This window comes from Deltaproteobacteria bacterium, assembly GCA_029210625.1.
Classification (GTDB): Bacteria; Myxococcota; Myxococcia; order SLRQ01; family SLRQ01; genus JARGFU01.
Genome location: JARGFU010000029.1, coordinates 1 through 57,355, shown reverse-complemented (window position 1 = coordinate 57,355; position 57,355 = coordinate 1). Strand labels below are relative to the sequence as shown.

The window sequence follows — 57,355 nt, the reverse complement described above, 5'->3', positions numbered from 1 at the left end:
GGGGCGGCACGTAGCCGAGGCCGGCGAGGGCCAGCACCCGCTTCTTGGCGTCGCCGATGAGGCTCTCGCTCCCGAGGGAGATGCCGTCGGAGTCGCGCAGGAAGCCCAGCCGCCGCGCCTCGCGAGCGCCGGTGGCCACCCTGGCCAGGGCGATGTTCTCGAAGGCCTTCTGGAGGAAGGGCAGGGCGAGGGCGTTGACGCCGGCCGGGATGGCGTTCGCCATCCGCAGGGCCATCTCCTTGGTGCCACCCGCGCCGGGCAGCAGGCCCACCCCGACCTCGACCAGGCCGATGTAGGTCTCCATCGCCGCCTGCACGGCGTCGGCGTGCAGCACGATCTCGGCGCCGCCACCGAGGGTGAGGCCGTGGGGGGCCGCCACCACCGGGACCGGGCTGTAGCGCATGCGCAGGTTGATGTCCTGGAAGGACTTCACCATCTTGTCGAGGCCTTCCCAGTCCTTGTTCTGGGCCATCATGAAGACGAGCATCAGGTTGGCGCCGGCGGAGAAGGCGGTCTTGCCCTCGTTGCCGATGACCACGCCCACGCCCTGGGCCTCCGCCCAGTTCAGCGCGGCCTCGATGCCCTCGAGGGGGTCGGCGTCGACGATGTTCATCTTGGTGAGGAACTCGACGCAGGCGACGCCGTCGCCCAGGTCGTGCACCTGGCAGCCCAGCTTGTCGAAGATGGGCTTCTCGGCCCGGTCGCGGACGCTGCGCAGCTGCACCACGCCCGGCCGCGGCACGTGGGGCTCGTAGATCTTCGAGCCCGGATCCCAGACCCGCAGCACGCCGTCCTGCCACTGGTAGAAGCTCTCGTGGCCGGCGGCCAGGAACTCCTCGACCCAGGGGGCGATCGCGAGTCCGTCGGCCTTCATCCGCTCGACCGACTCGCGCACGCCGATGGCGTCCCAGGCCTCGAAGGGGCCCTGCTCCCAGTTGAAGCCCCAGCGCATGGCGCAGTCGATGTTGAAGAGATCGTCGGCGATCTCGCCGACGCGGTTGGCGCTGTAGGCCAGGGAGGCGGAGAGCACCTTCCAGGCGAACTGGCCGGCCGGATCGTCGGCGTTGACCAGGCCCTTCACCTTCTTGGCGAGGTCGTCCTCACCCCTGGCGGCGCCGAGGGAGTCGAAGCGGACCTTCTCCTGGGGCTTGTACTCCTTGCTCCGCCAGTCGAAGGAGAGGATCTCCTTGCCCTGCTTCTGGTAGAAGCCCTTCTTGCTCTTGGCGCCCAGGAAGCCCTGGTCGACGAGCCACTGCATCCACCCGGGCACCTTGAAGATGTCCCGGGCCTCGTCCTCGAGGAGCGAGTCGTAGCAGTTGTTGGCGACGTGGATGAAGGTGTCGAGGCCGACGATGTCCGCCGTGCGGAAGACGGCCGAGCGCGGCCGGCCCATCGCCGGGCCGAAGACGGAGTCGACGGCGTCGATGGAGAGCTCCATCTCCTCCATCACCTGCATCGTCCGCATCATCCCGTAGACGCCGATGCGGTTCGCCACGAAGTTGGGCGTGTCCTTGCCCATCACGATGCCCTTGCCGAGCACGGTGGCGCCGAAGTTCGCGATCTTCTCGACGACCGCGGGATCGCAGTCCGGCCCGGGCACCAGCTCGAGGAGCTTCATGTAGCGCACCGGGTTGAAGAAGTGGGTCACCAGCAGGTGCTTGCGGAAGTCCTCGCTGCGCCCCTCGCCCATGGCGGCGATGGAGAGGCCCGAGGTGTTGGAGGCCACGGGCGTGCCGGGCTTGCGGCACTTCTCGACCTGGTCGAAGACGATCTTCTTGATCTTCAGGTCTTCCTTCACGACCTCGATGATCCAGTCGCACTCGCCGATCTTCTCGATGTCGTCCTCGAAGTTGCCGGTCTCGATGCGCCGCAGGTCGTCGGGATCGTGGAAGACGGCGGGCCGGCTCTTCAGGGCGGCGGCCACGGCCCCGTCCACGATGGCGTTGCGCGCCTTCCTGTCGCCAGCCGGCGCGTCCTTGGGGACGATGTCCAGCAGCAGGACCTTGCAGCCGGCGCCGGCCAGGTGGGCGGCGATGCCACTGCCCATCACGCCTGCGCCCAGAACCGCGATCTTCTCGAATCGATCGTTCATCACGAACCTCGTCTTGGCGGTTGATCGAAGCGGCGGGGAGGGGAGCCTCCGACGCCATGCGTCAGGATCGAGTCCCGCGCCAAGGACCTGAAGTCAAGCGGCGAAGCGCCGTTGACGGGCTGCGGAGGCGCGTCTACCGTGGATCTCGCTCTCTGGCCCGTGAGGGGCCGACATCTCCCGGGAGGGGAACCCTTGAAGCACCTCTATCTCGCCGTCATCGCTACGCTTTTCCTCATGCTGCCCGGCTGCGGCAACAACGCCGACGACCTGGGCGTCGCCGGGGAGTGCACCGCCACCGCGGACTGCGATCCCGACGGCGACCTGGGCCTCACCTGCCTCACCGGCTTCAAGGGCGGCTACTGCGGACTGCAGGGCTGCACCGCCGACGCGGACTGCCCGGAGCCCTCGATCTGCGTCACCCACGACGACAGCGTGAACTACTGCTTCCGCACCTGCACCGACAAGTCGGAGTGCAACGCCAACCGCTCGGCCGACAACGAGGCGAACTGCTCCTCGAGCATCACCCGGGTCGAGGGGGGCAGCGACAAGGCCTGCGTGCCGCCGAGCGCCTAGGGAGCCCCTAGAGCCACTCGTGGAGCATCACCGAGAGGCCGATCCCCGCGCCGATGGAGGCGAGCTGGATCAGGGTGCTCTTCAGGTCGGTGCGGCTGTGGAGCACCGGCACCAGGGCCGCGATGGCGATGTAGAGGAAGCTCGCCGCCGAGACCGCCAGGGCATAGGGCAGCACCGCCTGCACGCCGGCGAGGACGAAGTAGGCCAGCAGGGCCCCGATGAAGGTCGTACCCGCGGCCAGCATGTTGGCCAGGAGGGCCTTCCCGCGGGAGTAGCCCGCCTGGATCAGCACCGCGAAGTCGCTGACCTCGTGGGGTATCTCGTGCGCCGCCACGGCCAGGGTCGTGGCCAGCCCCAGCGAGGTCGAGGCCGAGAAGGCGGCGGCGATGACGACGCCGTCCACCAGGTTGTGGAGGGCGTCGGCGATGAGGACCATCGGCCCCATGGTGTGCTCGTGGTGGTGCTGGCGGTGCCCCTCCTCCTCGGGATGGGAGTGACCCCAGAGGATCACCTTCTCGATGCCGATCAGCACGACGAAGGTGACCAGCATGGCCACCATGAGCGGCTCGAGCTCTCCGCCCTGCTCCACCGCGTGGGGGATCAGCCCGAGCAGGGCCGCCGAGAGGAGCACCCCGACCGCGAAGGCCAGCAGCACCCGGGTCAGCCGGCAGCGGGCCTCGTCCGGGAAGAGCAGGATCGCCGCCGCCGCGCCGGTCCCGCCCACGCTCACCAGGAAGCTCGCGCCGAGGATGTAGGCCAGGGTCATCGCCGCCTTTTGACAGCACGCCGGAAAAAAATGGAAGCCCTCCCGCCCTCCTCGTGAAGAGGAGGACGGGAGGACCGGACAGCTCAGGCGGCCTCGCGAGGCTCACCTTCCAAGTCCACGTACACGTCCACGTTCACGTTCACGGCCTCTCCCGGGTCTCGCTCGGCGACCGAGGCCCGCGTCCGCCGCGCCGACGCCAGCCACCCTCCCCGCTCCACGCGAGCCCAGTAGACCGCCGCCCCGAGGATCAGCTCGACGCAGAGGCCCAGCCAGCCCCCGAGCGCTCCGAAGCCGAGGTGCAGCCCCAGCCACCAGGCCAGCGGAGGCACCAGGACCCAGGCCGTGACCACGCCGACCACCGCCGGCACCCGCACGTCGCCCGTGCCCCGCAAGGCGGAGCGGCCGACCACGTTGGCGCCGTCGAAGACCTGGAAGACCGCCGCCACCCAGAGCAGGCGCACCGCGACCCCGGCCAGCTCGGCCTCGCCGGTGAAGACGCTCACGATCAGCGGCGCCCCGAAGGCGAAGCCCAGGGTCCAGGCCCCGGTGTAGAGGGAGGCGCCCAGGAGCGCCCGGCGCGCCAGCGGACGGACCAGATCGTCGCGGTGGCCGCCCACCGCCTGCCCCACCAGGGTCGAGGCCGCCTCCCCCACCGCCGCGGCGGGCAGGAAGGAGAAGTGGGTGACCTGCAGGGCGATCTGGTGGGCCGCCAGCTCGACCTCCGGCATCCGCGCCAGCAGGGCCGTCAGCGCCGCGAAGGAGCCCATCTCCAGCAGGAAGTGCAGGCCCGTGGGCACGCCCAGGGAGAGCACCCCGCGCACCACCGGCCAGCGCGCGGTGCCCGGACGCCAGCCCGCGCGCAGCGCCACCCGCAGGAGGTAGGCGGCCTCCACCAGAGCCGCGATATCGCTGGCCCAGGCCGCGCCCTCCGGACCCCACTCGAGGCCGAGGATGAAGAGCGCGTCGAGGGCTATGTTCAGGCCGTTGGCCAGCAGGGCCGCCACCATCGGGTGGTGCACGTCCCCCTGCCCGGTGCGGGACTGCCGCAGGGCCACCGCGATCAGCACCAGCGGCGCGGCGAGCAGGCGCACCAGGAGGTAGCCCCGGGCGTGCAGGGCCGCCCCTTGTGAGACCATCAGCGAGGGCACCACCTCGGCCAGGAGCAGCCCCAGGCCCAGGGTCAGCGCCCCCATCCCTCCCGCCAGGAGCACCCCGGCGTCGAGGACGGAGCCCGCCTGCTCCCGGCGCCCGGCGCCGACGGCCACCGAGGTGCGGATCTGCACCCCCCGCAGGAGGCCGAAGGAGAAACAGAGCAGGAAGAAGGCGGCGGTGCCGCCGAAGCCCACTCCGGCCAGGGCCGAGGTCCCCAGGCGCGCCACGAAGAAGGTGTCGGCCAGGGTCATCAGGGCGTAGGAGACCATCGACACCGCGATCGGCCAGGCCAGCCGGGCCAGCTCTCGGGTGGGGTGGTTGCTCCAGGGGAGTGCTTCTCTACGGGACGACATGACGTTCGTTTCGGGTTGGAGGTGGGACAAAAAAAACCGCGGGGTCCCTTTCGGGACGCCCGCGGTGGGTGACTCGAGACTGTCTTCGTCAGCTACTTGCTAGGGCTGGCGCTCCTCTCGAGAGACTCCACCGCGGGCCACGACGATCCCCTGCGGACCGGCGACGGACCGGTTCCAGAGGAGGTCGGGGGTCTTCTGGTACATGCGGTGGGTCATGCTCGAGCTTGGCTCCTGACGAAGAGTTGCCTTCGTTATCCTCGCTAGTACTCGATCGGGATCGAGCGGGTCAATCGGAAACCTGCCGGAGGCACCGTCCACGTACACGTACACGTGCTCGTACGCGGCCTCTCCAGGGACAGAGGTCGGCGCCGCCGGGCACCCGGGAGAAGCCGGGTACGTGTACGTGGACGTGTACGGGATGGGGATCCAGGCAGGTGCGTGGTACGGATCGAGCCATGGGGACCCTCTTCACCGCCGACCGGATCTGGGATGGCGCCGCTCCCGAGCCCCTCGAGGATGCAGGGCTGATCGTCGGAGACGACGGCCGGATCGAGGCCCTCGGCCCCCTCTCGGAGCTGAAGACCCGCGGCCTCCCCGAGGTGTCGGGCCCCGGGACCCTGATGCCGGGGCTGATCGACGCCCACGTCCACCTCACCCTCTCCGGAGGCCTCGATCCCCGCTCGGAGATCCTCGCCGCCAGCCCGGAGGAGCGGCAGCGACAGGCGGTGGAGGCGGCGGAGGCCCACCTGGACGCCGGGGTGACGACGGTGCGCGACCTGGGGGCCCCGGGGGGCGAGGCCATCCGCCTCGCCCGGGAGATCGCGGCCGGGCTGCGCCGGGGACCGGAGGTGATCCCCGCGGGGCACCTCCTGTGCATCACCGGCGGCCACGGTGACTTCGTCGGCCGGGCGGTCTCCGAGGCCGAGGGCTTCTGGGAGGCCGGCCGCCGGGAGATCGAGGCCGGCGCCCGCTGGCTGAAGCTGGCGGTGACCGGCGGGATGATGACCCCGGGGGTGGATCCCGGGAAGCAGCAGCTCCCGGACCGGGATCTCCACGCCGCCCTGGCCATCGCCACCGAGAGGGGCGTGCGGGTGGCCGCCCACGCCCAGGGGGCCGGCGGCGTGCTCGCCGCCCTCGAGGCCGGGGTCGCCACCATCGAGCACGGGATCTGGCTGGACGAGGCCTGCCTCGACGCCTTCGAGCGGAAGGGAGCCTCCCTGGTCCCCACCTTCAATGCCTCCCGGGGCATCCTCGCCGGCCGGGGCCGGGGCGTCCCCGACTTCGTGGTGGAGAAGATGGCCCGGGCGGTGGACGATCACCGCAAGAGCTTTGCGGCCGCCCTCGCCCGGGGGGTGCGGATCGTGGCCGGGACCGACGCCGGCACCCCGCTCAACCGCCACGGGGATCTCGCCGCGGAGCTCGAGGCGATGATCGAGGCGGGCCTGCCGCCCCACGCCGCGCTCGTGAGCTGCACCTCGGGCGCCGCCGAGGGCCTGGGCCTGGGCGACCGGGGGCTCCTCGCCCCCGGACGGCGAGCCGATCTCACGCGGGTCGACGGGGACCCGCTGACGGAGCCAGGATGTCTGCGCCGGGTGGTCGGGGTCCACCGCGAAGGAAGAAGCCTATGACGATCCGTGCAGCAGCTCTCGTCGGCCATGGAGGACCGGAGGTCCTCCAGCTGAAGGACCTGCCCCTGCCCGAGCCGGGCCCCGGAGAGGTGCGGGTGCGGCCGCGGGCCGTGGCCCTCAACCACCTCGACGTCTGGGTCCGCAAGGGCTGGCGCGGCCTCGAGCTCGGCTTCCCCCACGTGGTGGGCGCCGACGCCGCCGGCGTGGTGGACGCGGTGGGCGAGGGCGTGACCGACCTCGACCCGGGCGAGGAGGTGGTGCTGTCGGCCGGCCACTTCTGCGGCCGCTGCATCGACTGCATCGCCGGCCGCGAGAACCTCTGCAGCGAGTACCACCTCTTCGGCGAGCACCGCCCCGGCTGCGCCGCCGAGGCCTTCGTGGCGCCGCGCCGCAACCTCCTGCGCAAGCCGGAGGGCCTGGACTTCGAGGTCGCCGCCGCGGTGGGGGTCGCCACCCTCACCGCCTGGCACATGCTCACCGCCCGGGCTCGCCTGCGCCGGGACGAGACGGTGCTGGTGCACGGCGCCTCCAGCGGCGTGGGCTGCGCCGCGATCCAGATCGCCCGCCACCGGGGTGCCCGGGTCATCGCCTCGACCAGCAGCGACGAGAAGGCCGAGCGGGCGGCCGCCCTCGGGGCCGACGAGGTGATCAACTACCGGGCCGAGGATCTCAAGGTCCGCCTGAAGTCCCTCGCCCCGGGCGGGGTCGACGTGGTCTTCGAGCACACCGGGGAGCTCACCTGGCCGATCTCGGTGCGAGCCCTGAAGGTCGGCGGCCGCCTGGTCACCTGCGGCGCCACCACCGGCCACGCCGCCAGCATCGACCTGCGGGTGCTCTTCGCGCGGCAGCTCGAGCTGCTGGGCTCCACGATGGGCACGCGCTCCGAGCTCGCCACCTGCCTCGAGCTCGCGGCCCGCGGCCCCCTGGCCCCGGTGATCGATCGCGTCCTCCCCCTCGAGGAGATCCACGCGGGCTACGCCGCCCTCGAGGCGGCCGACCATCATGGTAAGATCGTCCTGGCGGTAGGAGGCCAGGGGAACGCGTGACGCGTCAGGAACAGACGGCCGTCGAGAGGACCTTCGAGCAGATCCTCGCGCTGGCGGAGGAGAGCGATCTCTTCTCCCTCGGCCGCAAGCTGACCGAGTCGATCCGCGACCTCCGCGGACCGCGCTCGGTGCACCTCTACCTCGAGGAGAAGGGTGACGAGCTGGCCCTCCTCTCCTCCTCGGCCGCGCCGGGCACCGAGGTCGCCCCGGGGATCCTCTACCTCACGGCCACCCGGGCCGACGAGCCAGAGGCGCTCGAGGAGGCCTTCGGCCGCCCCTTCGACGGCCACCGGCTCCTCACCCAGGGGGGGATGCCGCTGGGCGTGATCGTCTGGGCGGATGGCGACGCGAGCGAGCCGGCGATCACCGACGAGCTCCTGGAGGGCTACCTCAAGGTGGCCTCTGCCCTCCTCTACGCGCGGCTCGAGGCCAAGTCGGCCTTCGATGCCTCGGAGCGGGACCTCACCACCGGCCTCTACAGCGGGGTCCACTACGAGGGGCGGCTGATCGAGGAGGTCGCCCGGGCCGTGCGGCACGAGCGCACGCTCTCCCTCATCCTCCTCTCCATCGACGAGTACGAGACCCACCGCAAGGAGCTCGCCGGCGCCATGATCGAGGCGTCGATCCTGCGGCTGGCGGGCTTCCTCGCCGGGGACGAGCCAGAGGTGCTCCACTCCCGGGACGGCGACGTCGCCGCGCGCCTCGGCGAGTGCCGCTTCGCCCTGCTCCTGCCGGACACCCCGAAGGAGGGGGCCATGGTGAAGGCCGAGCGGGTCCGGGCCACGGTGGCCAGCTCCCTCCAGGGCGCCGGCGGCCGGATCATCACGGTCAGCATCGGGGTCGCCGGCTTCCCCGAGGATGCCCTCGACTCCGCCGGGCTCCACGAGGCTGCGCGCAGCGCCCTGGGCACCTCCCGCGCCTTCGGCGGGAACCGGGTCAGCAAGGCCTGAGGGCCGAAGCTCAGATCCCGCCGCCGCCCTCGAAGACCACCTGGCGGCTCTGCCCCTGGGTCACCATGGTGCCCGGCGCCACGTCCCGGGTGAGCCAGACGTTGCCGCCCACCACCGCGCCCTTCCCGATCGTGACCCGCCCGAGGATGGTCGCCCCGGAGTAGATGATCACGCCGTCCTCGACGATCGGGTGACGGGGGATGCCCTTGACCGGGTTGCCCTTCTCGTCCTTCGGGAAGCTCTTCGCCCCGAGGGTGACGCCCTGGTAGATGCACACGTTCCGCCCGATCACGCTGGTCTCCCCGATCACGACGCCCGTGCCGTGATCGATGAAGAAGCGCTCGCCGATCGTCGCGCCCGGGTGGATGTCCACGCCAGTGAGGGCGTGGGCGTGCTCGGTGATGATCCGGGGGATCAGCGGCACGCCCAGCGCGTGGAGCTCGTGCGCCAGGCGGTAGTGCATGATCGCCCGCAGCCCGGGGTACGAGTAGACGATCTCTCCGCGGGTCGTCGCCGCCGGATCGCCGTCGTAGTGCGCCTGCACGTCGGTGTCGAGGCGCTCCCGGAGCGCGGGCAGGCGCCGGAGGAACTCGCGGGTGATCTCGTGGGCCCGCTCCTGGGCGTCGCCGCTCTCCGCGCAGGGCTCCTCCATCGCGAAGCAGAGGCCCCGGCGGATCTGCTCCTGCAGGACGTGGAGGACCCGGTCGAGGGTGGCGCCCACGTAGAAGTGGAGGCTCTCCTGGGAGAGGTCCCAGTCCGAGAAGTAGCCCGGGAAGAGGACCGAGCGCAGCGACCCGAGGATGTCGATGAGGGCGTCGCGCGAGGGGAGCAGCTGCCGCTGGGCCGCGCCCCGGCGGCTCGCCGGGCGGTTCTCCAGGGAGCAGAGGGCGTCCACTACCGGTCCGAGGATGATCTCGTCACCCTTGTCGCTCATCGCCTCAGTCTCCCTCGAACTCGAAGAGCGGGGTCGAGAGGTAGCGCTCACCGGTGTCCGGCAGGATCACCACGATGCGCTGGCCGGCGTGCTCGGGCCGGCGGGAGAGCTCGAGGGCGGCCCAGGCTGCGGCGCCCGAGGAGATGCCCACGAGGATGCCCTCCTCCCGCGCCAGGCGGCGAGCAGTGGACACCGCGTCCTCGCCCTTCACCCGCACCACCTCGTCGATGATCTCCCGGTCGAGGATGGCCGGCACGAAGCCCGCGCCGATGCCCTGGATGGGGTGGGGTCCGGGAGCGCCGCCGGAGAGCACCGGAGAGTCGTCGGGCTCGACCGCCACGACCTTCAGCCCCGGGTTGCGCGCCTTGAGCACCTGCCCCACGCCGGTGATCGTGCCGCCCGTGCCGACGCCGGCGACCAGCACGTCGACCCGGGACTCGCAGTCGGACCAGATCTCCTCGGCCGTGGTCCGCCGGTGGGCCTCGGGGTTGGCGGCGTTCTCGAACTGCTGGAGGAGCACGTAGCGCTCGTCCTTCTTGCAGAGCTCGACGGCGTGATCGATGGCGCCCCGCATCCCGCCCGGCCCCGGAGTGAGGATCAGCTGGGCGCCGAGGGCCGAGAGCAGCTTGCGGCGCTCCTGGCTCATCGTCTCGGGCATGGTGAGCACCAGCCGGTAGCCCTTCGCGGCGCAGACGCAGGCCAGGCCGATCCCCGTGTTGCCGCTGGTCGGCTCGATGAGGATGCTCTCCTCCTTGATGGCGCCGGCCTCCTCCGCGGCCTCGATCATCGCGAGGGCGATGCGGTCCTTCACGCTGGAGCAGGGGTTGGTGAACTCGAGCTTGGCGACCACCTCGCCGGCTCCCTCCCCGGTCCGCAGCTGGACCATGGGCGTACCCCCGATCAGATCGGTCACCTTGCTGGCAATGGGCATTGAGGCTCCCCTCTGGCTTGAATCCGAACCCGGTCGAACCAGGGATACTGAGCGCCTTTTCGAGGTCGAGGCAAGGCATTCCGCCCTCCACCCTTCGTCGAGCGAACCCCGGGACGGACCTGCTATGGTGATCTCGAACGGTCAGCACGGTGGCCAACCCGGGCTCCCCTACTATCACGACGCACTCACCCGATCTCGGGGATGACTGGAGACTGACATGCCGCTCGTCAAATGGACCGAAGAGGATCGCCTCGGACACGAGGAGATCGACGCCCAGCACGAGGCGCTCGGCGCGGCGTTCAACGAGCTGCACGAGCTCGTCCTCTCCGGCGGGACCCCGGAGCGCTTCGACGCCGCCCTGGGGAAGGTGCTGGATCAGCTGCGGACCCACTTCTCCACCGAGGCCAAGCTGATGGCCGAGGCGGCTTACTCCCAGATCGGCCTCCACCTCGACGAGCACCGCACCTACCTCGATCGCCTCGAGGACCTGCGGCGGGCTGCCACGCACTCCGATGCCTCGGCCATCGCCGAGACCTTCTTCCTGCTACGCGACTGGTTCGTGGCCCACACCCGCAAGGACGACCGGGCCCTGGCGGAGCACCTGAGCGCCTACCAGAAGAGAGGCAGGTAGGCGACGATCAGCAGCGCGGTCGCCATGACCGACATCGGCAGCAGGATCCGCTCGTGCCGGCCCCAGAAGCCCATGCCGGCGGCCTCGGCCTCGGCGTGCACCTCGTCCAGGTCGATCCCGACCACCTGCCGGGTCAGCAGGTGGTTGAGCGCCACCGGTGGTGAGAGGTAGCCCAGCTCGAAGGCCACCAGCACCACCATCCAGAAGTGCACCGGGTCGATGCCGCTCTGGTCGGCGATGCCCGCCAAGGCGACGGTCACCAGGATCACGGCGCCGTAGGGGTCCATCACCATGCCGATGAAGACCAGGAGGATGACCAGCACGGTCATGGCGACCAGGGGCGAGCCGAAGTCCGAGGGCACCATCGCCATCAGGTCTCCCCGCTCGATCACGCCGCCGAGCACCACCGAGAGGCCCATCAGCATCAGCAGGGCCCCGATGTGGCCGGTGGTCTCGCTGGTGCCGTCGAAGATCGCCCGGCGGTAGCCCTCGGCCTTCGCATCTTCCTCGTCGGTGCTCTCGTCCTCCCGGACCTCCTTCTTCGCCTTGCGGCGGTCGTAGGCCAGGATGACCAGGAGGATCACCGGCAGCATCGCCGGCGCCGTGTGCTCGTTGAGGGTCAGGCCCAGGCCGAGGCCGTAGGCCAGGAGCAGCCCCAGGAGGATCCCGATGTAGGGCAGGAGGGGGCGCATCGCGGCCAGGCTCCCCTTGAAGGCCTCGCCGGGCGCGGCGATCTTGGGGAGCTTCCGACCGACGATCAGGCTGGCGAAGAGGAAGAGGGTCGCGGTGAGGAGGAAGACCTTCCAGCCCCAGCCGTAGAGCTGGGTCGTGGTCACCTGCTTGTTCAGGGAGGCGACGATCACGACCAGCAGGCAGGGGGAGAGGACCACGCCGAGGCTGCCGGACATGGCCGTGGCGGCGAGGGCCAGCTGCTTCCGGGCGCCCGCCCGGGTTAGCTCGGTGTAGATCACTCCGCCCGCCGCGATGACGAAGATGCCGGAGGCGCCGCTGTAGGCGGTGGGGATGGCCGCGGCGGCGACCACCACGAAGGCCAGCAGCTCGGGGGTCAGCTTCCAGGGCCGCACCAGGTCGAAGGAGAGCGCCGCGATGCGCGTGCGCTTCAGCAGCATGCCGGCCCAGACGTAGAGCCCCACGTGGATGTAGAGCAGGGCGTGCTCGGTCAGCTTCTGCAGGTAGTTCGCCAGCCCCGCCGGGTAGCTCTCCAGCACGAAGAAGTGGAAGGAGCCGATCAGCGCCATCACCGCGAAGAGGGGGACGGCGAGGAAGGCCTTCACCTTCGAGCCGCCCTCCGAGAGCCCCTCGGGCGGCCGAACCAGGTGGTAGACCGCCACGCCGGTCATCACGGCGAAGCCGATCATCCAGAGGATCGGCAGGCCAGCGTTGCGAGGGGCCAGTCCCGAGTCGACCTCGACCTGCCACTTGAAGTAGCTGGAGACGGTCAGCGCCAGCCCGGCGGCGGCCATCGCGCCCTCGGAGGCCCAGAGGTCGAGGCGGGTCTGCGCCGGCCGCAGGGCGATGTGCGCCCGCAGGGCGCTGGCGGTGACGGCGCAGAAGAGGAGCAGCAGCACCAGCATGTGCCGCAGGTAGGAGACCCCGGTGTGGACGAAGGCCGCGATGGCCCCCTCGAAGCCCCGGAAGGCCCTCAGCCCCGGGGTGATGCGGGAGATGAGGATCTCGTACCGATCGTGCTCCTGCTTGCACTTGGTGGCGGCGGCGGCCGCGGCGGCCGCGGCGGCCTCCTCGTCGCCCTCGTCCTCGTCCCCGAGGAGGTCATCGAGGAAGTCGTCGCCGCCCTCTCCCTCCTCGGCAGCGTCAGCCTCAGCTTCTGCCTCGGCGTCAGCCCCGGCGCCCTCCTCCTCGCCGCCCGCCGAGGCGGCGGCGGCCCCACCCTCGGGATCACAGGGCGGCCGCTCGGGGTCGGAGCGCAGCTCGGCGTAGCCGGGCCAGATCCCCTCCCCCATCTGGAGGACGCGCGCGTGCACCCCCTCGCCGAGGCCATGCAGGATGGTCGCCCCGAGGAGGATGACCACTGGCAGAGTCGAGAGCCAGGCTCGCGCCTTTCCTCCCCGTCCCGTATCCGTGCTCAAGTGGTTCTACTCCCGCTTCTCGGCGCACTCCGCGCGCTTGGGATTGGCCTGGCAGCGCACCCGGCGCATCAGCCGCAGCATGGTGCCATCGAAGACGTCCTTCTCGCGCATGTCGAGGCGGACATTGCGGAAGAGGTCGTCGTACATCGCCTCCTCCTCCGGCGAGATCTCGATCCAGAGCTTCGCGGGGATGGCCTTCTCGGCCCGCTCGACCACCTTCAGGGTCGTCCTGAAGTTGTCAGCCGCCCACTTGCGGGAGGCGTTTCCGAAGGCCTCGTCGATGCGATCGTGGTGGGCGAGGATCTGCAGGGTGAGCTGCGCGAGCGGGTAGCGGGCCATGCCGCCGTCGGGGAGCAGGCCCTTCTTCAGCTCGAGGGGCTCCACCGCCGCCGCCGGCGCGTAGGCCACGTCGACGCCGCCGTTGTTGAACATCCCGGCGAAGGTGCCCACGTCGGCGGGCACCATCGAGGCGCCGGCCCGATCGACCAGGGAGATGGCGGCCTCGTCGAAGTCGAGGGTGGCGATGCGCTTGCCCGCCAGGTCCTTCACGTTGCGCAGGTTGCGATCCCGGAGCATCAGGTAGACCGCGCCGGCCGGGAAGATGGCGATGACCTCGTAGTTACCGCTCTGCATCTTCTTGCCAGCCTTGGGGCTGGCCAGGAGCTTGAGGACCGAGTGGAGCTGATCGTAGCTCTTGAGGGCGCCGAGCGCCTCGACCGTGCCGGCGAAGCGGTTGAAGTGCCGCGAGCGGACGCCGGTGAGCAGCGCGAGGTCGCACTTGCCGGCCTTGAAGTCCTCGCTGGCGGTGCGCTCGTCGGTGTAGGGGGAGAGCTCGAGCTCGGCACCCCAGGCGGCGGCCGCGGCCCGGTAGTCCTTGGCCATGTTGTAGGCGTCACCCACGGCCCCGCTGGGATCATAGATGCAGAGCTTCAGCTTCTTCTTCGCCGGAGCGTCCCCGGCCGTCGCGGCCGCCGGGGCCAGCAGGGCGAGGAGGGTGAGCAGCGAGGTGAGCAGGGTGATCTTGCGAATGTTCATTCGTCCTCCAGGCCCTCGAGAAGGGAGTCGTCGACGGGCTCTTCGGACGCGCCAGGGAACTCACCGAGGGCTCCCAGAGGCGTGCGGTGGCCGCTGTTCTTGGTCCAGATCCTATCGGATTCGTGCAGGATGAGGTGGGTCGCGTAGCGGTCCAGGAGCTTCCACTCCGGATTCGAGGGCTGCTCGACGAGCGAGGCCGCGTGGGCGGTGACCTTCGTCCGGAGCAGGTCGTCCCTCCCGGTCGCGCCGGCGGCCTGCACCTGGAAGGCCCGGGCCAGGCGGACCCCGGCGATCTCACCGGTGGCCGCGGCGGTGTCGAGGGCGGCCCAGGGGTCGGTCCCCTCGGGGGCCGAGCCGGGGACCGAGGTCCAGAGCGCCGCCTTCAACGCGCCCGGGGCGCCCCACCACTTCGCGTCCTCGATGCAGTCGGCCGCCCGGATCACCTTGGCCGGGATGTCCATCGGGACGCCCGCCTCGCCCTCGGCCGCGCGGTCGTGGATCAGGGCCAGCAGGCCGGCGGAGAGCCCCAGGAGGTAGAAGGCGCCCTCACCCTCGTCGAGCTTGGGGCAGGCCCCGCCGACCTCACCGAAGGCCGCCTCGGAGAGCTCGAAGGCCCGCAGGAAGCGGCGGGCCGCCAGGGAGTGGGCCCGCTTCTCGGCGATCCGGGCGTCCTGGGCGGCGGTCGCCCTCCCCTCGTGGAGGGCCCGCAGGCCGCGGAGCTCGGCCTCCCAGGCCTCGGCCTCGGCGCACATCGCCGCCGAGAGCATGGTGACCGAGCCCGCCTGCTCGGGGACGTCGGTGACCCGCTCGAAGGACATCAGGAAGCCCCCCATCGAGACCCCGGTCTCGCAGGCCATCCCCACGTCGTCGTCGCTCATCAGCGCAGGCACCATGTGCTCCACCGTGTAGCCGGACATGACCTTGCCCGTCTGCCGGTAGAGGGTCCCCCGGCAGCCCGCGCTCAGGCCACCACTTCCGATGCACGCCAGTGTGACGAAGAGCCTCACTCGATGATTCATCCCGCCAATCCTCCTTCCGCGCTCCCCGTTCAGGGGCAGTCGCTGTCCGCCGCGTCGGTCGCGCCGTCGTGATCGTTGTCCGCGCCGTCGGCGCAGTCCTGCTCGAGGGCGAAGCCGCCGATGCAGGTACAACCCAGCCCGCAGCCCGCGCCGGCGCAGTCGAGATCGGCGCAGTCCGTCTCGAGATCGCCGTCGTCGTCGTAGCCGTTGCCGCACTCGATCTCCCGCGCGCAGGCGCCGGCGTTGTCGCAGGCCACGCCCGCGGCGCAGACCTTCCCGACGCAGGAGATGAGCTCGGCGCAGTCGGTCGCGCCGTCACCGTCCTCGTCGATCCCGTTGTCGCACTCGACCTCGTCGGAGCAGCCGCCGGTGATGCAGGCCATGCCCAGGCCGCAGGTGGCGCCGAGGCAGTCGGGATCGTCGCAGTCGGTGAGGGTGTCCCCGTCGTCGTCCGCGCCGTTGCCGCACTCCGCCTCGACGTCGCAGGCCCCGAAGCTGCCACAGGCCGCGACCTGGGCGCCGAGCTGACAGAGCTCCCCCACGCAGTCGGGGTCGGTGCAGTCGATGCCGCCACCGCTCGCCGCGTCGCCGTCGTTGTCCAGCCCGTCGGAGCAGTTGCTCTCGACGTTGCAGCCCGTCGCGCTGCAGCGGAGGCCCGCCGCGCAGTCGGAAGCGAGGCAGTCGGGATCGGCACAATCGGTCGCGCCGTCCCCGTCGTCGTCGACCCCGTCGGCGCAGTCCAGCTCGTGCGCGGCGCCGCCGGAGCAGAGGCTCCCCGCGGGGCCCGGCCGCCCGTTGCAGTCGGCGTCCACGCAGTCGGTGGCGCCATCGGCGTCGTCATCGACGCCGTCTCCGCAGAGCAGCTCGCCATCACAGCCGGTGGCCGAGCAGGCGGCGGTGGCCGAGCAGGCGACGCCGCGGCAGTGGCTGGCCCCACAGCAGTCGGGATCGGCGCAGTCGGTGGCGCCGTCCCCGTCGTTGTCCACCGCGTCGAGGCAGCCGGACTCGGCGTCGCAGCCGGTGGCCGAGCAGGTGAGCCCCGGTGCGCAGGAGAGCCCCTGGCAGTCCGCGTCGTCGCAGTCGGTGGCGCCGTCCCCGTCGTTGTCGACGGTGTCGTCGCAGGTGGCCTCGACGTCACAGGCGCTCGCGCCGCAGACGAGGTCCGCCGCGCAGGAGAGGCCCTGGCAGTCGGCGTCGGCGCAGTCCGTCATGCCGTCGCAGTCGTCGTCGAAGGCGTCGCCGCAGGTGGCCTCGGGGCCGGCCTGCGGGCAGCTGCAGGCGCCGGCCGCATCACAGGTCACGCCGTTGGCGCCGCAGGAGAGGCCCAGGCAGTCCACGTCCTCGCAATCCGTCGCGCCGTCGCAGTCGTCGTCCACGCCGTCGGCGCAGGAGGTCTCCGGGGCGCTGCCGAGCGGGCAGGCGCAGCTGTCCACGGCCAGGCAGAGGAGGCCGTTGGCGCCGCAGGCCTGCTGATCGCAGTCGGCGTCGGCGCAGTCGGGCAGGCCGTCGCAGTCGTTGTCGGTGGTGTCACCGCAAGAGACCTCGGTCGCCTCGCCGAAGGGACACTCGCAGGCGCCGCCGGCGGCGCAGAGCACGCCGTGGCTGCCGCAGCTGCGATCGAGGCAGTCCGTGTCGGCGCAGTCCGTCATGCCGTCGCAGTCGTTGTCCTCGCCGTCCCCGCAGGTCTGCTCGGTGGCCTCCCCGCCGGGGCAGGCGCAGACCAGGCCGGCGCAGATCACGCCGTGGTCGCCGCAGCTCGCGGCGTCGCAGTCGTCGTCGGCGCAGTCGGTGGCGCCGTCGCCGTCGTCGTCCACGCCGTCCGCGCAGTCGGTGGCGAGCTCGTGACAGGCACCGCCGACGCAGGCGGAGCCCGCCGCGCAGGCCTGCCCGCAGGCGCCGCAGTTCGCGTCGTCGGTGTCGAGGTCGAAGCCGTCGTCGGTGCGGCCGTCGCAGTCGTCGTCCTGCTCGTTGCAGGTCTCGATCGTGCACTCACCCTCGAGATGACAGACCCGGCGACCCGGATCGGTCTCGAAGCACTCCCAGCCCTCACCGCAGTCCTCATCGGTGACGCAGGTGAACTCCGAGCCCTCGGTGTCGACGCCGTAGGTGCAGCCGAGGCCCACCACGAAGAGGGAGACGAGGAGCAGGGTTCCGAGTCGCATCTAGAATCGCCCTCCGACACTGAGGAGCGCGCCGTCCCGGAGCGGCACGAGAGTGACGGCGCCGGGCGCCTCGGGGGCGGCCCCGTCGTCCGTCTGGGTGCGACCGAGGAGGGCGGTGAGCACGACGGCGGTGACCGCGCCGGCGCCCGCCGCGCCGTAGAAGACGTTGGCCATCGTGGCCGAGCGCTTGCCGGCCAGGGCCCGCTGGCGGGTGATGGCCAGCACCGTGTCGCCGGAGTTGAGGGCGACGGCCTCGTTCTCGATGCCCTGGGCCCGGATCCCGTAGGCCATGCCGCCGCCGGCCAGGGCGAGGGCCGCCCCCCCGGCGATCCAGGTGACCAGCGGGACGCGCAGCACCGTCTTGGGCCCCTGCGCCTCGCCCTCCGGGGCGGGGGTGGGCGCGGCCACCACCGTGGGGGCCTCCCGACCGGGGATGAGGAAGAGGTCGGCCTCGAAGCGGGTCTCCCCCTCGTCCGCGACATCCACGAAGCGATCCAGGGAGAGGTAGTTCTCCCGCTCGACCAGGATGCGGTGCTTGCCGGGCTGCACCGGGATGCGGGCCTCGGGGGTCCTCCCCCGCACCTTGCCGTCGATGCTCACCGTGGCCTCGGGGACCTCGCTGACGACGACCAGCAGGCCCATCTTCGCCGGCTCCCCCTTGAGGAGGTCCGGGATCCCGGCCTCCACCTCGCTCTGCAGGGCCCGGGAGGCGATGAGGATGTCCCGCTCCATCCGGCTGACGGCCTGGCGGGTGGCCAGATCCACGTGGACCAGCCGCACCTGGTAGTGGGTGGCCGTCTTGTTGAAGGTGCCGGCGATCACCCGGTCGGCCTTCACCCCGGCGAGCTGGACCCCCAGGCAGTCGGCGTCGATCCCGCAGGAGGCCGCCGCGTCGACCTTCGCCTTGCCGACGTCCTTGGCCAGGGCCCGCGCGTCGATACTCTTCGCGCCGAGCTCCTCCGCCTCCTTGGCGACCGTCATCGCCACCACCCGCCCGAGGTTGCGCAGCACCGGCGGCGCGGAGAGATCGAGGACCACGAAGGTCTTGCCCTCCTGCGCCTGGAGGACCCCCGGCGCAGAGAAGATCGAGACCGCGGCGATCGCCACGAGACGGCCGAATCTGCTCATAGCAGGCGAGCATACCGGGGGCCGGAGACCCGTTCCAGGCCCGGAGGAGCCGTCGAGGGGGCAAAGGAGCGCCCCTTCGTGGCAGTCTGTGCCCCGTGGCCGAGGTCAGGATCCCCTTCGAGGTCGAGGTGAACTACGCCGGGTGGCGCCTCGACCGCTATCTGCAGGAGAAGCTGGGCCGCGCCAGCCGGTCGCGGGTGCAGCAGCTGATCCGGGAGCGGCTGGTCCACGAGGAGCCTCGCGCCCTGAAGGCCTCCACCCGGGTCTGGCCGGGGCTGCGCTTCTGGCTCCTCAAGGAGGAGGTCCCGGAGCCCGAGGGCCTGCCCGAGCACCTCGGGATCCTCTTCGACGACGGCGCGGTGCTGGCGGTGGACAAGCCGGCGGGGCTCCCGGTCCACCCCACCGCCCGCTACTTCGAGCACACCCTCACCTCGATCCTGGGCCGGGAGCACCGGGACGCCGAGGGCCTGCGCCCGGATCCGGCCCACCGCCTCGATCGGGAGACCAGCGGGGTGCTCCTCTGCGGCCGCCGCCCGGAGGTCACCCGGCGGCTGAAGGCCCTCTTCGCCGACCATGGCGAGGTCGAGAAGCGCTACCTAGCCCTCTGCGAGGGCTGGCCCGAGGAGGAGCGCTTCACCGTCGACGCCCCCCTGGCCCTCATCGGGGAGCACGCGGTGCGGATCCGGATGAGCGTCGTGCCCCCCGGCCACCCCGGCGGGGCCGAGGCGCGCACCCGCTTCACCCTGCGCGAGCGCTACCGAGACGACGCGGGGCGGCCCCTCGCCCTCCTGGAGTGCGCGCTGGAGACCGGGCGGCAGCACCAGATCCGGGCCCACCTCCACCACCGGGGCCTGCCTCTGGTCGGAGACAAGATCTACGGCGCCGACGAGCAGCGCTTCCTGCGCTTCCTGGACGACGCCCTGAGCGAGGAGGACCTCGCGGCGCTGCGCCTGCCGCGCCACGCGCTCCACGCCGCGTCGATCGCGCTGCCGCATCCGGTGAGCGGGGAGCGGCTGGAGGTCGAAGCGCCGCTGCCGGGAGACCTCGCGGCGCTGATCTCCGGGCTGCGGGCGGAGCCCCGGCCATGAGCTGCGAGCTGCGAGCAACAGGGCGAAGGGGCAGGAGCCCGTGTTGTTCGAGGCCACAGCTCACAGCTCGTAGCTCACAGCTCGCAGCCAGCGCCTACGGCGCCTGCTGACAGTACCCGAACTGACAGGCCTCCCCCGCCGGGCAGTCGACGTCGAAGGTGCACTCCTGCGGCGGCAGGAAGTAGCAGGCCCCCCAGAGGCAGTACTGGTTGCTGGGGCACTCGGCGTCGGACTGACAGCCGCCGGGGTTCTGGCAGGTGTAGTTGATGCACTGCAGCCCGTTGAGCGGGCATTCGGCGTCGGTGCTGCAGTAGGCCGGCGGCAGGCAGCGCGAGGCGCGGCAGACCCAGTCGGTGCTGCAGTCGCTGTCGCTGCTGCAGCTGACCGGCTGGCAGGACCAGTTCTCACACCGGAAGCCGGTGTTGCAGTCGAGGTCCGAGAAGCACTCGGGGGCGAGGTAGCAGATGCCGCTGGGGTAGCAGACCGTGCCGGTGGGGCAGTCGGCGGCGCGCTGGCAGCCCTGGATGGTCGTGCACTGCCCGCCGATGCAGAGCTCGGGGAAGGAGCAGTCGGTGTCGGTGAGGCAGCCGGGCGTCGGCGCCTCGCAGGTGGCGGTGAAGGGGTTGCAGATCTCGCCGTTCGGGCAGTCCCCGTCGTCCCGGCACTCGCCCGGCGGGATGACGCACTGGCCGGACTGACAGGTGCCGCCGCCGGGGCAGTTGCGGCCGTCGGGGCGGTTCACCCACTGGCAGCGATCGTTCGCCTCGTCGCACTGCTCGATCCGGCAGGGCCCCACCTGGGAGCAGTTCGGCGGGGTGCCGGGCTCGCAGGTCTGCTGGAAGTTGGCGCAGCTCTCGAGGCCGTTGCAGAACTGACCGTCGCTGCAGGCCGCGTCGGAGGTGCAGAAGGGCGGCACGCAGGCGCCGGAGAGGCAGAGGTTGCCGCCACCGCAGGGCGTGCCGTCGGCCAGGTTGGTGTGGTTGCAGGCGCCCACCGTGGCCCGGCAGACGTCGGTGGTGCAGGGGTTACCGTCGTCGCAGTTCGCGCCGGTGCCCGGGAGGCAGGCGCCCGCGCTGCAGGACTCGAAGCCGTTGCAGGCGTTGTTGTCGCTGCAGTCGAGGTCGACCTGACACTCAGGGGCCGCGCAGACCCCGCCGGAGCAGGTCTCGCCGTTCGGTCCGCAGGGGGTGCCGTCGGGCTCGCGGCCGACGCCGCAGCCGCTGATCGCCTCATCGCAGACGCCGGGCGAGCAGGGATCGGTGGTCGGGCAGGAGAGCGGCGTCCCGGGCCGACAGACGCCGGCGGCGTCGCAGGTCTCCTGGCCGTTGCAGGCCAGGCCGTCGTCGCACTCGCCGTTCGAGGAGCAGCCCATGGGGACGCAGTCCCTCCCGATGCACTCCATCCCCGGCCCGCAGGAGGTGCCGTCTCCGATCGGGGGGTAGCGGCAGCCGAAGCTCGGGTTGCAGACGTCCCGCGTGCAGGGGTTGGTGTCCGCACAGACGAGCGGCGTCCCCGCGACGCAGCGGTTGGCCTGACAGGTCTCGAGGCCGTTGCAGGGGTCCTGGTCGTCGCAGTCGGCGTCGCCCACGCAGCCGGTGGAGCTGCAGATCCCGGCGATGCAGATCCGCCCGTTCTCACAGGGGGCCCCGTCCGGCAGGTTCGAGGTGACGCAGCCCCCGGTGGCCGGATCGCAGACGCCGGTGGTGCAGGCGTTGCCGTCGTCGCAGTCGATCGGAGCACCGGAGACGCAGGTCCCCGAGGTGCAGCGCTCGGCGCCGTTGCAGGCGTCGCCATCCGAGCAGTCGGCGTTGGTGCTGCAGGCGTTGGGGACGCACCGCCCGCCCTGGCAGGTGCCATCCGTACCGCAGGCCAGCCCGTCCCGCCGGGGGCTGAACTCGCAGGTCCCATTGGGCTCGGTGCAGCGATCCACCGTGCAGATCTCTCCGTCGGAGCAGGCCAGCGGCGACCCCGCCACGCACACCCCGCCCTGGCAGAGCTCGGCCCCGTCACAGGCAACGCCGTTGCCGCACTCGGCGTCGACCACGCAGCCGGTCTGGACGCAGCGCCAGCCGAGGCAGCTCTCGCCGGGCTGACAGGCGGCGTCGGACTGACACTCGCCGGGCGTGCACTGGCCGTTCTCGCAGATGTCCCCGGGGTCGCAGTCGGTGTCGAGGGAGCAGGTGTTGGGATCGGGGACACAGAAGAGGAGGTTGCAGACCTGCCCCGTCGGGCAGTCGCTGTCGACGATGCACTGGCCGGCGGGGATGCAGAAGCCCAGCTCGCAGCGCTCGCCGGGCCCGCAGTCGCCGTCGTTGGTGCAGTCGGTGGGCAGGATGTCGGGGATGCAGACCCCGGCCAGGCAGGACTCGAAGGGCCCGCAGTCCGCGCTGCTGGTGCAGCCGCCGGGCATCATGCAGGCGCCGTCGATGCAGACCAGCCCCTGGCCGAGCACCGAGCAGTCCCCGTCGTCGTTGCAGGGGATCGGCGGCACGCAGCGCCGGGAGACGCAGGTCCAGTTGGGATCGCAGTCGGCGTCGCGGGCGCAGGCCGCCGGCTGGCAGTAGCCGAACTCGCAGATCTCACCGGCGCCGCACTCGGCGTCGGTGCTGCAGCCCGGCTCGGGGATGCAGACCCCGTTCTGACAGACGTGCTGGCTCGGGCACTCGCTGTCCCGGATGCAGCCGGAGGGCGCGGTGCAGACGCCGAAGGCATTGCAGGTCTCGCCCGCCGGGCAGTCGGCGTCGGTGCTGCAGCCCACGTAGACGCAGCGGCCGCCCTGGCACTCGTTCAGCGGCGGGCAGTCCCGGTGGCGCACGCACTCGTCGGCCACGCAGGCGCCGCCCTCGCAGTGGTAGCCGCCAGGGCAGTCGCTCGAGGTGTTGCAGGTCACCGGCACGCAGCGGCCGGCGTCGCAGGCGTAGCCGTTGGGGCAGCTGATGCCGTCGCAGGGATCGTGCGGGATGCAGGCCCCGGAGGGCGCGTCACAGATCGTCCCCGGCGGGCAGGTGCGGCCGTTGGCGCAGGAGATGAGGAGGCAGACGCCGTTGCGGCACTCCTCGTCCGGCCCACAGACGACGCCGTCGCAGACGTCGGTGGAGAGGCAGCGGCCGCTGGCCGGATCGCAGACCTCGTTCGGCGGACAGACCACGCCCTGGCAGAGATCGACCGGGATGCAGGCGGCCGCCGCGGGATCGCAGAAGGTGTCGGGCGGGCACTGCAGCGCCGCGCAGATGTCGGTGAGGACGCAGCCCCCGGAGGAGGGCTCGCAGCTGAAGCCGGGCGGGCAGACCACGCCCTGGCAGGAGGCGACGCAGGCGCCGGTGGCCGGATCGCAGACCTCGCCGGGGGGGCAGGTCGTGCCGTCGGTGCAGCCGACCCAGAGGCAGCGGCCGAACTCGCAGAGGAAGCCCGGCCCGCAGTCGGTGTCGGTGCTGCACTCGGGCGGCACCGTGCACAGGCCGCCCTCGCAGATCAGCCCCACCGGGCAGTCGCCGTCCACCCGGCACTCGCCCTGGGGCAGCTCGCAGCGGCCGGCGCGGCAGACCCGGTCGGGGGGGCAGTCCCGATCGGTGACGCAGCCCCCGGGCACCTCGCAGGCGCCGTCCACGCAGATCATCCCCATCGGGGCGCAGTCCCGATCGTCGATGCAGACGGTGGGGGGCTCGCAGCGCCCCCCGACGCAGACGAAGCCGGCCTGACACTCGTCGTCGCTCTGGCAGACAGTGGGCTGGCACTGGCCGAACTCGCAGATCTGCCCGGCCGGGCAGTCCCGATCGCGCACGCAGTTCGGGGCGGGCACGCAGGCGCCGTTCTCGCAGACGCTGCCCGGATCGCACTCGGCGTCGGAGGTGCAGGGCACCCGCACGCAGAGGCCCCGGTCGCAGCGCTCGCCCACCGGGCAGTCACCGTCGACCCGGCACTCGGGTGGCGCCTCGCAGACCCCGCCCACGCAGACCTGGCAGTCCCCGGAGGGATCGCAGGGGCAGTCGGCGTCGGTGACGCAGCCGGCGATGCACAGCCCGTTCTGGCAGACCTCCCCCTCGGGGCAGGGGATGAAGGGGCACTCCTGGGGCAGGCACTGGAGGCTCGCCTCGTCGCAGACCGTCCCCGGCGGGCAGCCGCCGCAGGGATCGGCCGGCCAGCAGGCGCACTCCTGGCAGACGAGGCCCTCGGGGCAGTCGGCGTCCGAGGCGCAGAGACAGAAGGGCACGCACTCGCCCCCGTCACAGAACTCTCCGGGCTCGCAGTCGGCGTCGCTCTGGCAGATCGGGATCGGCACGCACTGCCCGCTCTCGCAGCGCTCGCCCGTCGCGCAGTCGGCGTCGCTCGCGCAGGGCGGCGGCCGCACGCAGCGGCCCTCTTCGCAGAGCTCGTCGCCCGGGCAGTCGGTGTCCCCCTGGCAGTCCACCAGCCCCGCCGCGTGGCAGCGGCCGCCGATGCACTCGAGGCCGGGCCCGCAGTCGGCGTGGGCCTCGCAGACCTCGGGCCGCGTCCGCCCGCAGCCGGTGAGCTGCAGGGTGAAGAGGAGGGCGAGGGCCGCCAGCAGCGACCCGCCTCGAAGGAGCGCGTTTGGATTGTTCACGACGATGGACCCCTCCTTCAGGCGGTGGTCCCCGGACGAGGACCCCGTCGAAAGCCCACCCATCCTATCAAGCCGGGCGGGGGTCCGCCGCTTCCTGCCCTTGAAGATCAGGCCCCGGCGGTCGGTCGCTCGACTCCGGAGGCGGGCGGGCGGGCCAGCTGCGCGTCCCGGGCCACCAGCCACTCCCGGATCAGGGGGTAGACCTCGGCCGGCGCGCTGGTCCCCAGGAGGATGTCCCCGTGGCCGTAGTCCGCGGCGTAGCCGGTCTCCTGACCGAGGATCCGCAGCTCCGCCCGCTCCCCGAGCACCTCGGCGGCGGCCTCGACCGCGGGGATCGGCACCAGGCGATCCCCGGCGCCGGCCAGGAGCAGGGCCGGGATCCGGCTGCGCCCGAGGCTCTCCAGGAAGTCCTCCCCGTCGAGGAGGGAGCGGAAGGCGCCCTCCCGGATCCAGACCTCGAAGGTCCGCAGGTGATCGGCCGGGAGATCGCCCACCAGGTTGTAGACGACCCGGCGGATGGCCCAGCCCTCCATGTTGCGGGCGTTGATGGTGTCGCTGGCCGGCCAGGCGCCCAGCCACCCCGAGAGGGGCGCCAGCCAGCCCAGCAGGCGCCGCAGGCGGATGCCCCGGGGGAAGAGGGTGAGGGCCAGGCCGGGCAGGCGGCGGAAGAAGGGCGCGTGGTGCCGGAAAGTCGCCGGGGAGCCCACGGCCACGAAGCCGGCCAGGCGCTCGCCCTCGGGGCGGCCGCTGGCGGCGTAGGCCAGCATCCCGCCCATGGAGTGCCCGACCCAGAGGCAGCGATCCCGGCCGGTCCGGGCCGCCACCCGATCCAGGATGGCCGGCAGATCCTGGCGCAGGTGAGCATCGAAGCCGCCGTGGGGGCCGTCTCCACTGCGCGAGGAGCCGCCCGAGCCGCGCAGCTCGGCCACGAAGACCTCGAAGCCCGCCGCGGCCAGCGCCCGGGCCAGGCTCCGCCCGGGGACGAAGTCGAGGTTGAAGCGGTTGGCCTGCAGGCCGTGGCAGAGCACCACCGGCAGGTGCCGGCGGGGCGCCGCGGGATCGGGGGCGAAGCCCCAGAGGGAGAGCCGCCAGCCATCGGCGGTCCTCACCCAGAGCTGCTCGTCGGCCTCGGTGGAGAGGTGCAGGCGCCAGCGGGCGGCGATCCGGTAGAGCGCGAGCAGCCCCACGAGCGCCAGGAGACCGAGGGCCAGCAGGCCGGGGAGCCAGGCATCGCTCATGGCGCCATCCTGACACAATGCGTCACCAGCTGCCTACGGGCGGCCGCCGGGGTGGAGCGCGGCCAGCGCAGGCGTCTTTTCGGCGCATATCGTGCTAAGAGAGCAAGACTCCTCAGATCCCAAGGACCGATGGCACCTCGACCCCGCATCGAGCTTCGCAAGCTCCTCTTCGTCCTGCCGAACCTCTTCACGGTCTCGTCCATCTTCTGCGGGTTCTACGCGATCACCCTCTGCGTGGGAGAGGCCAGCGGGGAGCAGCTCTACCGGGCCGCCCTGCTCATCTTCTTCGCCACCTTCTTCGACGCCTTCGACGGGCGGGTCGCCCGCCTGACCCGGACCCAGAGCGAGTTCGGGATGCACCTCGACTCCCTGGCCGACGTGGTCAGCTTCGGCGTCGCCCCCGGCCTGCTCGCCTACAAGTGGGGCCTCGCTCCCCTGGGTACGACCGGCGTGCTGCTGGCTTTCATCTTCCCGGCCTGCGGCGCCCTGCGCCTGGCCCGCTTCAACGTGCTGGCCTCTCGCGAGGGACCCCACCACGCCCCGAGCGCCTTCTTCGTCGGCCTGCCCATCCCGGTGGCGGCGGCCATGCTGATCAGCCTGGTCATCGCCCACCACAAGCACTTCGGCCGGGCGGTGATCCACCACTACTGGGTGGGGCTGCTGGTCGTGGGCCTCGGCCTCTTGATGGTCAGCAACGTCCGCTTCCGCACCTTCAAGGACGTGGGCTTCTCCCGCAAGAGCGCCCTGGTCTTCCTCCTGATCCTCGCCGCCGGGGTGATGGTGGCGACCCGGGCCCGCGCCTCCTTCGCCCTGGTGGGCTACGTCGGCGCCTACGTGGTCCTGGGGCTGGTCGAGGAGCTCTACCGGCAGAGCAAGGCCCTGCGCCGCAGGGGAGAGGACGAGTCGGCCGAGGAGGACGAGGAAGATCTCCTCCCGGCCGAGGAGGACGAAGAGGTCTACTCCTGATGGGCGAGGGACGCTTCGGCTTCCCCGAGCGGGGCGTCCACCAGCCGGGCGGCCTCCCCTGGAAGGCCCTGGCGAGCTTCGGCGGCTTCGGCTACTCCCCCTTCGCCTCGGGCACGGTCGGAACCCTGCCGGCCGTCGTCATCTGGTGGTTCGCCTTCCCCCTCCTCGGGGGGTGGGGGTGGCTGGCCCTCTCGGTGGTGACCACCGGGATCTCGACCCTGGCGGCCCACAAGGCCGGGCCCCTCTTCGGCAAGACCGACGCCGGGGAGATCGTCATCGACGAGGTGGCCGGCCTCTTCTGGACCATGACCCTGGCCCCCCACGACTGGCGCTGGGCGGTGGCCGGCTTCTTCGCCTTCCGCCTCTTCGACATCGTCAAGCCCTGGCCGGCCTCCTACTTCGACAAGAAGGTGAAGAATGGCTTCGGCGTGACGATGGACGACGTGGTGGCCGGCCTCTTCGCCTGCGCGCTGCTCCACGCCATGGCGTGGATCGCCAACGCGCTGTAGAACCGGGCGCCTCACGATGCGGGTGGAGATTCTCAGCATCGGCAATGAGCTGCTCTCGGGCGCCATCGTCGACACCAACAGCGCCTGGATGGCCGAGCGCCTCTACGCCCTCGGCGCGCGGGTCGAGGCCATGCACACGGTCGCCGACGAGCTCGAGGCCGTCGCCGAGGTCCTGCGGCGGACCGCCGCCCGCTGCGATCTGATCCTCTGCACCGGCGGCCTGGGACCCACCGAGGACGATCTCACCGCCGAGGCCGCCGCCCTCGCCGCCGGGGTCGCCCTCGAGCGCAACGCCGAGGCCGCCGCCCAGGTCACGGAGGTGGTCAGCGGCTACGGCCTGGCCGTCACCGAGCGCCAGCTGGGGCAGGCCGATCTCCCGGCCGGCAGCGCGGTGCTGCGAAACCACCACGGCACCGCCCCCGCCTTCGCCCTCACGATCGGCGCCTGCGAGGCCCTCTTCTTCCCGGGCCCTCCCCGGGAGCTGCAGCCCCTCTTCGAGCGCGAGGTCCCGCCTCGCCTGCCGGCCGGGAGCGCCCGCTCGGCCCTGCAGCTGCGCACCTTCGGCCGCAGCGAGTCGCGCCTGGCGGACCTCGTCCGGGCCATCGAGCTGCCCGCGGGCGTGGAGCTGGGCTACCAGGTCGCCTTCCCCGAGATCCTCCTGCGCCTCCTCTCGCCGATCGGCGCCGAGCGCGAGGAGGGCGCCCGCCAGGTGGAGGAGGCCGCCGCCCGGCTGGAGGCGGCCCTCGGCGAGCTCGTCTACGCCCGGGGCGAGCTCGACTTCCCCACCTTCTTCGGAGAGGCCCTCGCCACCCGGGGGCTGAAGCTCGCCCTCGCCGAGAGCTGCACCGGAGGCTACGCGGCCAAGCTCCTCACCGACGCGCCCGGGGCGAGCCGCTTCCTCACCTTCTCGGCCGTCACCTACGCCAACGAGGCGAAGGTCGGGGTGCTCGGCGTCTCACCGGCCACCCTCGAGGCGAAGGGGGCGGTCAGCGAGGAGGTGGCCCTCGAGATGGCCCGCGGCGCCCGCCGCGTCGGCGGCGCCGATCTGGCCCTCGCCATCACCGGCATCGCCGGTCCGGAGGGAGGCACCGAGGAGAAGCCGGTGGGGACGGTCTGCTTCGCGGTCAGCGGGCCGGGCGAGCACGAGCTCTGCCTCACCCGCACCTTCCGCGGCAGCCGGGAGCGCATCCGGCGGGGCGGGGCCTTCACGGCCTTCGAGCTCGGCCGTCAGGCCATCGGCGCGGGCGCCGGGAGGCGCCTGTGATCCTCTCGCGCCTCGGCGACTGGGCGCGCGCCCACCAGCTGGAGCTCGGCCTCTTCGTCGCCTGCTACCTGGTGTTGGCCCTCTTCTCCGGCCCCCGCTTCTTCAAGCAGAGCGCCGCCCCCCACTTCATCTATCAGGGCCGGGCCTGGCTCGCCGGGCAGCTCCACCTCGAGGTCGACCCGCCGGACCAGGAGGACTGGGCCCGCAAGGGCGATCGCTTCTACGTCTCCTTCCCGCCCTTCCCGGCGGTGGCGATGCTGCCCTTCGTCGCCCTCTTCGGCTACCAGTTCGTCGACACGTCGTTCACGGTCTTCTTCGGGGCGCTGAACGTCCTGCTCTTCTTCCTGCTCCTCGAGCGCCTCTCGCGGACCGGAGACTCCCCACGCAGCCGGCGGGAGAACCTGATCTTCGCCCTGCTCCTGGGCTTCGGGACGGTGCACTTCTACGCCAGCATCCGCGGCGAGGTCTGGTTCACCGCCCAGACGATGGGCGTCACCCTCTGCATTCTCTACCTCTACCTCGCCCACCAGGCCCGGCGTCCCTTCCTCGCCGGGCTGGTGCTCGCCTGCGCCTCGCTCACCCGCACGCCCCTGGCCTTCGCCTTCGTCTTCTTCCTCTTCGAGCTGCTCTTCCCCGACGGCCGCTTCGACCGGGACGTCCTCGGGGCGCGGCTGAAGGACACCCTCAAGCGGGGGCTCCTCTTCGCGGCGCCGCTGGTGGCCTTCGCCGCGGTGATGATGTGGATGAACTGGGTGCGCTTCGAGAGCCCCCTGGAGTTCGGCCACTCCCACCTCTGGAACAACCGGGTCAACGCCTGGGTCTCGAGGTACGGCCTCTTCCACCCGCACTACCTCCAGCAGAACCTGAAGGCCGCCTTCTTCGCCCTGCCGACCTTCTCGGCGAAGCCCTTCAACGTCGGCTTCGACGGCCACGGGATGAGCATCTTCCTGACCACCCCGCTCTTCCTGCTCCTCCTCTGGCCCCGCCGCCGCGCGCGGCTCTCCAAGGCCCTCTGGGCCAGCGTGGCCGTGGTCGCCCTGCCCGCGCTCCTCTACCAGAACGACGGCTACTTCCAGTTCGGCTACCGCTTCAGCCTCGACTGGACGCCCTTCCTCTTCGTCCTGCTGGCGGTCGGCGCCCGGCGGATGGACTGGCCCTTCCGGATCTTCGCGGCGGTCTCGCTCTACATGGGCATCTGGGGCGCCCTCTACTTCTCCGGCGGCTGGCTCTCCTAGCACGGCCGGCGCGCTTGCTTCCGTCGCGGCGCTTGCGGGCCGAGGCGGAGGGCCCCTTCCGGGGGACGCTCCCCGGGCCCGCAAGGGCCGCGACGGAAGCAACCCCGCGCGCTCAGCGATCGAGGTAGCGCAGGGCGATGAAGACGAGGGGGAGGATGAGGCCGAGGCCGAAGAGCCACTTGCCTCGGCCAGTCAGGCCCTTCTTGCCCTTGAGGACGAAGAGGCCGCTGATCGCGAGGAAGGCCAGCGCGACGGCGTAGAGATCGGCGAACCAGGTCCAGAGGCCCTTGGGGTGGTTCAGGTGGAGGTAGTTGGAGTCGCGCAGGATGGGGCGCTCACGCGGGCGCTCCATCTCCGCGCGCCCGGCCTCCAGGTCCGCCTCGACGTTCCAGCCCTCGTAGAAGAGCTGGATCTTCATCGGCGCCGGCTTGAAGGTCTCCTTCGGCTCCGGCAGGTCGAGGCTCTCCCGCAGGTGCGCGACGATCTGCGCCTTGCTCGCCCCCGCCGGCAGCGGCGGGAAGGTGCTCACCTCGTGCTCGAAGGTGTAGTTCGGGTTCCACTGGTGGATGTGGTTCACCGCCACCCCCGAGATCGCGTAGACGATCGTCAGGGCCGCGGCGAGGTACCCGATGTCGCGGTGGAGGATGTTGTTCCACTTCCTCCACTTGAAGCCTCCGGCCTTCTTCAGCGGCCGGTCCGGCACCCTGGCGTCGCTCACTTGATGACCGCGCCCTCACCCTTGAGCTGGCACTGGGTCTCGGGGCCGGTCACGGTCGCCGGGTCGAACTTCTCGCCCTTCTCCTCGGCGTGGTGCTTCTTGCGCTCGATCACCTGCTCCTTGGAGAGCTCGAACTTGGTCCAGATCCCCTCGGCCTCGGTGCGCTTGCCCTTGGCCTCGATGGGGAAGACGATCACGCCATCGGTCACCTTGAAGCGGACGGTCTCGCCGTCCTCGCCGCCGATGAGGATCCAGCAGCCGCGCTTCGAGCAGACGTCGGTGACGATGCCGCTGACCTGCACCCGCTTGTCGACGTAGTCCTCGGGGCTCTCGACGAGCTGGGCGACGGTGACCTTCAAGGCCTCCTTCGAGAGGGGCTTGCCGTAGGCCTTGCCCTCGGACTTGCCGGCGAGGGCCGGGGCCGCGACGGCGAGGAGGACCACGGAGAGGGCGAGGGCGAAGAGCTTGCGGATCATGGACATTCTCCGGTTCGTAGAGATTCGTGTTCGTGAGCGCGGGGCTGCGTCAGGTAGCACAGCACCCCCCACCCGCCAACCTGGATGAGAGACGGGGGCGCCCCCGCTGGATTCACGCCGTCTGCCCTCCGGACGGGAGGGCCGCCTCCCGGGCCGGACCGGCGGAGCTCGCCGGGCCGCGCTCGCCCGGGCGCTCCCCACCGGATCGCCCTCCAGGCACCAGGATCGGCCTCGTCCGGCGGGATCCTGCGAAGGCCGGGGGGCCCTCCCCGGGCGCTGGCACATCGGTTGCTGTGGCGCCGGTCCCCATGATCGCACGCACCATCACCGCCGCCCTCGAGGGCGTCGAGGCCCACCGCATCGACGTCGAGGTCGCCCTCACCCGGGGGCTGCCGAGCATCGCCATCATCGGTCTCCCCGATGGCGCCGTGCGCGAGGCCCGGGTGCGGATCGAGAACGCCCTGAAGGCCCACGGCCTGCCGCTGCCCAACAAGCGCATCACCCTCTCCCTGGCTCCCTGCGACCGGCGCAAGTCGGGCTCGGCCTTCGACCTGCCCCTGGCCATCGCGCTCCTCGCGGCGATGGAGATCGTCCCCACCCGCCACACCGCGCACCTGGCCCTCGCCGGGGAGCTGGCCCTCGACGGAGCCCTGCGCCCGGTGCGGGGCGCCCTCGCCCTGGCCGAGCGGGCCCGGTCCGAGGGGCTCGCGGGAATCGTCCTCCCGATGGCGAGCGCCGCCGAGGCCGCCAGCGTCGAGGGCCTGGCGGTCCACGGCGCCCGGGACCTGGGCGAGGCGGTGGCGCTGCTCTGCGAGCGGGAGCTGCCCGCCGGCCTCCCCTGCCCTCCCCCGCCCCGCCTCCCCGCCGGCGCCGGCCCGGATCTGCGCGACGTGCGCGGCCAGCCCGCGGCGGTGCGCGCCCTGACGATCGCCGCCGCCGGCGGGCACCACCTCCTCCTCTCGGGACCCCCCGGGGCGGGCAAGACCATGCTGGCCCGGCGGCTGCCCGGGATCCTCCCGCCCCTCTCCCCCGAGGAGCGCCTGGAGACCAGCCGAATCTACTCGGCCGCCGGCCTCCTGGGGGACGAGCCGCTGATCCGCGAGCGCCCCTTCCGGGCGCCCCACCACACCGCCTCCCAGGCCGCGTTGGTCGGGGGAGGCAGCCAGGACCGGCTCTACCCGGGGGAGATCTCCCTGGCGCACCACGGCGTGCTCTTCCTCGACGAGGCGGCGGAGGTCCCCCGCGGCACCCTCGACGCCCTGCGCGAGCCCCTCGAGTCGGGAGAGGTGATCGTCAGCCGGGCCCGGCAGCGCGCCCGCCTGCCGGCGCGCTTCCAGCTCGTGCTCGCCTCCAACCCCTGCCCCTGCGGCCACGACTGGGAGGGCAGCCCCCGGCCCTGCACCTGCTCCCCCGGGCTGGCCCGGCGCTACGCCGCGCGGCTCTCGGGGCCGCTCCTCGACCGGATCGATCTGCAGATCACCCTGCGGCCGGTGCCCTACCTCGCCCTCGAGGCCGCCCCGGAGGGTCCCGACTCGCGGGCCGTCGCCCACCTGGTCCGGGAGGCGCGCGCCCGGCAGCGGCGCCGCCTCGCGCGCAGCTGCTTCCCGGCGGTGAACGCCTGCATGCGCCGGCGCGAGCTCGATCGTCACTGCCGCCTCGACGCCGCAGGCCGCGACCTCCTCTCCCGGGGCGCCGACCGCCTCGGGCTCTCGGCCCGGGCCGTCCACCGGATCCTCCGGGTCGCCCGGACGATCGCCGACCTCGAGGGCGAGGGGAGCATCACCGCCCCCCACCTCGCCGAGGCCCTCGCCTACCGGACCCTCGCCCCCGACGACCCCAACCTCCAGCTGCCCCGCTGACAGGCCCCAACCCCCGAAGGAGAACCCATGGGACTGAAGAGCTCGTTGAAGAAGATCACCACCCGCACCGGAGACCGGCCGTCCGCCGACGGCAGCCGGGACGAGGCCCTCGCCCAGGCCATCGGCGCCATCGAGCGCAGCTTCGGCAAGGGCGCCATCATGCAGCTGGGCCAGGCCGAGACCCAGCCGGTGGAGGCCATCCCCACCGGCAGCCTCGGCCTCGACCTCGCCCTGGGTATCGGCGGCCTGCCCCGCGGCCGGATCGTCGAGATCTACGGACCGGAGAGCTCGGGCAAGACCACCCTCTCCCTCCACGCCCTGGCCCAAGTGCAGGCCGCCGGCGGCACCGCGGCCTTCATCGACGCCGAGCACGCCTTCGACGCCGTCTACGCCGGCAAGCTCGGGGTGAAGCTGGACGAGCTGCTGGTCAGCCAGCCCGACACCGGCGAGCAGGCGCTGGAGATCTGCGAGACCCTGGTCCGCAGCGGCGCGGTGGATCTGATCGTGGTCGACTCGGTGGCGGCCCTGGTGCCCCGGGCCGAGATCGAGGGTGAGATGGGCGACAGCCACGTCGGCCTCCAGGCGCGCCTGATGAGCCAGGCCCTGCGCAAGCTGGCGGGCGTCGTCCACCGCAACGCCGCCACCGTGGTCTTCATCAACCAGATCCGGATGAAGATCGGGGTGATGTTCGGCAGCCCGGAGACCACCACCGGCGGCAACGCCCTGAAGTTCTACGCCTCGGCCCGCCTCGACATCCGCCGCATCGGCGCCCTGAAGGTGGGCGAGGAGGTGCGCGGCAACCACACCCGGGTGAAGGTGGTGAAGAACAAGGTCGCTCCTCCCTTCCGGCAGGCCGAGTTCGACATCCGCTACGGCGAGGGCATCGATCGCCTCGGCGAGCTCCTCGATCACGGCGTCGCCGCCGGGCTCGTCCAGAAGTCCGGCGCCTTCTACAGCCTCGAGGGCGAGCGCCTCGGGCAGGGCCGGGAGAAGGCCCGGGAGGCGCTGGCCGCCGACCCCGAGCGGGCCGCGGCCCTCGAGCAGCGGCTGCGCGGCGACGCCGGCGAGGCTGCGGGTGAGCCGCCGGCCGCCGCGGACGCGGGCGACGAGCCGGAGGACGCGGGGAAGGCCGCATGAGGGCCCTCCCCTCGCCCGGGGAGGGGCCGGCCCCGGTGGCCGTCCCCTCCCTGCCCGCCTTCCTCCGGGTGGAGCACGGCCTGCCCTGGGGCCACTGGCTTCGCCTCGACGCCGGCTCCGCCGTGGCCGGCTCGGCCCCCGGCCTCGCCCTCTCCCTGGCCGATCCCACCCTCGCCCCCTGCCACGCCCACTTCCATCACTCGGGCGAGCGCCTGGTGGTCGAGGCCCTCCGGGCCGACGCGGAGCTGCGAGTCGACGGCCTGCGGCGGAGGGTGGCCCGGATCGACGAACCCTGTGTCGTCAGCCTGGGCGCCACCCACCTGCAGGTCCTCCCGCCGCCCCGGAGCGCTAGCGAGTGCGACGCGGTGCTTCAGATCCTGCGCTCCTGGATGCGCGGTGATCCGGCCACCGGCCTGCCCACCGCCGCGCGGCTCGGTGAGGTGCTGCGCGAGGGTTGCCGGGAGGACGCCTGCCGGCAGGCCCTGCTCCTCGTCGGTCCCGATCGCGTCGATCGGGCCGCCGCCCGGACGCTGCTCCGGGCGCTCCCGGAGGAGGTCCTCGTCTGTCGGGTGGGACCCGAGCAGCTGGCGGCCTGGTTGCCCGAGGGCCCGCCCGCGCGGCTCGAGCTACCGGCGAGCTGGCGCGTGGTGCTGGTGGACTGCGCCGCGACGCGACACCGACCCGAGCTCATGCTCCTGCGGGCCCTGGAGACCCTTCGACATCGGGCCTCGTGACCTTCGCTCCGCGCCAGGGCTCCGGGGAGAACCCGGGTACGTGAACGTGCACGTACACGTGCACGGCCTCTCCCCGGGCTAGAAGAAAGACTCGGGGATGAAGACGATATCCCCCGGCTGCAGCACGAAGTTCGGCGCCAGCCCCAGGCTGATGTCCTCGACCGGGATCCGGAGCCGCTGCTCCTTGCCGTCGACGATCCGGTTGATCACGACCTGATTCTTGGCCGCCAGGCGGGTGAAGCCCCCGGCCCGGGTCACGGCCTCGACCACCGACATGCGGTCCTCGAAGGTGAAGGTGCCGGGCTTCTGCACCTGCCCGAGGACGAAGATCTTCTTGGAGTTGTACTCCTTGATGAAGACCGAGACCTGCGGGTTCCTGAGGTAGCCCTGCTTCAGGCAGGTGGTGATCCGGCCGGCCACCGCCGAGGCGTCGAGGCCGCCGACCTCCACCCGCCCGCAGAGCGGATAGCTCACCGCTCCGTCCGCGCCGACCCGGTAGACTCCGGTGAGCTCCTGCTCCTCGAAGACCCGCACCTCGAAGACGTCGTTGACCCCGAGGGTGGTGGCCGCCGGGCCCTCCGCCTCCTCGCTGGGCGCCCCGACCTCGGGCACGGCCGCACCCGCGCCGGGGAGGTCGGTCCGATCGGGGCCCCGGGCCCGCAGCAACGAGCAGCCCGCGCCGCCGAGCAGAGGAGCCAGGAGGAGAAGCGCCAGGGGCGCCACGAGAGCTGGGGAGCGACGTCTCATCACGTCACGAAGTATAGGACCGCCGATCCGGGTCAGCGAGTGTTCGGCATCACACTCACCCAACCCCCTGAAATCAGGCGAGACGGGTCAGTAGCGGAGGTTGACCATGGCGCCCACCAGGTGGCGCTGATAGGCCGAGCCCGCGTCGCTCGAGCCCCGGATGTCGAGGCGGTAGCCGCCCCCGGCCTCCATCCACTCGGTGATCCGGACCCGCAGCCCCAGGTCGAGGCCGATGACCGTGTCGATCCGGCCGGTGGCGTAGTTCACCAGGTCGAAGGAGCCCTCGAAGTCGAAGAGCAGGCGGCCCCCGAGGAGGACCGATCCGCCGCCGTAGACCCGGTTGTCCCCGAACCAGATCAGCTGGGGCACCGGCATGAAGGTCCGGGCGTAGCCGAGCTTGATCCGGGTGAAGGTGTTGGGGATGAAGGTCAGCTCCGCCTGGCCGATCACGCTGTTGTAGGCCGGATCGATCAGGAAGGAGCGGCCGTAGCCCGCGTTCACCACGAGCGAGAGCTTGGGGGTGATCAGGCCGGAGAGGCCCGCCTTGGCGTAGAAGCCCCAGAGGTTGCTCCCGCCGACGCCAGGCTCGAAGTACTGCCGGTAGTCGCCCAGGACGTCGAGCACCACCGCGGTCTTGGGGAGGAAGCGCCAGCGGGCCTGAAGGTTCGGGCGGTGGGAGAGGTAGTTCAGCTCCCGGGGCTGCCCCACGCCGGTGGTCTCCCCGAGGACGGTCATGAAGGCCTCGAGCTGCAGGGCGTAGGAGGGGATGATCTCCAGGGCGCCGCCGCCGGGGCGGATCGGCAGGCTCACCGCGGCCTCGTTGAAGATCGAGCGCACGCCGCTGCCGATCGCCACGGCGGAGTTCCGATCCGAGTGGGCGAAGCGATCCTCGAGCACCACCCCGACCGTTCCCCGGGGGTTGATGTCGAGGCTCAGATCCACGTCGCCGCCGAAGTAGGTCAGGTTGCGGGTCTGCCTCATCGGGTAGATGTTGGCGTCGCCGCTGGCGCGCAGGCTGAAGGCCACCTCGCGCGAGCCGTTGTCGAAGGTGAGGGCCGGCTTCAGGTGGAGGAGGAAGCCGCCGATGGAGTCACCGGTGCCGAACTCGACCTTGGCCCGGCTGTCGTACTCGCCCCCGATCTCGATCGAGGGGTGCAGCCGCCCGGAGCCGACCTTGACCCCGTTCTCCTCGGCGCTCGCCGCCCCGGTCGGGACCAGGAGGGACACCAGGAGGGCGCAGGCCGCCACCGCGGCGCGCCATCGTGCCGGGCCTCTCCTCACCCAGTCCTCCAACCGGTGCGCCACGCCCGAGACGATCGCTCGACGCAAGGGTAGCGGCTGCGACACCGGTCACACCGTGCTTCTTGATCGAGAGCGTATGTAGCAAGCATCACCAGCGCCCCTCCGCGCCTTGTGATCCCTCGGGGTTCGTCGTCAGTCGGCCCGCAAGCGATCAGCCCGTGGGGCTCACCGGCGAGGGCCGTACCAGGATGGGAGGAATGGGGTCGATCCGCGGATCGTCGTCCGGCAGGTCCTCCGGGACCTCCACGTTCACCGTCATGTCCTCGTCGATGTAGAAGGCGAGCTGTCCGATGCACTCCTCGGCCTCGGCCCGCAGCTGCTGGACCTTCTCCCGGGCGATGGAGACCTTGCGGTACTCGTGTCGGGCGTCCTCGATCTGATCCTTCGCCGACCACTCCTGCAGGGCGATGGAGGCCTGCTCGCTCACGCGCAGCAAACCCTTGATCTGAGTGAGCTTCTCGTTCGTGCAGTTGAGCTTGACGACGTCCTTCTCGGAGCGGGCGTCCTCGAGGATCTCCAGGACGTCCTTGAGCATCTGACGCATCTGGTCGAGGTGCTCCTCGGTCCGATCCACCATCTGGCGGCCGGAGAGCTTCATCTCCTCACCCTCTTCGGTGCTGGTCAGACCCAGCCCCTCCTCCGGGTCCACCTGCGCCTGCAGGGGGCTGACGAAAAAAGCGACGGAAAGCAACAGGATGCCAGCCCGAAGGTTCGTCTTGCTCATCTCAGGAACATACCTCACTACCTACCTGCCCCCGGTGGGTCGGAATCGACCAGGAGGCGGTCCCTCAGTATAGGGAGCCCGGGAAGAGCCGGTCAACAAACGGATGGGTCGGGTCTTCCCCCGCTTACGGCCTCATCGGAGGGTCCGGCGCGACGAGCGGCCCTCAGCCCCCTCTGCCTTCCCATCGTGGCCCGCCACCCCGCACCACCAGGTCTGACCGGCCTTGAGGAGGCGGACCGGCACCGCCACCGAGGTCGCGGCGAAGGGCTGCACCTTCCCCTCCAGGTACCAGCGGAAGCGGAAGGAGAGCGAGTCCTGGTCCGGATCCCGGCTCCGCTCCACGATCTCGCAGCGCAGCGGCCGATCGGTGCCCGGCTCGGTGGGCAGGAGCTCCACGATCGGCGCGGTGGGCGGGGTGTTGCCGATGCTCACCGAGGCCCGGGCGCTCCCGGAGACCTCCTTGCCGTCGCTGGCGCTGACCTCACAGCTCCACTGCTCCCCCTTCCGCGTCAGCCGGGAGGGGAGGACCCTCCCCTTGTGCCGGGTCTTCTGGCCCTTCCGCGTCCAGACGAAGCGCAGCTCGAGGGGATCCCGGTCGGGGTCGGTGAAGGGCTCCTTCACCACGCAGTGGAGATCGTCCTCCGTGAGGGGCTCCGCCGGCTCGATGCCGACGGCGCCGGCCACGGGACCCGAGTTGAGGATCTCCACGGGCTTCGAGAGCTTGCCCGGGGTGGAGAGCTCCAGGGCCGAGGTGGTGATCCGGCAGCTCCAGCGCTCGCCCTTGCGGGTCGCCGCCGCCGGGAGGACCTCGCCCTCCCAGCTGGTCTCCTGACCGCCGCGGAGCCAGTGGTGCCGCAGGAGGGTCTCGTCCCCGTCCGGATCCCGGGCCGCCCGCAGGGCGACGCAGGTGAGCTCCGAGGTCGTGAGGGCCTTCGCTGGCTCCACCCGCGTCGCCAGGGGCTCGGGTGGCCGATCCTCCACCCGGGCGGTGGCCCGCACCGCCTTCGAGCGCAGCTCGACATCGTCGGCCTGGAGGGTGACCTCCCAGGTCTGGAAGTGCGAGACCCGCGATCCGGGGACCTCCCGCGCGTCGTCGAGCTCGACGATCCGCTCACCATCGAGCCACCACTGCAGCCGCGCCTCCACCGGATCCTCGTCGGGGTCGCCGACGAGGGTGACCTCGGCGCGCAGGGGCTGCCCTCCCACCGGCTTCGGCGGGGCGAGGGTCACGATCGGCGCGTTGGGCGGGCGGTTCCCGATGATCACGGCGGCCTGGGCGGGCCTCCCCTCGACCTTGCCGTCGAAGGGGGTGGCGACGAGGGCCCAGGTCTCGCCGCGCCGGGTCTTGCCCGCCGGCAGGGCGGGGCCGCGATGGAGGAGCTCGCCGCCCTTCTTCCAGGCCCAGCGCAGCTCGACCGGATCGCCGTCCCGATCGACGGCCGCCTCGCGGACGACGCCCTCGAGGGCCTCCCCCGGAACCGGCCGCAGCGGCTCGATGGCGATCAGCGGCGGCCGGGGAGGAGACTGGATCACCTCCAAGCTCGCCTCACCGGCGGTCCCGGCTGCCTCGTCGTCGGCGGGCGTCACCTTCACCTGCCAGCGCTGCCCGGCCTTCACCCGCTCCCCCGGGACCTCGATGCCCACGAGGGTCGTGGGCTCACCGTCGAGGCTCCAGGCGTAGGAGAGGCGGATCGGATCCAGGTCCGGATCGGCGGGGGGCTCGGTGATCCTGGCCCGCAGGGCCTCTCCGGTCCTCGGCCGGGCCGGCGCGATGGCCACCCCCGGGGCGCCCGGCGGAGTGTTGGCCACCTCGACCCGGGCCTCGGTGGCGGGACCCTCCACCTCCCCGTCGTCGAGGGTGAGCCTCACCTCGACCAGCTGGTGCTTGCCCGCGAGGCCGGCCGGCAGCGTGCCCTCCGCCGAGGGACGCCCGACGGCCACCCCGTCGATCCTCCAGGCGTAGTGCGGATGCAGCGGGTCACCGTCCACGTCGGCCTCGGGGATCGTCACCCGGGCCTCGATCGCCTCGGTGACCCTCGGCGCCGCGGGGAAGAGGGCGAGGGGCGCTCCGGGCGGAGGCGTGTTGGCCACCCGCAGGGTGGCCCGGGCGGGGACGCTGCGGTCCTCCGAGTCCCTGGCGCGAACCTCCACGGTCCACTCGTCTCCCTTGCGGACCTGCTCTCCCGGGGCCCGGGTCGCGTCCGGAGGCAGGCTCACGGGCTCGCCGTTGCGCCACCAGGCATGCTCGTAGGTGAGGGCCTCGCCGTCGACGTCCGCCGCGGCCTGGACGACGCGCAGCTCGATCGGCTCGCCGCTGCGCGCCTCCTCGGGTCCCAGGAGGATCCCGGGCGAGGTGGGCGGCGTGTTGCGGATGGTCACCTCCGGCGCCTCGAAGGTGATCGCCTGCTCCCCGTCGGCCGGGTCCGAGATCCGGAAGCGCCAGCGCTCTCCCTTCCGGGTGGCCGAGGGAGGGACCTCCCGCTTGCCGTCCAGGGCGGGGACGGGCTCGCCGCCTCGCAGCCACTCGAGACGAACGCCCGCGAGCGGCTTCCGATCGAGATCGAGGTGCGCGAAGCCGGCCTTCAGCACCTCGAGGGTGGTCGCCCCCTCGGGCGTGAGGAGCAGGTCCACGAAGCGGGTGGGGCTCGGGTGCAGCCAGCCGCTGCGCGCCGCGCCGTGCAGATCGTCCGGCCAGTGGGCCCGCCCCCGGCGCGCCCCCCGCCCGGTGAAGAGCGCGACCCGGCCGGTCATCGTCCCGACGGCGATGTCCAGGCTGCCGTTGCCATCGAGGTCCCCCAGCGCGGGGGTCGCCGTGACCTCTGCCCCCAGGCTCGCGTCCCAGCCGGGGACGGGCTTCCCGTCGGCCTGCAGGACGACCAGCTCGCCGCGACGGGTCACGGTGACGAGCTCCGGCCGCTCGTCGCCGACCAGATCGCCGGCCACCACGCCGGCCTCCAGCTTTCCGGGGGAGGTCACGGGGAAGCCCTTCACCGGCTTGCCCCGGGCGTCGAGGGCGTAGATCTTGCCGTCGCCCGAGGCGAAGACGAGCTCGAGGCGGCCGTCACCGTCCAGATCGACGAGCGCGGGCGCCGCGCGGATCCGGTAGCCCGTCGCCACCGGGAAGCCGGGGCGCAGCGCGCCGTCGGCACCGGCGAGATAGACCTTGAAGTCGCCGCTGCCGAAGGCCACCTCGGCCTCACCGTCGCCCTCGACGTCTCCGCTGACCGGCGCCGCCTTGACCTCGAAGCGGGAGCTGGGCCGGAACGCCTCGAGGATCCGGCCCGCGCCGTCCACGGCGTGGACCGCTCCGTCGCTGCCGCCGATCAGGACGACGCGGCGCGCCTCGAGCCGGCCGAGGTCGGCGAAGGTGGGGGGGCTGGAGAGCTCGGTCGCGAGCTTCACCGGGAAGCCCCCGAGGGGCTTGCCCCCCCGGCGTCCGTCGGTGTGGAGGGCGTGGAGCTTCCCCTCCCGGGTGGCGAAGACCACCTCGGGGCGACCGTCACCGTCGAGGTCGAAGAGGGCGCCGCCGCCGCTCGGGCGGCCGAGCTCCCGCAGGGGGAAGCCCGGCACGGCCTTGCCGTTGCCGTCGACCACGATGACCGAGCCCGCCGCGGAGATCACGAGGACCATCGCGCCCTCGGCAGTGCGGACCATCGCCGGCGCCCCGACCAGGTCGGCGTCCCCCCGGAGGGGGAAGCCGTAGCGGGACTCGCCGCGCGCGTCCAGGAGGTGCAGCTCGCTGCCGGCCGAGACCATGACCTCCAGGCGCCCGTCGCCGTCGACGTCCACCAGCGCCGGGGCGTCGTCGATGCGCTGCCCCAGCTCCAGGGGGAAGTTCGAGAGGGGCCGGGCCCCGCGCGCCGGGGAGGGGAGCGCCGCGCAGAGGGCGAGCGCCCCCAGGAGGAGGCGAACACCTCCCGCGCGCGAGGAGGCTCTCGGTGGGTTCGGGCTCATCCGCGCTCTCGGATCAGAGGCGCTCGGAGAGCCTCGAGGTCGTCTCCCGCAGGCGGCGGGAGATGACCCTCGCGATGTTGATGACCACGAAGGTGAAGCCGTCCCGGAACGATCGCCGGAAGGCCATGAGGTTCTCCACCGGGAGGAAGTAGAGCTCGGTGGCGCCCCTCGCCCGCACGGAGGCGGAGCGGAACTCCTTGTCGATCACCGACATCTCACCGAAGAACTCCGGGGGGTCGAGCACCGCGACGACCTTGCACTCCCCTCCCCGGCCGGTGCAGACCTCGACCTGCCCCTCGGAGAGGAGGTAGAGCCCGTCGCCCTCGTCCCCCTGGGAGAAGATCAACTCACCGTCGTTGTAGGAGCGCGTCTGGAAGAGCGTCGAGAGCATGGCGAGCTCGTCTCGCGAGAGCATCTCGAAGAGCTTCGTCTGCTGGATGGTGTCCAGCTTGGTCATGCCTCCTCCTCCTCGGTCACGCGCGTCCCCAGGAAGTAGGCCTCGATCCTCCGATCCCCCTCCTCCAGGTTCACACCATCGGGGGGCGGCGGCTCGAGGCGCCGGACGCCTTCCCGGGAGGTTACCCGGTAGGTGCCGAGCGCTACCACCTCCATGTTGTAGTTCCGATCGTCGGAGATGAGCGAGACGCACCAGGCGAGGCGGTCGTTCTCCTTCGAGCCCCAGTAGAGGAAGTCGTCGCCGGCCACGCAGGCGAAGCGCTCCTGGGCCTCCTTGGAGAGGCCGACGATGGAGGACTCGATGCCCTCGCGCCGCTCCGCCAGGCCGTCGGCCTCGGCGCGCAGGGTCTCGGAGACCTGCTTGCACTGCTCGGCCTGGAAGAAGAGGGCCTCGGCCTCCCGCTTGACCCGGCCCGCCTTGGCGAGGCGCTCGGCGTGGAGGAGGGAGAACTCGAGAGAGCGAGCCCAGAGATCCTCGACCCGCTCCCAGCGCTGATCCTTGGTCAGCTGCTCGCGCTCGTACTCCGCCACGCAGGTGATCCGATCCCGCTCCAGCTTCTGGAGGAGGGCCTCGAGCCGCACGACCTCGGCGCGCCCCTCGTCCCCCCGCATCCGGGCGGACTGGAGCAACTCCCGGCTGTCCTCCTGGTTCTTCTCGACCGCGCCCAGCCGGATCCAGGCGTCCGAGGAGCGGTAGCGCTGCTCCTCGTAGTCGGAGACCGCCTGCATCGACTCGTTCTCGATCCGGCTCGCCTCCGCGAAGAAGGTGGCGGACTCGTCCTCCTGCTCTCCCGAGAGGTAGACGGTGTCGATGGCGTTCTTCTGGGCGAGCTCGGCCTGGAACTCGCTCATGTTCAGCTCGAGGAGCACCACCTCGTAGCGTTCGATGCACTTCTGGAGCGCCGCCCTGGCCTCGGTCAGAGACCGCCACCAGGCCAGGAAGTCCTCCCCCTCCAGGAGGGTCTTCAGCTCGTCGAGTCGCTTCGCCTTCATGGTTCGGGCTCGCCCCTCACGAGCCCTCTTCGCACCGGGCTAGCTCGAAGGCGCGAAGATGAACGGAATCGATACTGCGGTGTCTTCCTCCGGCTTGACGGGGAACCGCCAGGGCCGGATCCGGTTGCGAACGCAGTTCACTACCGTGGCAGAGCCGAGGGTGTCGCGCTCGATCTCGATGTCGGCGACGGTCCCGCGGCGGGAGATCGTGATCCGGATCAGCAGCTTGCCCTTCAGCGCCGGGTTGCGCTTCAGCTCGGCCTCGTAGCAGCTGATGATGGACTTCATCCGGACCTTGATGAAGCGGTTGATGCTCCCGGCGTCGACCTCGGTGGACTCGACCTCCATCCGCCCCGAGGTGATTCGCCCGGAGATCCTCGGGGTCTTGCGGGTCCCCGTGGCGACCTTGCCGCCGCCGCCACCTTCGGTGGCCATGTCGCCGATTTCGGCGGTGCCGCCACCGCCCGCTACGCCGGTCCGCATGGCGAGCGCGTCGGCGCTGGTGGCCACCCCGACGCCGGAGACGTTCGCGAGGGCCTCGTCGAGGTCGGCGCCGAGGCCGCCTCCCTCACCGATGATGTCGGCGACCCCGAAGCCGCCGCTCGCGCCGTCGCTCCGGGCCCCGATGATCGCCAGCAGGCCGGTGGAGCGGACCTTCTCCTGGACTTCCTTGCTCTGGGCCCGCTGCTTGACCTCTTCCTCGTCGGCGGGCTCGTCGGCGGGCTCGTCCTCGGGCTCGTCCGCCGGCGCGTCCTCCTTGATCGCCTCGCCCTCACCCTCTGGCTCGGGGATGTCCTCGTCCGGGATCTCGGGGGCGATGATCTTCAGGAAGCGATCGGGGATCTGATCGAAGGAGAGCTCGGTGGGGATCGGCGTGTGGTAGAGCTGCCAGCCCCCGGTGAAGTGGATCACGGCCGAGATCAGGAGCAGGGCGGTGAAGAACTTGTCGATGCTCTTCACCCAGCCGCCCCGGGCCTCCTTGGGCAGGGTCGGCCGCACCGGCTCGGGGGGCGGGGTCACGAACTGGAAGAGGAGGGTCACCTCGCCCAGCGAGACCTTGCCCCGGGCCGTCTCGGGAAGGGGGTAGGCGTAGAGCCCACCCTTCTTCTTCACGAGGTTCTGGCTCTTGAGGGAGGCGAAGTCGACGACCGACTGCCCCACCGAGACCCGGCCGGCCATCTGATCCGTGAAGGCGAGATGGTACTGGCCAGAGCGTACGTCGAAGAGGGTGAAGGTCTTCGGGAGACGCGAGGCCGGGACGACCAGCGTGTTCTTCGGGGCCGTCCCGATGGTGACCGGCTCCCGGCGGCGAATCAGCCGCTCCTCGATGATCTTGCCGCCCTGGATGAGTCCAATGCGGAGGACCTTCTGTTCCACTCTTGCGGGCATCAGCCTGGCTGGTCTTCAGCTCCCCTGAAGGGCTCGAGAGGTTGGACCTCCATGCCCTACTCCCATGGTGCGCCCATCAATCCGGATGCAGGGATCACTCCTTCTTGATGACGGCGAACTTGAACTGCGAGAACTGGGCCTGCCCCGCGGTGTAGAGCACCTCGTTGAGCAGCCGGTAGTTCGTGTCCTGGTGCGCGATCACGAGCGCGAGGCCCTTGAACTCCTGGGCCGTGTTGTGCTTCGCGATGCGCTTCTGCTTGTCGGCCTCCTTGTTGAGCGCCTCGAAGAGGGGCTCGATGAAGAAGCCCTGCTCGCCGTCGCGCTTGGTGGAGACGTCGACCTTACCGTCGATGACCTCGGCGACCGAGACGTCGTTCACCAGGATCTGGCGGGTGGTCACCGCCACCGGCACGGCCTCCTCCGGCTCGAGCGTCGCGCTCGAGGACGGGAGCTGGAGATCGTCCGACATGGTGATGTTCACCGGGTTGGCCGAGAAGCTCTTCAGCAGGAAGACCAGGAGGATCGTCAGGATGTCCATCAGCGAAGTGATGGTCAGGGGCCCGGGCTCCTCCACCTCCCGCTTCTTCTTCCGGTTCCGGACGCTGAACTCTTCGGGCGCCGGCTCGAACTGGCTGAGGTCGTTGGGGTTTTCCATCTACGGCTCCAATAGAGGCTTGGCTCGAGACTAAGGGGGACTACTGGATGCCCGCAGAGAGCACCACGTCGGGGAAGAGCATGCGCCCCTCGAGCTCCCGGGTAGCGTCCATCGTGGCAATGATCTTCGAGTACTTGATGTCCGGCTCCGCGTTGAGGACCATCTTGGTCTCGTCGGGGAACGCATCCTTGATCTCGGCCAGCTTGTTCGCCAGCGCCTCGTAGTCGTACTCACCGTCGGCCTTCTTCGGGATGGTGGGGCCGGCTTCCTCCGCGCCCTCGCCACCGAGCACAGCGCCGGTGCCTGCCACCGTGAATCCCTTGTCGGTCACGGCGACGGTGAGGTTCAGCTTCTTCTCCTCGTCCTCAGGCTTCTCCTCGGCGACCCCACTACCGATCTGGGGGGCCGAGACGTTGATGACGGCGATCTGGACGAACGCCGCGCTCAACAGAAGCGCCGGGATCAGGATGATGATGAGGTTCATGATCGGCGTGATGTTGAGAGGAGGGATGTCTTCCTTCCCTCGGTGTCCACGCCCTGATGGTTTACTGGCCATCTCTTGCCTCATGTCGGGAGGAGGCTCTTCGCCCGCTCCCGTTCTTTGCTTTTTTTACGATTACGAAGCGCTGACGATCGCTGGAGCGACCGCTTACTCGAGCGAGCTCTGAGCGCCCTTACCGCGGGAGATCAGGAGGTTCTCGAGCTTCACCGAGTACTGATCGATCTCGTCGATGATCTTCTTGGTGATGCCGGCGAGGATGACGTGCGCGCCCATGCAGGGGATCGCGACCATCAGACCGAACGCCGTGGTGTTCATTGCGATCGAGATGGAGGAGGTCAGCATCGCGGCCTTCTGATCCGGGGCCGCCTGGGCAACCGCCTGGAACGCCTGGATCAGACCGATGACGGTACCGAGCAGCCCGAGCAGGGTGGCGAGGTTCGCGACGGCCTGCAGGGAGTTGGTCCGCTTCTGGATCGCGGGGATGACCTCGAGGGTCGCCTCCTCGACGGCGTTCTGGATCTCGATCTCACCCTTGTTCGCGCGGGTGAGGCCGGACTTGATCACCTTCGGCAGGGCCGCGGAGGGAGCCGCGTTGCAGAGCTTGATGGCGCGGTCGATGTTGTTCGCCATCACGAGCTTCTGGATCTGCGCCATGAAGGCGGAGCCGTTGATGTTGTACTTGAAGAACAGGAAGATGAAGCGCTCGATGACGACAGCGAGGCCAACCACCGACATAGCGGCGATGGGCCACATCCACGGTCCACCTTCGACGAAGAACTTTGCAGCAGAACCCATTGTGGCGAGTCTCCTTGGGGTTTTCGCAGTTTCGGACATCCGGGGCCCCGAAAGGTTCCCGAAAGGCCAGATTGTCTACCAGATACTCCCGGGGGGCGAATAGCCCCCCGAAAAAAGAGAGAGTTGAAGAGATTTCCGGAGGCTAGAAGGGATCCTTCTCCAGCGACACGTCGATCTCCTGGAGAAAGCTCTCCTTTCGATCGAGCGCCTCGTAGTCCAGATTGGACCTGGGGAGGATGTAGAAGGCCTGCGGCTTCTGGATCCTGCCCTCGACGGTGATCTCTTCGAGGCGAATGACCTTCTTCTTCTGCGCCAGGGCGGCGGTGGGCACCGTCGCCATCAGCAGGGTCACGAGGACCCCCAGAAGTCCCAGAAGGATTCGCATCTTGTCTCCCGTCACGCCCCATCCAGCTCGGGTTTTTCGGGTCTCCCGGGCTCATGCCCGATCGACCGGGGACGCATCCTACTCGACGGGCCTGGGCGGATCCACCGCGCACTGGCCCGATCGGCGAACGTGTAAGGGGGGGACCCCGAGAAAACACCCCGGATTCCGGCTACTTCTCCTCCTCGTCGCCGGCGCCCAGGGTGGAGCCGCCGGTCCCGGGCCCCGGATCCTCCTCCTCCTCCTCGCCGAGACGAGAGCTGGAGGCCCGCTCGGCCGCCCGCTCCTTGGCCTCCGCCTCCTCCTGGGCCTTGCGCAGGGCGGCCTTGCGCTCGCGCTCGATGCGGCGCTCCTCCTTGTTGATCGCCTTGTCGGCGTCCCCGATGAAGAGGCTGATCCGCTCGTCCTTGCCCCCGGCCGCCTGGTAGCGCTCGAAGTACTCCCTGGCCTTCTTGAGGCGGGGCAGGATCTCGATCCCCTCGAGGGGGGCGTCCAGGTAGAGGAGGCCCAGGTTGAAGAGGGCGTCGGCGCTGCGGGGGTCCAGCTCCTGGACCCGCTTGTACTCGGCCAGGGCCTTCTGGTGCTCGCCGGCTCCCCGGTAGGCGTTGCCCAGGTTCAGGTGGGCGTCGGGGCGCTTCGGGGCGTACTTCACCGCCAGCTCGAGCTCCTGCACCGCCTCGTCGAAGCTCTGGGCCTGGTTGAGGAAGGCGCCGTAGTTGATGTGGGCCTCGGGGAAGTCGGGGCGCAGCTCGGCCGCCCGCTTGAAGGCCTGGAAGGCCTTGTCCCGCTCCTTCTGGGCCAGGAAGACGAAGCCCCGGAGGTTGTGGGCCTGGGCGTGGGAGGGATCGATCTGGACCGCGTTCTCCAGCACCGAGCCGGCCAGCTCCAGCTTGCCCTGCTCGTAGAAGACCTGCCCCAGGACGATCATGGCCCCCACGTTGCGCTCGTCGGCCTTGAGCACCTTGCGGGCCTCGGTGAAGGCGGCGTCGAGGTTCTTCTGCCCGCCCCGGACCACCAGGATCCCGGCCAGGAGGTTCCTGAACTCCAGCTCGGCCGGGTAGCGGGCGATGCGGCGCCGCAGATCGCGCTCGGCCTCCTCGATCTTGTCCTGCCGGACCAGCAGCGCCGTGAGGTTGGCCGAGGCCTCGGTGAAGTCCGCCTTCACCTGCAGGGCCTGCCGGTAGGCGGTGCGGGCGCCGCTCACGTCACCCTTGTGCTCGCGGATCGCGCCCAGGTTGTACCAGCCCCACTCCAGCTGATCGTCCTTGGTCACCGCCTCCAGGAAGTGACCCTCGGCGGTGGTCAGGTCCCCCTTGGCGTTGGCTCGCACGCCGGCGTCGAAGGCCGACTGCCCGCGGGAGGTGCGCTTCTTCTTGGGGGGCGGCGGCGGTGGCTCGGGGGCCGCCTCCTTCTCCTCCACCTCGGGCTCGGGCCGCTCCCGCGGCGGCGGCATCTCCGAGGAGGACTCCGACTCCCGCCGGACCTCGGGCTCGGGGGCCCGGGCGACGGCGTCGGTGGGGATCTCGGGGGTGCTGGCCTCCGCCCCGGTGTCGGTGACCTCGGGGAGGGGCGCCTCCTCGGGCTTCTGCTTGCCGGCGCAGCCGCCGAGCAGGAGGAGGCCCCCGAGGGGCAGCAGGAGGAGGAGCCTACTTCTCATCCTCTTCCTCGTCTCCGAGGCCCCCGAGGCGGGTGCCCATCGGCACCGGCGGCGGGATGCCCTCGATGCTCGGCGCCACGGGCATGGCGGCCATCGGGGTGGTGGCGTAGTGGTCCCGGGCCTCCTTGAGGATCGGGAACTCGTCGGGGCGGTAGCGGTTGAGGCTCTCGAGGGTCAGCTTCGTCCACCGGTTGATGATGCCCGCGTCGCGGGCCTTCTCCATCGCGGTGACGTAGGCCTTCTGCGCCTCCTCCTCGATGGGGGTGGCCACCTGCGCGAGCTGATCCTGGTAGGCCCAGACATACTCCTCGCCCAGGCGCTTGATCTCCGTGGGGATGGGCGCGTCGTAGAGGGCGCCGGCGAAGCGCTCGAGGACGAAGCCGATGCGGTAGGCCGCGGCCAGGGTCCAGTCGAGGCGCTTGTAGTCGTAGACCTTGCGGTAGAGGGCCGAGACCTCCCGGGACTTCTCCTTCTTCTTCTCGAGCGCGGCCTTCAGTTCGTTCTGGAGCTTCTTGCCCCGGCCCTTGGCGACGATCTTGATGTCGTCGTAGGCGCGGAACTCCTTCTCCGCGATCATGAACTGGGCCTCGGCGGCGAACTCGCTGGCGCGGGCCAGGGCGACCTCGTCGCCGGAGAGGGTGGGCGCCAGCGAGGCGTGGAGGGCCACGGTCTGGTGGTAGGCCTCCTGCGCCTGGGAGTACTGGTTCAGCAGGAGGAAGGCCTTGGCGACCTTCAGCTTGGCCTCGACGACCTCGGCGGCGGCCTCCGGCGAGCGGCGGAAGCGGCGGATGAACTCCTCGTAGGCCGAGATCGCGCCCTTCGGGTTGCCGGCCTTCTCCTGACACTCGGCGGCGAGCAGGAGGAGGCGCGGCGTCTCGGCGGCGTCGGGGAAGAGGCGCGCGAAGCGCCGGAACTGCGCGGCGGCCCGCTCGTACTTCTGGGTCAGGTAGAGGAGGAGGGAGGCGTTCTGGAGGGCGGGCTGGCGCTGCTGGGACTGCGGGTAGTTCTCGATCAGGTCCATGTACTCCTTGATGGCCTTGTCGAAGTCGTACGCCCGCTCGGCGTTGTAGGCGACCAGGAAGAGGGCCTTGTCCGCCAGCTCGGAGCTCGGGTACTCGCGGAAGACCCGCTCGTAGAGCCCCAGGGCCGACTCGAAGCGCAGCACCTTCTCGTAGCAGACCGCGGCGTTGTAGAGGGCCCGGTCGGCGAACTCGTGCTTGGGAGCCTCCTTGACGAGCTGGAGGTAGAGGGTCGCCGCCTCCTCGTAGGAGCCGTCGTCGAAGAGCTGCTGGGCGCGCTTGAAGCGCCCCCCGAGCTTGAACTGGGTGAAGGTCTCCTGCACCTCGCCGCCGGCCTTGGCGATGGCCTCGGTCTCGAGGAGCCGGGCGGAGGTCTCCTCGACGCCCCGCCAGTCCTTGGCGATGAGGAAGCTCTCGATGATCAGGTTGGCCGCGTACTGGGCCGACTCCTCGCCGGGCCAGCGCTTGACCATGTACTCGAAGCGCCGCCGCGCCTCGGCGTGGTGGCCGTGGATGTAGAGCACCTCGGCCGACTTGTAGGCGACGTTGGGCGCCGACTCCGCCTCGGGCATCCGCTTGATCATCGCGTCGCCCGCGGCGATGTACTGCTGCCAGAGCTCGGGGATGGGCTCCTCGACCACCGGCTGCCCCTCCGGCCAGTCCTTGGAGGTGAGCACCTGTCGCACCGGCAGGAGCCCGGCCTGCTGCTGGCGCTCGATCTCCTTCTCGTAGGCCAGCACCGCGCCGAGCGCAGAGTCCTCGAGGTACTCGGCGTCGTAGTTCGAGTCGCGGGTGAGCTCGAAGTACTTCGCCGCCTCGACGAACTGCGCCGAGTTGTAGAGCGAGTCGGCGTAGTAGTACTGGAACTCGTAGAGGTCCTTGGTGTGGGGGTAGAGCTGCAGGTAGCGGCCGTAGGCGTCCGCCGCGAGCTTGTACTCGGTGAAGGCGAGCTCGATCTTCTCCTCTTCCCGGAACTTCTGCGCCTGCTCGTGGTGGAAGACCGCGCCGGCGCGCAGCGACTTCTCGGTGAGGTCCGCCGCGTGGGCGAGCGCCTCGGGGTTGCCCTTGTTGGCCTCCCACCAGGCGCTCCCCTCGGCGTAGTTGTTGACCAGCGCCTCCTGGGCGGCGAAGGCCTTGGCGAAGGCCCGATCGCGCTCGTGGGCGGCGATGATCTTCTCCTGGATCACCGGCGCCTCCTCGGCGGTCGGGTAGCGCGCCAGGAGGAACTCGTAGGTGGCCACCGCCTGCTGGTGCTTGGTGAGGTCGAAGTAGACGTCGCCGAGGCGCCGGATCACGTCGAACTCGTAGGGCGGGTGCCCCCGCTGCTCGAAGAAGGCCCGGGCCTTCTCCGGTGAGCCCCAGGACTCGTCGGCGAAGGAGATGGCCGTGTACTGGATCGCCTCGGCCCGCAGGTCGCCGCCGACCTCCTCGCCCGCCTCGGCGGCCTTCTCGTCGTAGAAGGCCAGCAGGTCGGCGAAGGCCCGCACCGAGGAGTCGTAGTCGTCGATGCGGTAGTAGGTCCAGCCCAGCTTGTAGAGGACCTTGTCGTAGAGGGGGTGGTCCCGGAAGGGCAGCGCGTTGGTGTAGGCCGCGATCGCCCGGGAGAGGGCGTCCGGGTAGACCCCCTGGTCGGCGTCGAAGAAGAACTCGCCGATCCGCATCCAGACCTCGGGCACGAAGCGGCTGCTCGGGTACTTGCGGACCAGGCGGTCGAAGGTGGCCAGGGCCTCCTCGTGCTCCTCCTGCTCGCCGAGGAGGTAGCCCAGGAGGTAGTAGGCGGCGTCGCCGTAGCGGTAGTCGGGGAACTGGGTGATCAGCCGCTGGTAGAGGGCGATGGGCTGGGCGAAGCTCTTCTCGGGCAGCGGCGGGAGCTCGGTCAGCTCCTCGCCGGTGGCCTGCCGCCGCTCGATCTCGGCGTAGTACTCCTTCTCGGTGATCCGGAACTCGTCCTCGATCTTCTCGTAGTAGAGCTCCGCCAGCCGCATCATCGCGTCGGGGGAGTACTTGGGCTCGTCGGGGTAGCGGGCCAGGAACTCCTCGAAGAGGGCGATGGCGTCGAGGCGGTCCTTGCGCTCGAGGACCTCGAGGTCGGCGATGGCCTTCTCGTAGCTCTTGGAGAGCTGCTCACGGCGCTGGTGGTACTTCCGCTCGATGAGGAGCTGCACCTCGCGCCGGAAGTCGGCGGCCTCGCGCTCGAAGAGCTCGACCCGCTCGATCATCTTCACCAGCTCGGGGGGCAGCCGCTTGCGCCGCTCCTCCTCTTCCTTCTTCAGGGCCAGCTGCCGGGCGGCCTCGCGCTCGGCGGCCTTGGCGGCGGCCTCGGCGGCGACCTTCTCCTCCTCGCTGGCGGCCTCCCCGGCCCCGGCCCCCTCGGCGGCCGCGCCGGCCTCGTCGCCGGCCTGCGCGAGCGCGGGCGCTGGCGCCGCGCCGCCGAGGCCGGCGGCGAGGAGGAGGATCGAGAGGAGGCGCCGGGGGATCACTCGGCCTCCTCCAGCACTTCCTTGAACTCCTGGTCGAGGAGGCGGATCTGGCGATCCTTCTCCTGGGCCAGCCGCTGGATCTCCTTGGACTTGTCGGCCTTGCGGCCCCAGGCCACGTCGATGATCCCCACGTCGGCCTTGAGGATGAGGGAGTAGAAGGCGTCCTGCACCCGGCGGAAGGAGTTCAGGGCGATCCGGCCCACCAGGTTCTTGGTGTCACCCATCACCTCGCTCACCTGCCGGCCGTAGCCCTCGAGGCGCTCGAGCTCGATGTCGACCTGCCGCCGGATGTCCAGGCGGCGCTTCTCGGCACGCTCGTCGATGGTGGCCAGGAGGCCCTGGAGCTCGGAGAGGTTCCCCTCCCCCGTCGCTCGCATCGAGAGGATCCGGGCGTGGTAGTCCTTCCGGTCGGCCGGCAAGCGCGAGCGGAGGCTGTCCATCAGGCCGGCCTCGGTGGCCAGCGCCGCCTGGTACTCGTTGCGCAGGAGATCCTCGGCGACCGAGGCCGCGCCGCTCTTGATCTCGTCCTTCAGGCGCAGGGCCTCGGTGAGGCGGTCGTCGGCCTCGTCCTCCAGGGCGTCGGCGACCTCCTTCTCCCGGTCGAGGCGCCGCAGGAAGGCCTCGATCTCCTCGGCCGACTCGGTGCGGCGGTCACGGGTGTCGTCGATCCACTTGCGGATCGCGACGATCTGGGCGTTCAGCGAGGTGGCCGCGAGCTTCTCCCGGTAGGCCTTGCGCTCGACGCGCCCGATGGACTCCACCCAGAGGGTGTCTCGGGCCTCGAGCTCCTCCTGGGAGCTGGGCAGCGCCCGGAACTGGCGCTCGAGCCGGGCGCGACGCTCGCGGATCTCGGAGAGGCGCTGGCGCTCGGCGTCCTCCAGGACGTCGGAGAGGAGGCTCCGCTCGAGATCGGCGAGCCGCGAGAGCATCTGGACGGTGCCGTTGAGCACCTCGGTGGCGCGGGCGTTGCCCTCCTGCAGGGCCGGGAAGGGCTCGAGGGTGCGCTCCTCGAGAGAGGCGATGATCCGGCTGGCGATCTTGCGCCCCTCGACCACGTCGCGATCGCCCTGCTCGACGTCGCTGACGATGGCCATGGCCTGCTTCACGTCGGTCTCGGTGGAGGCCCACTTCACCGCCACCGGCGGCAGGATGGACTCGACCGCGAAGGACTCGCCCTCCTCCTGGATCAGCTCGTTGAAGTAGGTGACTGGATCGTCGTGGAGAGAGAGGAGCGCGTCGATCTCGTCGCGGATCGGGGCGTAGGTGTTGATGACCCCGTTGTAGGTCTCGAGGGCCTGCTCGTAGCGCTTGCGCCGGGAGTAGAGGTTGCCGATGAGGATCTGGGCCTCGGGAGCCAGGGGCGAGTCGGAGGCGCCCACCATGAGGATCTCGGCCGCCCGCAGGGCGTTCTGGTAGTCCTCCTTCTTCACGTAGGCCCAGGCCACCTCGTAGAGGGAGCGGTAGAAGTGCACGCTCGAGCGCTCGACCCGCTGGTAGGCGTCGATGGCGGCGTCCACGTCGCCCCGCTCGTAGTGGAGGCGGCCCAGGGCGATCCAGGCCAGCTCCTTCACGTCCCGCTGGCGCTCGGACTTGGCCGGCCGCGGCAGGATGGACTCGAAGGCCTGCTGGGCCGAGTCGAGGTCCCCGGCCTGCACGTAGAGCGCGCCCATGAAGTAGCGCGCCTGGAGATCGAAGGGGCTGTCGGCCGGGACCTCGGCGAAGACGGTGAGGGCCCGGGCGAGGCGATCGCGATCGGGGAGGTCCGAGCGGCCGGCCAGGAACTTCCCGTAGACGTAGAGGACCTGGGGCCGCAGGGTGGCGCCGCTGGCGCGCAGCGCCTCCACGTGCTCGTCGATGCCCGTGTAGTCGTCGAGCTTGCCGCTGACCTCGATGATCCGCAGCAGGGCGTCCTGGCTGTAGCGCCCGCCCCCCTCGGAGAGCAGGCGGGCGAAGGTCGCCCGCGCCGGGAAGTAGGACGACTGCTGGTAGAGGCTCTCGGCGAGGTAGTAGAGGCCGTCGTGGTAGTGCCGGCTGGCCTGGAACGCGGGCTGGTCGACCAGGTCGAAGAGGAAGACCGCCGCCGCGTTGTAGTTCTCGAGCAGGAAGTGCAACTCGGCCTCGGAGAAGCGGTTCTCGACGTCGCCGAGGCGATCGGCCGCCGGAGAGCGGCTGTACTGGGCGATGACGATGTCACTGCGCCCGTTGAGCTCGGTCGAGAGCTTCTCGAGCTCGAGGAGCTCCCGCTCGATCTTCTTGCGATCGAGGCCCCGGGCCACGCCCGGCAGGACCAGCAGGAGCGCGGCGGTCGCCCCGAGAGCAGCCGCCAGGCGTGCGGCCCGCTCCCGTCTCACTTCTCGGTCCCCTCGTCCTTGCTCTTCCCGCCCCGCAGCTTGCGCTTGGGCTGATCCTTGCTGGTGGTCTCGTCGTACTTGATCGCCGGGCGATCCTTCAGGTCGGTCGTGATGCCGCCCTTCTCGTAGCTGACGATCTTCAGCTGGGTCGTCTTCCCGCCCTCGGCGTTGAAGGTGTAGGAGGACTGCACGGTGAACTTGTAGCCCTCGAGGTAGGAGAAGACCCCGAAGCCGCTGCCGCGCAGCACCACCCGCGCCGTGATCTGGTGGTTGCCGGGGACGATCCGGCCGTTGAAGATCTCGATCTCCTCCTGCCGGTCGAGCTCACCCCCGGTGTCGACCTTGGTGTAGATCGGCGCGCCGTCGAGGGCGTAGGTCACCGACTCGACGACGAAGGAGGCGCCCATCTCGTTGCGGTGGATCAGGACCGCCTTGGCGCCGGAGGTGAGGTTGTCGCTGATCACCGTCTCCTGGAGCAGCAGCAGCCGCGCCTTGGTGCGGTAGATGCGCTCCTTGAGGTCGGTCACCCGCTCCTCGAGGCCCTTCACCTTCAGGTCGAAGGTCTTCTCCTCGTCGGCGGCGGCCCCGGAGCCCTCGGCGCTCTCGACCGGCGTCGCCTCGACGGTGGTCTCACCCGCGCCGATCCCGTCGACGGACGCGGGCTCGGCCGGAGGCGCCGGAGCCTCGGTCGCGGGGAGGGCCTCACCGCCGCCCTCGGTCTGGGCCCGGAGCGGCCCGACGACGAGCAGGGTGAGGAGCAGCGAAAGCCAGCCTGCTGCACGCCGCATCTTCTTGCTGACCTCCAAGTCCCCTTGCGAGGCCGTCTCGGGCCTCTCGCGCAAGTTCGCCCCTCCCGGCGAAGTGTCCAACGGGCAGGATAACCCGAAACAGGGGCCTTTGGGGGGGCGATTCCCCCCCCCGGCCGGGGCTAGCCGCCCTTCTTGAGCTCCTGCAGGACGCCCTTCGCCACGGCCTTGAGGGTGTCGAAGACGCCCACGCCGGTGGGGGCGACGGCCTCGTAGTCGGGCACGCCGCGCGGATTGAGCAGCCGGCGGAGCTCCTCCACCGTGGCGGCATTGGGGAGGTCCCGCTTGTTGTACTGCACGATGAAGGGCACCCGATCGAGATCGTAGCCGTGCTCGGCCAGGTTCACCCGCAGGTTCTCCATGGACTCGAGGTTGGCCTCCATCCGCTCGATCTGGGAGTCGGCCACGAAGACCACCCCGTCGACGCCCTTCAGGATGAGCTTCCGGGAGGCGTCGTAGAAGACCTGCCCGGGCACCGTGTAGAGGTGGAAGCGGGTCTTGAAGCCCCGGATCTCACCGAGGGAGAGGGGGAGGAAGTCGAAGAAGAGGGTCCGCTCGGTCTCGGTCGCCAGCGAGATCATCTTCCCCTTCGCATCGGGATTCGTCTTTGCGTAGACGTACTGCAGGTTGGTCGTCTTTCCGCACAGACCGGGCCCGTAATAGACGATCTTGCAGTTGATCTCGCGGGAGGAGTAGTTGATGAACGACATGGCGTCCTTGAGGCTCTGTGGGGTGGGAAGCTAGTCGCTGAAGAGGTTGTCGATGTCGTCGTCCGTGATCTCGGCGAAGGGCGACGACACCCCAGGCTGGGCCATCTTGTTGGCCAGCGCGTCGAAGATCTGGGCCAGCTCCTGCGAGGCCTTCTTGACCCGCAGGCGGACCAGACCGAGGGAGCTGCGCTGATCGAAGATGACGACCAGGATCACGCGTCCACCGACGATCGTGATGTGGAGATTGTCCTTCTCGCCCTCGTGGAAGAGGATCGAGAATTCCTTCTCACCGAGCAGCTTCGCCAGACCTCCGGTGGCCGCGATGTTGCCGGCGGTGAGGGAGGCCAGCGAGGTGGTGTCGAGGTGTTCCGTATCGCCGGCGGCGGCGATCAACTGGCCGTTCTTGTCGATGAGGAAAACGCACCGCCCGTTCGCCTCCCGGGTCAGGCGTTCGCAGATCGCCTGGACGGCCTGGAAGTCCTCCTCGAAGAGAACCATCTGAGGGTGCATTGAGTGGGCGCCTCGGTCGTGACTTGGGGAATCTTTGGAACGTCTTGAGCCGCCACCCCCGTTGAGGGCGGCCACGAAACTCTGTGGGTGATAGCAGGATCGGGGAGGGCGGGGCAAGAACGCCAAAACACTGGCGTCCGCTCGCCGGCCCTTCCGGCGCCTAGAGAGGCCTCCGGCCGGCCAGGGCTCGGCCCAGGGTGGCCTGATCGGTGTATTCGATGTCTCCGCCCATGGGCATGCCCTGGGCGAGGCGGGAGACGGTGATCCCCAGGGGGGCGATGAGCCGGTGGAGGTAGAGGGCCGTGGCCTCCCCCTCGACGTCGGGGTTGGTCGCCACGATCACCTCCTCGACCCGCCCCTCCCGCAGGCGGGAGAGCAGCTCGGCGATCTTGATGTCGTCCGGGCCGATGCCGTCGAGGGGCGCGATCACCCCGTGGAGGACGTGGTAGCGCCCCTGGAACTCGCCGGTGCGGTCCACGGCCAGCAGATCGGGCACGGTGGCCACCACGCAGAGGAGGCTGGCGTCGCGGCGGGCGTCGGCGCAGACGGCGCAGAGCTCGGCCTCGGTGAGGTTCATGCACACCGGGCAGAGGTTGACCTCCTGGGAGACGGCCCGGATGGCCTCGGCCAGCTCGAGGGCGTACTCGGGCTGGGCCCGGAGGATGTGGAAGGCCAGGCGCTGGGCGGACTTCTCCCCGATGCCGGGGAGGCGGCCCAGGAGGGTGATCAAGCGCCCGATGGGTCCTGCGATCGCCATCCCGCCCTACTCCAGGATCCGGATGTCCTCGATCTGACCCCCGAGGGCCTCGACCGCGAGCTTCACCGCCGGGTTCTCCATCGCGGCGCCCCGCACCCGCTCGACGTGCTCGGCCAGCTCCCGCTCCCGCACCGTGGCGATCGCCTCGGGCAGGGCGTCGGTCTTCACCGTGTCCTGCACCTCCAGGCGCAGCTCCATGGGGCGTCCGAAGTGGTCGGCCAGGAAGGTCTCGAGCAGGCCCCGGTTCTGGGGGCTGCCCAGGCCGTCGAGGTAGAGGCCCCGGGGCATGGCCAGGGAGAGCACCTCGTCGGTGATCTCGATCGGGCGGCCATGCTCCAGCGCCGAGGCCAGGAAGGGGCGGTAGCCGTGGGTCATCACCGCGGTGACCAGGGCCTCGTAGCGGGTGGCCAGGTCGGCGCCGGGATCGTCGCCGAGGGGCAGGCGCGGCGCCGCCGGGGCGCCGCCCTCGGAGGCCTTCTTCTCCACCTTCGGCTCGGGCTTCGGCTCCGGCCTCGGCTCGGGCCTCGGCGCCGGCCGGGCCGCCGGCGGGGGCGGGGCCGGGGGGGCGCTCGCCCGGGGCGGGCCTCCCCCGCCGGGGCGCTCGGTGAGCTCACCCAGGGGGGGCGGCTCGTCGCGGTCCGGGGGCTCGGGCAGCTCGGACTCGGGCGGCTCGGGGGCGTGGGTGAGGCCCTCGGCCTCGGCCTTCGCCGCCATGGCCGAGGCCATGTCCGCGATGCTCTTCGGCTCCGCGGTGGGCCTCGGCCGGTTCTGGGGCCGGGGCGCCGGGGGCTCGGGCTCGGGCGCGGGGGCGGGCCTCGGCGCCGGCGGAGCGGCCTCCACGGGCCGCGGCGG

At 71.0% G+C, this 57,355-nt stretch carries 46 protein-coding genes (1 of these 46 cut by a window edge); 13 read left to right on the top strand and 33 right to left on the bottom strand.

Going from position 1 to position 57,355, the window contains the following annotated elements:
- On the bottom strand, positions 1-2,092 hold the 5' portion of the coding sequence (locus P1V51_21480; protein ID MDF1565624.1) for a 3-hydroxyacyl-CoA dehydrogenase/enoyl-CoA hydratase family protein. 281 nt of this gene lie to the left of the window's left edge; the window shows 2,092 of its 2,373 coding nt (coding positions 1-2,092); the start codon lies at positions 2,090-2,092; its stop codon lies beyond the left edge, outside the window.
- A 192-nt stretch (positions 2,093-2,284) separates the two neighbouring features.
- On the opposite strand from P1V51_21480, the gene P1V51_21475 reads away from it, so the two are divergent.
- Positions 2,285-2,665, top strand: coding sequence for a hypothetical protein (locus P1V51_21475; GenBank protein MDF1565623.1), 381 nt, complete (start codon positions 2,285-2,287; stop codon positions 2,663-2,665).
- Between the two features lie 7 nt (positions 2,666-2,672).
- Here the strand turns inward: P1V51_21475 and P1V51_21470 are convergent, their stop codons facing one another.
- Both P1V51_21470 and P1V51_21465 read right to left on the bottom strand, forming a co-directional pair.
- Positions 2,673-3,431 carry a ZIP family metal transporter gene (locus tag P1V51_21470; GenBank protein MDF1565622.1) on the bottom strand — a complete coding sequence of 253 codons (759 nt, stop codon included), beginning with the start codon at positions 3,429-3,431 and terminating at the stop codon, positions 2,673-2,675.
- An 83-nt stretch (positions 3,432-3,514) separates the two neighbouring features.
- The gene (locus P1V51_21465) at positions 3,515-4,936 is read right to left on the bottom strand and encodes an MATE family efflux transporter (protein ID MDF1565621.1); all 1,422 of its coding nucleotides are present in this window, start codon (positions 4,934-4,936) and stop codon (positions 3,515-3,517) included.
- Positions 4,937-5,391: 455 nt separating this feature from the next.
- Between P1V51_21465 and P1V51_21460 the strand changes: the two genes are divergently transcribed.
- From P1V51_21460 to P1V51_21450, 3 genes are read left to right on the top strand one after another with little or no spacing between them, the layout of a single operon-like run.
- Positions 5,392-6,564, top strand: coding sequence for an amidohydrolase family protein (locus tag P1V51_21460; GenBank protein MDF1565620.1), 1,173 nt, complete (start codon positions 5,392-5,394; stop codon positions 6,562-6,564).
- Entirely contained in the window at positions 6,561-7,610 is a 1,050-nt protein-coding gene (locus tag P1V51_21455) for a zinc-binding dehydrogenase (GenBank protein MDF1565619.1), read from the top strand. Before P1V51_21460 ends, P1V51_21455 begins: the two co-directional genes overlap by 4 nt.
- Positions 7,607-8,560 carry a GGDEF domain-containing protein gene (locus P1V51_21450; GenBank protein MDF1565618.1) on the top strand — a complete coding sequence of 318 codons (954 nt, stop codon included), beginning with the start codon at positions 7,607-7,609 and terminating at the stop codon, positions 8,558-8,560. Before P1V51_21455 ends, P1V51_21450 begins: the two co-directional genes overlap by 4 nt.
- A gap of 10 nt (positions 8,561-8,570) precedes the next feature.
- Here the strand turns inward: P1V51_21450 and P1V51_21445 are convergent, their stop codons facing one another.
- Both P1V51_21445 and cysK read right to left on the bottom strand, forming a co-directional pair.
- Positions 8,571-9,494: a serine acetyltransferase gene (locus tag P1V51_21445; GenBank protein MDF1565617.1), complete on the bottom strand. Its 924-nt coding sequence runs from the start codon at positions 9,492-9,494 to the stop codon at positions 8,571-8,573.
- A 4-nt stretch (positions 9,495-9,498) separates the two neighbouring features.
- Positions 9,499-10,425 (bottom strand): cysteine synthase A, encoded by a 927-nt coding sequence (gene cysK / locus P1V51_21440; protein MDF1565616.1) that lies wholly within the window; start codon positions 10,423-10,425, stop codon positions 9,499-9,501.
- 217 nt (positions 10,426-10,642) lie between these two features.
- On the opposite strand from cysK, the gene P1V51_21435 reads away from it, so the two are divergent.
- Entirely contained in the window at positions 10,643-11,056 is a 414-nt protein-coding gene (locus P1V51_21435; protein ID MDF1565615.1) for a hemerythrin domain-containing protein, read from the top strand.
- Here P1V51_21435 and P1V51_21430 read toward each other — a convergent pair.
- From P1V51_21430 to P1V51_21410, 5 genes are all read right to left on the bottom strand, one after another.
- Entirely contained in the window at positions 11,035-13,107 is a 2,073-nt protein-coding gene (locus tag P1V51_21430; protein ID MDF1565614.1) for a TRAP transporter large permease subunit, read from the bottom strand. The two genes, P1V51_21435 and P1V51_21430, sit on opposite strands and share 22 nt — an antisense overlap.
- A 63-nt stretch (positions 13,108-13,170) precedes the next feature.
- Entirely contained in the window at positions 13,171-14,199 is a 1,029-nt protein-coding gene (locus tag P1V51_21425; GenBank protein MDF1565613.1) for a DUF6091 family protein, read from the bottom strand.
- Positions 14,196-15,218: a hypothetical protein gene (locus tag P1V51_21420; GenBank protein MDF1565612.1), complete on the bottom strand. Its 1,023-nt coding sequence runs from the start codon at positions 15,216-15,218 to the stop codon at positions 14,196-14,198. Before P1V51_21420 ends, P1V51_21425 begins: the two co-directional genes overlap by 4 nt.
- A 29-nt stretch (positions 15,219-15,247) precedes the next feature.
- Complete coding sequence (locus P1V51_21415) at positions 15,248-17,380, bottom strand: hypothetical protein (GenBank protein MDF1565611.1); 2,133 nt, start codon at positions 17,378-17,380, stop codon at positions 15,248-15,250.
- Positions 17,381-18,508 (bottom strand): PEGA domain-containing protein, encoded by a 1,128-nt coding sequence (locus P1V51_21410; GenBank protein ID MDF1565610.1) that lies wholly within the window; start codon positions 18,506-18,508, stop codon positions 17,381-17,383. It lies immediately after the preceding gene.
- Positions 18,509-18,594: 86 nt separating this feature from the next.
- Between P1V51_21410 and P1V51_21405 the strand changes: the two genes are divergently transcribed.
- On the top strand, positions 18,595-19,596 hold the full coding sequence (locus P1V51_21405) for an RluA family pseudouridine synthase (protein MDF1565609.1): 1,002 nt from the start codon (positions 18,595-18,597) through the stop codon (positions 19,594-19,596).
- Between the two features lie 94 nt (positions 19,597-19,690).
- Here P1V51_21405 and P1V51_21400 read toward each other — a convergent pair whose 3' ends face one another.
- The gene (locus tag P1V51_21400; GenBank protein MDF1565608.1) at positions 19,691-24,178 is read right to left on the bottom strand and encodes a hypothetical protein; all 4,488 of its coding nucleotides are present in this window, start codon (positions 24,176-24,178) and stop codon (positions 19,691-19,693) included.
- A 107-nt stretch (positions 24,179-24,285) separates the two neighbouring features.
- Entirely contained in the window at positions 24,286-25,416 is a 1,131-nt protein-coding gene (locus tag P1V51_21395) for an alpha/beta fold hydrolase (protein ID MDF1565607.1), read from the bottom strand.
- 129 nt (positions 25,417-25,545) lie between these two features.
- On the opposite strand from P1V51_21395, the gene pssA reads away from it, so the two are divergent.
- From pssA to P1V51_21375, 4 genes are read left to right on the top strand one after another with little or no spacing between them, the layout of a single operon-like run.
- Positions 25,546-26,382 carry a CDP-diacylglycerol--serine O-phosphatidyltransferase gene (gene pssA, locus P1V51_21390; GenBank protein ID MDF1565606.1) on the top strand — a complete coding sequence of 279 codons (837 nt, stop codon included), beginning with the start codon at positions 25,546-25,548 and terminating at the stop codon, positions 26,380-26,382.
- Positions 26,382-26,891: a phosphatidylglycerophosphatase A gene (locus P1V51_21385; GenBank protein MDF1565605.1), complete on the top strand. Its 510-nt coding sequence runs from the start codon at positions 26,382-26,384 to the stop codon at positions 26,889-26,891. The genes pssA and P1V51_21385 overlap by 1 nt, the downstream gene beginning before the upstream one ends.
- A gap of 16 nt (positions 26,892-26,907) precedes the next feature.
- Entirely contained in the window at positions 26,908-28,155 is a 1,248-nt protein-coding gene (locus P1V51_21380) for a CinA family nicotinamide mononucleotide deamidase-related protein (protein ID MDF1565604.1), read from the top strand.
- Positions 28,152-29,390, top strand: a complete 1,239-nt coding sequence (locus tag P1V51_21375) for a hypothetical protein (protein MDF1565603.1) — start codon at positions 28,152-28,154, stop codon at positions 29,388-29,390. Before P1V51_21380 ends, P1V51_21375 begins: the two co-directional genes overlap by 4 nt.
- A gap of 112 nt (positions 29,391-29,502) precedes the next feature.
- Here P1V51_21375 and P1V51_21370 read toward each other — a convergent pair whose 3' ends face one another.
- Together P1V51_21370 and P1V51_21365 are read right to left on the bottom strand one after the other, a co-directional pair.
- Positions 29,503-30,108 carry a PepSY-associated TM helix domain-containing protein gene (locus tag P1V51_21370; GenBank protein MDF1565602.1) on the bottom strand — a complete coding sequence of 202 codons (606 nt, stop codon included), beginning with the start codon at positions 30,106-30,108 and terminating at the stop codon, positions 29,503-29,505.
- The gene (locus tag P1V51_21365; protein MDF1565601.1) at positions 30,105-30,584 is read right to left on the bottom strand and encodes a DUF4920 domain-containing protein; all 480 of its coding nucleotides are present in this window, start codon (positions 30,582-30,584) and stop codon (positions 30,105-30,107) included. The genes P1V51_21370 and P1V51_21365 overlap by 4 nt, the downstream gene beginning before the upstream one ends.
- A gap of 308 nt (positions 30,585-30,892) precedes the next feature.
- On the opposite strand from P1V51_21365, the gene P1V51_21360 reads away from it, so the two are divergent.
- The 3 genes from P1V51_21360 to P1V51_21350 are packed head-to-tail and all read left to right on the top strand — an operon-like array spanning position 30,893 to position 34,314.
- Positions 30,893-32,443, top strand: coding sequence for a YifB family Mg chelatase-like AAA ATPase (locus P1V51_21360; protein ID MDF1565600.1), 1,551 nt, complete (start codon positions 30,893-30,895; stop codon positions 32,441-32,443).
- Between the two features lie 27 nt (positions 32,444-32,470).
- Entirely contained in the window at positions 32,471-33,580 is a 1,110-nt protein-coding gene (recA, locus tag P1V51_21355) for a recombinase RecA (protein MDF1565599.1), read from the top strand.
- Positions 33,577-34,314 carry an FHA domain-containing protein gene (locus P1V51_21350; protein ID MDF1565598.1) on the top strand — a complete coding sequence of 246 codons (738 nt, stop codon included), beginning with the start codon at positions 33,577-33,579 and terminating at the stop codon, positions 34,312-34,314. The genes recA and P1V51_21350 overlap by 4 nt, the downstream gene beginning before the upstream one ends.
- Positions 34,315-34,392: 78 nt before the next feature.
- Here the strand turns inward: P1V51_21350 and P1V51_21345 are convergent, their stop codons facing one another.
- The 19 genes from P1V51_21345 to P1V51_21255 form a co-directional block, all read right to left on the bottom strand.
- Positions 34,393-35,061 carry a polysaccharide export protein gene (locus P1V51_21345; protein MDF1565597.1) on the bottom strand — a complete coding sequence of 223 codons (669 nt, stop codon included), beginning with the start codon at positions 35,059-35,061 and terminating at the stop codon, positions 34,393-34,395.
- An 87-nt stretch (positions 35,062-35,148) separates the two neighbouring features.
- Positions 35,149-36,390 (bottom strand): outer membrane beta-barrel protein, encoded by a 1,242-nt coding sequence (locus P1V51_21340; GenBank protein MDF1565596.1) that lies wholly within the window; start codon positions 36,388-36,390, stop codon positions 35,149-35,151.
- Positions 36,391-36,514: 124 nt separating this feature from the next.
- Complete coding sequence (locus P1V51_21335) at positions 36,515-37,087, bottom strand: hypothetical protein (protein MDF1565595.1); 573 nt, start codon at positions 37,085-37,087, stop codon at positions 36,515-36,517.
- 132 nt (positions 37,088-37,219) lie between these two features.
- Positions 37,220-41,041, bottom strand: a complete 3,822-nt coding sequence (locus P1V51_21330; protein MDF1565594.1) for a hypothetical protein — start codon at positions 41,039-41,041, stop codon at positions 37,220-37,222.
- Between the two features lie 13 nt (positions 41,042-41,054).
- Complete coding sequence (locus P1V51_21325; GenBank protein ID MDF1565593.1) at positions 41,055-41,498, bottom strand: cyclic nucleotide-binding domain-containing protein; 444 nt, start codon at positions 41,496-41,498, stop codon at positions 41,055-41,057.
- Positions 41,495-42,490 (bottom strand): hypothetical protein, encoded by a 996-nt coding sequence (locus tag P1V51_21320; protein ID MDF1565592.1) that lies wholly within the window; start codon positions 42,488-42,490, stop codon positions 41,495-41,497. Before P1V51_21320 ends, P1V51_21325 begins: the two co-directional genes overlap by 4 nt.
- A gap of 39 nt (positions 42,491-42,529) precedes the next feature.
- Positions 42,530-43,867, bottom strand: coding sequence for an AgmX/PglI C-terminal domain-containing protein (locus P1V51_21315; protein MDF1565591.1), 1,338 nt, complete (start codon positions 43,865-43,867; stop codon positions 42,530-42,532).
- 106 nt (positions 43,868-43,973) lie between these two features.
- Positions 43,974-44,534, bottom strand: coding sequence for a biopolymer transporter ExbD (locus P1V51_21310; GenBank protein MDF1565590.1), 561 nt, complete (start codon positions 44,532-44,534; stop codon positions 43,974-43,976).
- 40 nt (positions 44,535-44,574) lie between these two features.
- Positions 44,575-45,090, bottom strand: a complete 516-nt coding sequence (locus tag P1V51_21305; protein ID MDF1565589.1) for a biopolymer transporter ExbD — start codon at positions 45,088-45,090, stop codon at positions 44,575-44,577.
- 93 nt (positions 45,091-45,183) lie between these two features.
- Positions 45,184-45,789 (bottom strand): MotA/TolQ/ExbB proton channel family protein, encoded by a 606-nt coding sequence (locus P1V51_21300; protein ID MDF1565588.1) that lies wholly within the window; start codon positions 45,787-45,789, stop codon positions 45,184-45,186.
- Positions 45,790-45,973: 184 nt separating this feature from the next.
- The gene (locus P1V51_21295) at positions 45,974-46,216 is read right to left on the bottom strand and encodes a hypothetical protein (GenBank protein ID MDF1565587.1); all 243 of its coding nucleotides are present in this window, start codon (positions 46,214-46,216) and stop codon (positions 45,974-45,976) included.
- 169 nt (positions 46,217-46,385) lie between these two features.
- Positions 46,386-47,870 (bottom strand): tetratricopeptide repeat protein, encoded by a 1,485-nt coding sequence (locus P1V51_21290; protein MDF1565586.1) that lies wholly within the window; start codon positions 47,868-47,870, stop codon positions 46,386-46,388.
- Positions 47,860-51,369, bottom strand: coding sequence for a tetratricopeptide repeat protein (locus tag P1V51_21285; GenBank protein MDF1565585.1), 3,510 nt, complete (start codon positions 51,367-51,369; stop codon positions 47,860-47,862). The genes P1V51_21290 and P1V51_21285 overlap by 11 nt, the downstream gene beginning before the upstream one ends.
- The gene (locus P1V51_21280) at positions 51,366-53,720 is read right to left on the bottom strand and encodes a tetratricopeptide repeat protein (protein MDF1565584.1); all 2,355 of its coding nucleotides are present in this window, start codon (positions 53,718-53,720) and stop codon (positions 51,366-51,368) included. Before P1V51_21280 ends, P1V51_21285 begins: the two co-directional genes overlap by 4 nt.
- Entirely contained in the window at positions 53,717-54,508 is a 792-nt protein-coding gene (locus P1V51_21275; protein ID MDF1565583.1) for a dihydrolipoamide acetyltransferase, read from the bottom strand. The genes P1V51_21280 and P1V51_21275 overlap by 4 nt, the downstream gene beginning before the upstream one ends.
- Positions 54,509-54,648: 140 nt before the next feature.
- Complete coding sequence (locus P1V51_21270; protein MDF1565582.1) at positions 54,649-55,236, bottom strand: GTPase domain-containing protein; 588 nt, start codon at positions 55,234-55,236, stop codon at positions 54,649-54,651.
- 30 nt (positions 55,237-55,266) lie between these two features.
- Positions 55,267-55,746 (bottom strand): roadblock/LC7 domain-containing protein, encoded by a 480-nt coding sequence (locus P1V51_21265; GenBank protein MDF1565581.1) that lies wholly within the window; start codon positions 55,744-55,746, stop codon positions 55,267-55,269.
- A 160-nt stretch (positions 55,747-55,906) separates the two neighbouring features.
- A complete protein-coding gene (gene recR / locus P1V51_21260) occupies positions 55,907-56,503 on the bottom strand; it encodes a recombination mediator RecR (protein MDF1565580.1) in 597 nt (198 codons plus the stop codon).
- Positions 56,504-56,509: 6 nt separating this feature from the next.
- The gene (locus P1V51_21255) at positions 56,510-57,229 is read right to left on the bottom strand and encodes a hypothetical protein (protein MDF1565579.1); all 720 of its coding nucleotides are present in this window, start codon (positions 57,227-57,229) and stop codon (positions 56,510-56,512) included.
- Positions 57,230-57,355: the final 126 nt, after the last annotated feature.

Excerpts from the sequence above, each read along its gene's own strand:
- P1V51_21470 (MDF1565622.1), bottom strand. The coding sequence starts at position 3,431 with ATGACCCTGGCCTACATCCTCGGCGCGAGCTTCCTGGTGAGCGTGGGC.
- P1V51_21465 (MDF1565621.1), bottom strand. The coding sequence starts at position 4,936 with ATGTCGTCCCGTAGAGAAGCACTCCCCTGGAGCAACCACCCCACCCGA.
- P1V51_21460 (MDF1565620.1), top strand. The coding sequence starts at position 5,392 with ATGGGGACCCTCTTCACCGCCGACCGGATCTGGGATGGCGCCGCTCCC.
- P1V51_21455 (MDF1565619.1), top strand. The coding sequence starts at position 6,561 with ATGACGATCCGTGCAGCAGCTCTCGTCGGCCATGGAGGACCGGAGGTC.
- P1V51_21445 (MDF1565617.1), bottom strand. The coding sequence starts at position 9,494 with ATGAGCGACAAGGGTGACGAGATCATCCTCGGACCGGTAGTGGACGCC.
- cysK (MDF1565616.1), bottom strand. The coding sequence starts at position 10,425 with ATGCCCATTGCCAGCAAGGTGACCGATCTGATCGGGGGTACGCCCATG.
- P1V51_21435 (MDF1565615.1), top strand. The coding sequence starts at position 10,643 with ATGCCGCTCGTCAAATGGACCGAAGAGGATCGCCTCGGACACGAGGAG.
- P1V51_21425 (MDF1565613.1), bottom strand. The coding sequence starts at position 14,199 with ATGAACATTCGCAAGATCACCCTGCTCACCTCGCTGCTCACCCTCCTC.
- P1V51_21420 (MDF1565612.1), bottom strand. The coding sequence starts at position 15,218 with ATGAATCATCGAGTGAGGCTCTTCGTCACACTGGCGTGCATCGGAAGT.
- P1V51_21415 (MDF1565611.1), bottom strand. The coding sequence starts at position 17,380 with ATGCGACTCGGAACCCTGCTCCTCGTCTCCCTCTTCGTGGTGGGCCTC.
- P1V51_21410 (MDF1565610.1), bottom strand. The coding sequence starts at position 18,508 with ATGAGCAGATTCGGCCGTCTCGTGGCGATCGCCGCGGTCTCGATCTTC.
- P1V51_21395 (MDF1565607.1), bottom strand. The coding sequence starts at position 25,416 with ATGAGCGATGCCTGGCTCCCCGGCCTGCTGGCCCTCGGTCTCCTGGCG.
- pssA (MDF1565606.1), top strand. The coding sequence starts at position 25,546 with ATGGCACCTCGACCCCGCATCGAGCTTCGCAAGCTCCTCTTCGTCCTG.
- P1V51_21385 (MDF1565605.1), top strand. The coding sequence starts at position 26,382 with ATGGGCGAGGGACGCTTCGGCTTCCCCGAGCGGGGCGTCCACCAGCCG.
- P1V51_21380 (MDF1565604.1), top strand. The coding sequence starts at position 26,908 with ATGCGGGTGGAGATTCTCAGCATCGGCAATGAGCTGCTCTCGGGCGCC.
- P1V51_21365 (MDF1565601.1), bottom strand. The coding sequence starts at position 30,584 with ATGATCCGCAAGCTCTTCGCCCTCGCCCTCTCCGTGGTCCTCCTCGCC.
- P1V51_21360 (MDF1565600.1), top strand. The coding sequence starts at position 30,893 with ATGATCGCACGCACCATCACCGCCGCCCTCGAGGGCGTCGAGGCCCAC.
- recA (MDF1565599.1), top strand. The coding sequence starts at position 32,471 with ATGGGACTGAAGAGCTCGTTGAAGAAGATCACCACCCGCACCGGAGAC.
- P1V51_21350 (MDF1565598.1), top strand. The coding sequence starts at position 33,577 with ATGAGGGCCCTCCCCTCGCCCGGGGAGGGGCCGGCCCCGGTGGCCGTC.
- P1V51_21345 (MDF1565597.1), bottom strand. The coding sequence starts at position 35,061 with ATGAGACGTCGCTCCCCAGCTCTCGTGGCGCCCCTGGCGCTTCTCCTC.
- P1V51_21335 (MDF1565595.1), bottom strand. The coding sequence starts at position 37,087 with ATGAGCAAGACGAACCTTCGGGCTGGCATCCTGTTGCTTTCCGTCGCT.
- P1V51_21330 (MDF1565594.1), bottom strand. The coding sequence starts at position 41,041 with ATGAGCCCGAACCCACCGAGAGCCTCCTCGCGCGCGGGAGGTGTTCGC.
- P1V51_21325 (MDF1565593.1), bottom strand. The coding sequence starts at position 41,498 with ATGACCAAGCTGGACACCATCCAGCAGACGAAGCTCTTCGAGATGCTC.
- P1V51_21320 (MDF1565592.1), bottom strand. The coding sequence starts at position 42,490 with ATGAAGGCGAAGCGACTCGACGAGCTGAAGACCCTCCTGGAGGGGGAG.
- P1V51_21310 (MDF1565590.1), bottom strand. The coding sequence starts at position 44,534 with ATGGAAAACCCCAACGACCTCAGCCAGTTCGAGCCGGCGCCCGAAGAG.
- P1V51_21305 (MDF1565589.1), bottom strand. The coding sequence starts at position 45,090 with ATGGCCAGTAAACCATCAGGGCGTGGACACCGAGGGAAGGAAGACATC.
- P1V51_21300 (MDF1565588.1), bottom strand. The coding sequence starts at position 45,789 with ATGTGGCCCATCGCCGCTATGTCGGTGGTTGGCCTCGCTGTCGTCATC.
- P1V51_21295 (MDF1565587.1), bottom strand. The coding sequence starts at position 46,216 with ATGCGAATCCTTCTGGGACTTCTGGGGGTCCTCGTGACCCTGCTGATG.
- P1V51_21290 (MDF1565586.1), bottom strand. The coding sequence starts at position 47,870 with ATGAGAAGTAGGCTCCTCCTCCTGCTGCCCCTCGGGGGCCTCCTCCTG.
- P1V51_21275 (MDF1565583.1), bottom strand. The coding sequence starts at position 54,508 with ATGCGGCGTGCAGCAGGCTGGCTTTCGCTGCTCCTCACCCTGCTCGTC.
- P1V51_21270 (MDF1565582.1), bottom strand. The coding sequence starts at position 55,236 with ATGTCGTTCATCAACTACTCCTCCCGCGAGATCAACTGCAAGATCGTC.
- P1V51_21265 (MDF1565581.1), bottom strand. The coding sequence starts at position 55,746 with ATGCACCCTCAGATGGTTCTCTTCGAGGAGGACTTCCAGGCCGTCCAG.
- recR (MDF1565580.1), bottom strand. The coding sequence starts at position 56,503 with ATGGCGATCGCAGGACCCATCGGGCGCTTGATCACCCTCCTGGGCCGC.
- P1V51_21255 (MDF1565579.1), bottom strand. The coding sequence starts at position 57,229 with ATGGCCTCGGCCATGGCGGCGAAGGCCGAGGCCGAGGGCCTCACCCAC.